The 56781-nt window shown below is 36.0% G+C and carries 66 protein-coding genes, 2 tRNA genes and 1 pseudogene (1 of these 69 only partly in view); 56 read left to right on the forward strand and 13 right to left on the reverse strand.

The window, feature by feature from the left end:
* Positions 1 to 88 precede the first annotated feature (88 nt).
* The 5 genes from A3854_RS03365 to A3854_RS03385 all read left to right on the forward strand — a co-directional run bounded on the left by A3854_RS03365 (position 89) and on the right by A3854_RS03385 (position 4345).
* Positions 89 to 1045: a methionine ABC transporter ATP-binding protein gene (locus A3854_RS03365; RefSeq protein ID WP_084041314.1), complete on the forward strand. Its 957-nt coding sequence runs from the start codon at positions 89 to 91 to the stop codon at positions 1043 to 1045.
* The gene (locus tag A3854_RS03370; RefSeq protein ID WP_084041315.1) at positions 1045 to 1719 is read left to right on the forward strand and encodes a methionine ABC transporter permease; all 675 of its coding nucleotides are present in this window, start codon (positions 1045 to 1047) and stop codon (positions 1717 to 1719) included. Before A3854_RS03365 ends, A3854_RS03370 begins: the two co-directional genes overlap by 1 nt.
* Before the next feature lie 259 nt (positions 1720 to 1978).
* Positions 1979 to 2761 carry a MetQ/NlpA family ABC transporter substrate-binding protein gene (locus A3854_RS03375; protein ID WP_084041316.1) on the forward strand — a complete coding sequence of 261 codons (783 nt, stop codon included), beginning with the start codon at positions 1979 to 1981 and terminating at the stop codon, positions 2759 to 2761.
* 75 nt (positions 2762 to 2836) lie between these two features.
* Positions 2837 to 3616, forward strand: coding sequence for a MetQ/NlpA family ABC transporter substrate-binding protein (locus A3854_RS03380; protein WP_084041317.1), 780 nt, complete (start codon positions 2837 to 2839; stop codon positions 3614 to 3616).
* A 138-nt stretch (positions 3617 to 3754) separates the two neighbouring features.
* Complete coding sequence (locus tag A3854_RS03385) at positions 3755 to 4345, forward strand: DedA family protein (protein ID WP_084041318.1); 591 nt, start codon at positions 3755 to 3757, stop codon at positions 4343 to 4345.
* Between the two features lie 72 nt (positions 4346 to 4417).
* Here the strand turns inward: A3854_RS03385 and murI are convergent, their stop codons facing one another.
* The gene (gene murI / locus A3854_RS03390) at positions 4418 to 5206 is read right to left on the reverse strand and encodes a glutamate racemase (protein WP_084041319.1); all 789 of its coding nucleotides are present in this window, start codon (positions 5204 to 5206) and stop codon (positions 4418 to 4420) included.
* Positions 5207 to 5297: 91 nt separating this feature from the next.
* On the opposite strand from murI, the gene A3854_RS03395 reads away from it, so the two are divergent.
* Both A3854_RS03395 and murG read left to right on the forward strand, forming a co-directional pair.
* Positions 5298 to 6458: an FtsW/RodA/SpoVE family cell cycle protein gene (locus A3854_RS03395; RefSeq protein WP_084041320.1), complete on the forward strand. Its 1161-nt coding sequence runs from the start codon at positions 5298 to 5300 to the stop codon at positions 6456 to 6458.
* Entirely contained in the window at positions 6455 to 7477 is a 1023-nt protein-coding gene (gene murG, locus A3854_RS03400) for an undecaprenyldiphospho-muramoylpentapeptide beta-N-acetylglucosaminyltransferase (protein WP_084041321.1), read from the forward strand. The genes A3854_RS03395 and murG overlap by 4 nt, the downstream gene beginning before the upstream one ends.
* On the opposite strand, the gene A3854_RS03405 is transcribed toward murG, so the two are convergent.
* A complete protein-coding gene (locus tag A3854_RS03405; protein ID WP_084041322.1) occupies positions 7469 to 8203 on the reverse strand; it encodes an imidazole glycerol phosphate synthase in 735 nt (244 codons plus the stop codon). The two genes, murG and A3854_RS03405, sit on opposite strands and share 9 nt — an antisense overlap.
* Positions 8204 to 8273: 70 nt before the next feature.
* A tRNA-Arg gene (locus A3854_RS03410) sits at positions 8274 to 8350 on the reverse strand.
* Positions 8351 to 8459: 109 nt separating this feature from the next.
* On the opposite strand from A3854_RS03410, the gene A3854_RS03415 reads away from it, so the two are divergent.
* Genes A3854_RS03415 through A3854_RS03425 form a run of 3 tightly spaced genes read left to right on the forward strand, consistent with a single transcriptional unit; the run spans position 8460 to position 10314 of the window.
* The gene (locus A3854_RS03415) at positions 8460 to 8645 is read left to right on the forward strand and encodes a hypothetical protein (protein ID WP_054196631.1); all 186 of its coding nucleotides are present in this window, start codon (positions 8460 to 8462) and stop codon (positions 8643 to 8645) included.
* A gap of 50 nt (positions 8646 to 8695) precedes the next feature.
* Entirely contained in the window at positions 8696 to 9526 is an 831-nt protein-coding gene (locus tag A3854_RS03420; protein WP_084041323.1) for an adenylosuccinate lyase, read from the forward strand.
* A gap of 38 nt (positions 9527 to 9564) precedes the next feature.
* Positions 9565 to 10314: a hypothetical protein gene (locus tag A3854_RS03425; RefSeq protein ID WP_084041324.1), complete on the forward strand. Its 750-nt coding sequence runs from the start codon at positions 9565 to 9567 to the stop codon at positions 10312 to 10314.
* On the opposite strand, the gene A3854_RS03430 is transcribed toward A3854_RS03425, so the two are convergent.
* From A3854_RS03430 to A3854_RS03455, 6 genes are read right to left on the reverse strand one after another with little or no spacing between them, the layout of a single operon-like run.
* A complete protein-coding gene (locus A3854_RS03430; protein ID WP_257639872.1) occupies positions 10311 to 11561 on the reverse strand; it encodes an RNA polymerase factor sigma-54 in 1251 nt (416 codons plus the stop codon). The two genes, A3854_RS03425 and A3854_RS03430, sit on opposite strands and share 4 nt — an antisense overlap.
* A gap of 3 nt (positions 11562 to 11564) precedes the next feature.
* Positions 11565 to 12293 carry an LPS export ABC transporter ATP-binding protein gene (gene lptB / locus A3854_RS03435; protein ID WP_084041326.1) on the reverse strand — a complete coding sequence of 243 codons (729 nt, stop codon included), beginning with the start codon at positions 12291 to 12293 and terminating at the stop codon, positions 11565 to 11567.
* Positions 12286 to 12684, reverse strand: a complete 399-nt coding sequence (gene tsaE / locus A3854_RS03440) for a tRNA (adenosine(37)-N6)-threonylcarbamoyltransferase complex ATPase subunit type 1 TsaE (RefSeq protein WP_084041327.1) — start codon at positions 12682 to 12684, stop codon at positions 12286 to 12288. Before tsaE ends, lptB begins: the two co-directional genes overlap by 8 nt.
* Positions 12684 to 12929: an RNA-binding S4 domain-containing protein gene (locus tag A3854_RS03445; RefSeq protein ID WP_084041328.1), complete on the reverse strand. Its 246-nt coding sequence runs from the start codon at positions 12927 to 12929 to the stop codon at positions 12684 to 12686. The genes tsaE and A3854_RS03445 overlap by 1 nt, the downstream gene beginning before the upstream one ends.
* 33 nt (positions 12930 to 12962) lie before the next feature.
* On the reverse strand, positions 12963 to 13790 hold the full coding sequence (locus A3854_RS03450) for an alpha/beta hydrolase (RefSeq protein ID WP_084041329.1): 828 nt from the start codon (positions 13788 to 13790) through the stop codon (positions 12963 to 12965).
* Positions 13784 to 15883 carry a TonB-dependent receptor domain-containing protein gene (locus A3854_RS03455; RefSeq protein ID WP_084041330.1) on the reverse strand — a complete coding sequence of 700 codons (2100 nt, stop codon included), beginning with the start codon at positions 15881 to 15883 and terminating at the stop codon, positions 13784 to 13786. The genes A3854_RS03450 and A3854_RS03455 overlap by 7 nt, the downstream gene beginning before the upstream one ends.
* Positions 15884 to 16084: 201 nt before the next feature.
* On the opposite strand from A3854_RS03455, the gene A3854_RS03460 reads away from it, so the two are divergent.
* The 16 genes and pseudogenes from A3854_RS03460 to A3854_RS10050 all read left to right on the forward strand — a co-directional run.
* Positions 16085 to 17308 carry an argininosuccinate synthase gene (locus A3854_RS03460; protein ID WP_084041331.1) on the forward strand — a complete coding sequence of 408 codons (1224 nt, stop codon included), beginning with the start codon at positions 16085 to 16087 and terminating at the stop codon, positions 17306 to 17308.
* Positions 17309 to 17331: 23 nt separating this feature from the next.
* Complete coding sequence (gene rplI, locus A3854_RS03465; protein WP_054196623.1) at positions 17332 to 17778, forward strand: 50S ribosomal protein L9; 447 nt, start codon at positions 17332 to 17334, stop codon at positions 17776 to 17778.
* On the forward strand, positions 17779 to 18312 hold the full coding sequence (gene hslV / locus A3854_RS03470) for an ATP-dependent protease subunit HslV (protein WP_002940451.1): 534 nt from the start codon (positions 17779 to 17781) through the stop codon (positions 18310 to 18312). It begins immediately after the preceding gene.
* Positions 18313 to 18320: 8 nt separating this feature from the next.
* Complete coding sequence (gene hslU, locus A3854_RS03475) at positions 18321 to 19643, forward strand: HslU--HslV peptidase ATPase subunit (RefSeq protein ID WP_012001741.1); 1323 nt, start codon at positions 18321 to 18323, stop codon at positions 19641 to 19643.
* The gene (gene era, locus A3854_RS03480) at positions 19640 to 20509 is read left to right on the forward strand and encodes a GTPase Era (protein WP_084041332.1); all 870 of its coding nucleotides are present in this window, start codon (positions 19640 to 19642) and stop codon (positions 20507 to 20509) included. The genes hslU and era overlap by 4 nt, the downstream gene beginning before the upstream one ends.
* A gap of 59 nt (positions 20510 to 20568) precedes the next feature.
* Entirely contained in the window at positions 20569 to 22089 is a 1521-nt protein-coding gene (locus tag A3854_RS03485) for a C4-dicarboxylate ABC transporter (RefSeq protein ID WP_084041333.1), read from the forward strand.
* Positions 22086 to 22733 carry a pilus assembly protein PilO gene (locus A3854_RS03490; RefSeq protein ID WP_084041334.1) on the forward strand — a complete coding sequence of 216 codons (648 nt, stop codon included), beginning with the start codon at positions 22086 to 22088 and terminating at the stop codon, positions 22731 to 22733. Before A3854_RS03485 ends, A3854_RS03490 begins: the two co-directional genes overlap by 4 nt.
* Positions 22733 to 23146, forward strand: a complete 414-nt coding sequence (locus tag A3854_RS03495; protein ID WP_180378639.1) for a hypothetical protein — start codon at positions 22733 to 22735, stop codon at positions 23144 to 23146. Before A3854_RS03490 ends, A3854_RS03495 begins: the two co-directional genes overlap by 1 nt.
* Positions 23124 to 24644, forward strand: coding sequence for a pilus (MSHA type) biogenesis protein MshL (gene mshL, locus A3854_RS03500; protein WP_084041335.1), 1521 nt, complete (start codon positions 23124 to 23126; stop codon positions 24642 to 24644). Before A3854_RS03495 ends, mshL begins: the two co-directional genes overlap by 23 nt.
* Positions 24637 to 25464, forward strand: coding sequence for an ATP-binding protein (locus A3854_RS03505; protein WP_054196616.1), 828 nt, complete (start codon positions 24637 to 24639; stop codon positions 25462 to 25464). Before mshL ends, A3854_RS03505 begins: the two co-directional genes overlap by 8 nt.
* On the forward strand, positions 25457 to 26335 hold the full coding sequence (locus tag A3854_RS03510; protein WP_084041336.1) for a hypothetical protein: 879 nt from the start codon (positions 25457 to 25459) through the stop codon (positions 26333 to 26335). Before A3854_RS03505 ends, A3854_RS03510 begins: the two co-directional genes overlap by 8 nt.
* A complete protein-coding gene (locus A3854_RS03515) occupies positions 26332 to 26871 on the forward strand; it encodes a hypothetical protein (RefSeq protein ID WP_084041337.1) in 540 nt (179 codons plus the stop codon). Before A3854_RS03510 ends, A3854_RS03515 begins: the two co-directional genes overlap by 4 nt.
* Positions 26872 to 26880: 9 nt before the next feature.
* Positions 26881 to 28632 (forward strand): GspE/PulE family protein, encoded by a 1752-nt coding sequence (locus A3854_RS03520; RefSeq protein ID WP_084041338.1) that lies wholly within the window; start codon positions 26881 to 26883, stop codon positions 28630 to 28632.
* Entirely contained in the window at positions 28629 to 29867 is a 1239-nt protein-coding gene (locus A3854_RS03525; protein WP_072594213.1) for a type II secretion system F family protein, read from the forward strand. The genes A3854_RS03520 and A3854_RS03525 overlap by 4 nt, the downstream gene beginning before the upstream one ends.
* Before the next feature lie 21 nt (positions 29868 to 29888).
* Positions 29889 to 30389 carry a PAS domain-containing protein gene (locus A3854_RS03530; RefSeq protein ID WP_087577028.1) on the forward strand — a complete coding sequence of 167 codons (501 nt, stop codon included), beginning with the start codon at positions 29889 to 29891 and terminating at the stop codon, positions 30387 to 30389.
* Between the two features lie 563 nt (positions 30390 to 30952).
* Positions 30953 to 31651, forward strand: a pseudogene (locus A3854_RS10050) (methyl-accepting chemotaxis protein); the annotation flags it as partial.
* 9 nt (positions 31652 to 31660) lie between these two features.
* Here the strand turns inward: A3854_RS10050 and A3854_RS03540 are convergent.
* From A3854_RS03540 to A3854_RS03550, 3 genes are all read right to left on the reverse strand, one after another.
* Positions 31661 to 32155 carry a SixA phosphatase family protein gene (locus tag A3854_RS03540; protein ID WP_084041340.1) on the reverse strand — a complete coding sequence of 165 codons (495 nt, stop codon included), beginning with the start codon at positions 32153 to 32155 and terminating at the stop codon, positions 31661 to 31663.
* Positions 32155 to 32964, reverse strand: coding sequence for a ferritin-like domain-containing protein (locus tag A3854_RS03545; RefSeq protein ID WP_084041341.1), 810 nt, complete (start codon positions 32962 to 32964; stop codon positions 32155 to 32157). Before A3854_RS03545 ends, A3854_RS03540 begins: the two co-directional genes overlap by 1 nt.
* Positions 32965 to 33072: 108 nt before the next feature.
* Entirely contained in the window at positions 33073 to 33753 is a 681-nt protein-coding gene (locus tag A3854_RS03550) for an NlpC/P60 family protein (RefSeq protein WP_084041342.1), read from the reverse strand.
* Positions 33754 to 33893: 140 nt separating this feature from the next.
* On the opposite strand from A3854_RS03550, the gene murA reads away from it, so the two are divergent.
* From murA to A3854_RS03625, 15 genes are all read left to right on the forward strand, one after another.
* A complete protein-coding gene (gene murA / locus A3854_RS03555; RefSeq protein ID WP_084041343.1) occupies positions 33894 to 35162 on the forward strand; it encodes a UDP-N-acetylglucosamine 1-carboxyvinyltransferase in 1269 nt (422 codons plus the stop codon).
* 2 nt (positions 35163 to 35164) lie between these two features.
* Positions 35165 to 36325, forward strand: a complete 1161-nt coding sequence (locus A3854_RS03560; protein ID WP_084041344.1) for a molybdopterin molybdotransferase MoeA — start codon at positions 35165 to 35167, stop codon at positions 36323 to 36325.
* A 51-nt stretch (positions 36326 to 36376) separates the two neighbouring features.
* A tRNA-Gly gene (locus tag A3854_RS03565) sits at positions 36377 to 36451 on the forward strand.
* 65 nt (positions 36452 to 36516) lie between these two features.
* Positions 36517 to 37323, forward strand: a complete 807-nt coding sequence (gene flgA / locus A3854_RS03570; RefSeq protein ID WP_084041345.1) for a flagellar basal body P-ring formation chaperone FlgA — start codon at positions 36517 to 36519, stop codon at positions 37321 to 37323.
* On the forward strand, positions 37320 to 37871 hold the full coding sequence (locus A3854_RS03575; RefSeq protein WP_084041346.1) for a UbiX family flavin prenyltransferase: 552 nt from the start codon (positions 37320 to 37322) through the stop codon (positions 37869 to 37871). Before flgA ends, A3854_RS03575 begins: the two co-directional genes overlap by 4 nt.
* A complete protein-coding gene (coaD, locus tag A3854_RS03580; protein WP_084041347.1) occupies positions 37868 to 38338 on the forward strand; it encodes a pantetheine-phosphate adenylyltransferase in 471 nt (156 codons plus the stop codon). The genes A3854_RS03575 and coaD overlap by 4 nt, the downstream gene beginning before the upstream one ends.
* Position 38339: 1 nt before the next feature.
* Positions 38340 to 38927, forward strand: coding sequence for a dTMP kinase (tmk, locus tag A3854_RS03585; protein ID WP_084041348.1), 588 nt, complete (start codon positions 38340 to 38342; stop codon positions 38925 to 38927).
* Positions 38928 to 38956: 29 nt separating this feature from the next.
* Entirely contained in the window at positions 38957 to 40183 is a 1227-nt protein-coding gene (hisS, locus tag A3854_RS03590; RefSeq protein WP_084041349.1) for a histidine--tRNA ligase, read from the forward strand.
* Positions 40180 to 42015: a biosynthetic arginine decarboxylase gene (speA, locus tag A3854_RS03595; RefSeq protein WP_084041350.1), complete on the forward strand. Its 1836-nt coding sequence runs from the start codon at positions 40180 to 40182 to the stop codon at positions 42013 to 42015. The genes hisS and speA overlap by 4 nt, the downstream gene beginning before the upstream one ends.
* A gap of 11 nt (positions 42016 to 42026) precedes the next feature.
* Entirely contained in the window at positions 42027 to 43205 is a 1179-nt protein-coding gene (locus tag A3854_RS03600; RefSeq protein ID WP_084041351.1) for a pyridoxal phosphate-dependent aminotransferase, read from the forward strand.
* Positions 43205 to 43408 carry a sulfur carrier protein ThiS gene (gene thiS, locus A3854_RS03605; RefSeq protein ID WP_084041352.1) on the forward strand — a complete coding sequence of 68 codons (204 nt, stop codon included), beginning with the start codon at positions 43205 to 43207 and terminating at the stop codon, positions 43406 to 43408. The genes A3854_RS03600 and thiS overlap by 1 nt, the downstream gene beginning before the upstream one ends.
* Positions 43409 to 43415: 7 nt before the next feature.
* The gene (thiF, locus tag A3854_RS03610) at positions 43416 to 44267 is read left to right on the forward strand and encodes a sulfur carrier protein ThiS adenylyltransferase ThiF (RefSeq protein ID WP_084041515.1); all 852 of its coding nucleotides are present in this window, start codon (positions 43416 to 43418) and stop codon (positions 44265 to 44267) included.
* A complete protein-coding gene (locus A3854_RS03615) occupies positions 44268 to 45032 on the forward strand; it encodes a thiazole synthase (RefSeq protein ID WP_084041353.1) in 765 nt (254 codons plus the stop codon).
* On the forward strand, positions 45032 to 46186 hold the full coding sequence (gene thiH / locus A3854_RS03620) for a 2-iminoacetate synthase ThiH (RefSeq protein WP_084041354.1): 1155 nt from the start codon (positions 45032 to 45034) through the stop codon (positions 46184 to 46186). Before A3854_RS03615 ends, thiH begins: the two co-directional genes overlap by 1 nt.
* Entirely contained in the window at positions 46179 to 46787 is a 609-nt protein-coding gene (locus tag A3854_RS03625; protein ID WP_084041355.1) for a thiamine phosphate synthase, read from the forward strand. Before thiH ends, A3854_RS03625 begins: the two co-directional genes overlap by 8 nt.
* Before the next feature lie 36 nt (positions 46788 to 46823).
* On the opposite strand, the gene A3854_RS09555 is transcribed toward A3854_RS03625, so the two are convergent.
* A complete protein-coding gene (locus A3854_RS09555) occupies positions 46824 to 47174 on the reverse strand; it encodes a hypothetical protein (RefSeq protein WP_180378640.1) in 351 nt (116 codons plus the stop codon).
* A 421-nt stretch (positions 47175 to 47595) separates the two neighbouring features.
* Between A3854_RS09555 and A3854_RS03635 the strand changes: the two genes are divergently transcribed.
* The 15 genes from A3854_RS03635 to A3854_RS03705 form a co-directional block, all read left to right on the forward strand.
* On the forward strand, positions 47596 to 48552 hold the full coding sequence (locus A3854_RS03635) for a transposase (protein ID WP_084041357.1): 957 nt from the start codon (positions 47596 to 47598) through the stop codon (positions 48550 to 48552).
* Positions 48552 to 48755 (forward strand): MarR family transcriptional regulator, encoded by a 204-nt coding sequence (locus tag A3854_RS03640; protein ID WP_084041358.1) that lies wholly within the window; start codon positions 48552 to 48554, stop codon positions 48753 to 48755. Before A3854_RS03635 ends, A3854_RS03640 begins: the two co-directional genes overlap by 1 nt.
* Complete coding sequence (locus A3854_RS03645; protein WP_084041359.1) at positions 48728 to 49183, forward strand: hypothetical protein; 456 nt, start codon at positions 48728 to 48730, stop codon at positions 49181 to 49183. The genes A3854_RS03640 and A3854_RS03645 overlap by 28 nt, the downstream gene beginning before the upstream one ends.
* Before the next feature lie 86 nt (positions 49184 to 49269).
* Entirely contained in the window at positions 49270 to 50700 is a 1431-nt protein-coding gene (locus A3854_RS03650) for a hypothetical protein (RefSeq protein ID WP_084041360.1), read from the forward strand.
* Positions 50688 to 50987: a hypothetical protein gene (locus A3854_RS03655; RefSeq protein WP_072594633.1), complete on the forward strand. Its 300-nt coding sequence runs from the start codon at positions 50688 to 50690 to the stop codon at positions 50985 to 50987. The genes A3854_RS03650 and A3854_RS03655 overlap by 13 nt, the downstream gene beginning before the upstream one ends.
* 14 nt (positions 50988 to 51001) lie before the next feature.
* Positions 51002 to 51838, forward strand: a complete 837-nt coding sequence (locus A3854_RS03660; protein ID WP_084041361.1) for a hypothetical protein — start codon at positions 51002 to 51004, stop codon at positions 51836 to 51838.
* An 18-nt stretch (positions 51839 to 51856) separates the two neighbouring features.
* A complete protein-coding gene (locus A3854_RS03665; protein WP_084041362.1) occupies positions 51857 to 53053 on the forward strand; it encodes a hypothetical protein in 1197 nt (398 codons plus the stop codon).
* Positions 53053 to 53532: a hypothetical protein gene (locus A3854_RS03670; protein ID WP_084041363.1), complete on the forward strand. Its 480-nt coding sequence runs from the start codon at positions 53053 to 53055 to the stop codon at positions 53530 to 53532. Before A3854_RS03665 ends, A3854_RS03670 begins: the two co-directional genes overlap by 1 nt.
* 273 nt (positions 53533 to 53805) lie before the next feature.
* Complete coding sequence (locus A3854_RS03675) at positions 53806 to 54003, forward strand: hypothetical protein (protein WP_085658457.1); 198 nt, start codon at positions 53806 to 53808, stop codon at positions 54001 to 54003.
* The gene (locus A3854_RS03680; protein WP_084041365.1) at positions 54003 to 54812 is read left to right on the forward strand and encodes a hypothetical protein; all 810 of its coding nucleotides are present in this window, start codon (positions 54003 to 54005) and stop codon (positions 54810 to 54812) included. The genes A3854_RS03675 and A3854_RS03680 overlap by 1 nt, the downstream gene beginning before the upstream one ends.
* Positions 54775 to 55134: a hypothetical protein gene (locus tag A3854_RS03685; protein WP_180378641.1), complete on the forward strand. Its 360-nt coding sequence runs from the start codon at positions 54775 to 54777 to the stop codon at positions 55132 to 55134. The genes A3854_RS03680 and A3854_RS03685 overlap by 38 nt, the downstream gene beginning before the upstream one ends.
* Before the next feature lie 53 nt (positions 55135 to 55187).
* On the forward strand, positions 55188 to 55580 hold the full coding sequence (locus tag A3854_RS03690) for a hypothetical protein (RefSeq protein ID WP_072594640.1): 393 nt from the start codon (positions 55188 to 55190) through the stop codon (positions 55578 to 55580).
* A gap of 420 nt (positions 55581 to 56000) precedes the next feature.
* Positions 56001 to 56348, forward strand: coding sequence for a hypothetical protein (locus A3854_RS03695; RefSeq protein WP_084041366.1), 348 nt, complete (start codon positions 56001 to 56003; stop codon positions 56346 to 56348).
* 10 nt (positions 56349 to 56358) lie between these two features.
* The gene (locus A3854_RS03700; RefSeq protein WP_084041367.1) at positions 56359 to 56694 is read left to right on the forward strand and encodes a hypothetical protein; all 336 of its coding nucleotides are present in this window, start codon (positions 56359 to 56361) and stop codon (positions 56692 to 56694) included.
* Positions 56694 to 56781: the start of a hypothetical protein gene (locus A3854_RS03705; protein WP_072594643.1), read on the forward strand. Its footprint extends 299 nt past the window's final position; the window shows 88 of its 387 coding nt (coding positions 1–88); it begins with the start codon at positions 56694 to 56696; the stop codon falls past the right edge of the window. Before A3854_RS03700 ends, A3854_RS03705 begins: the two co-directional genes overlap by 1 nt.

Consider the following 56781-nt stretch of genomic DNA (forward strand, 5'->3'; position numbering starts at 1 on the left):
TTATAGAGACAAACAAAGAGGCTTTGCAAAGCGCTGAGGCTAAATTTAAAAAAGTATGTGAAGAATTAGAAGCTCTTGGAGAAAAATAGTGATAAAGATAGAAAATTTAAGCAAATTTTATGGTGATACGCAGATCCTTTTTGATATAAATTTAGAAGTTAAAAAGGGTGAAATTTTTGCTATAGTGGGACACAGTGGTGCTGGCAAATCAACGCTTTTAAGATGTATAAACGGGCTTGAAAGCTATCAAGGTGGCAGCCTAAAAGTCTTTGATAAAGAGATAAAAAATTTAGATGAGATGCAGCAAAGGCATTTAAGGCGAGATGTCGGGATGATATTTCAGCATTTTGCATTAATGGCTAGAAAAAACGTCTTTGAAAACGTCGCTACTCCGCTTAAATTTTGGGGTTATAAAAGCGATGAAACTGAAAAAAGAGTGAGAGAGCTTTTAAATTTAGTCGGTCTTGAAAGCAAGGCAAAAAGCTATCCAAGCGAGCTAAGTGGCGGGCAAAAACAACGTGTCGCCATCGCTAGAGCGCTTGCTTTAAATCCTAAAATTTTACTAAGCGACGAGGCGACTTCGGCTCTTGATCCAAATACTACAAATCAAATTTTAGAGCTGCTTGAAAAGATAAACAAAGAGCTAGACATCAGCGTCGTAATCGTCACGCACGAGATGGAGGTCGTAAAATCGATCGCAAAACGTGCGATACTACTAGAAGGCGGTAAGATCATAGGCTCTGGAAGTATTGAAGAGCTATTTTTAAAGCCAGATGAGAAGATGAAAGAATTTTTGGGTGAAGTAGAAATTCTGCCAGACACTGGCACAAATATTAGGCTATTTTTCCCAAAAGAAGTGGCTCAAAATAGCGTAATCACACATATGGCTAGAAGCCTAAATATCGACTTTAACATAGTTTGGGGCAAGCTTGAGAAGCTAAACGAAAATGTTCTTGGCTCGCTTGTCATAAACATAGATGAAAAAGATAAAGAAAACGTACTTAACTACATCAAGCAAAGTGGCGTTTTATGGGAGGTTGCTTGATGTTTGGTATTGATTTTTCTAAATTTCCAGATGTGTTTTTGAGGATACTGTTGCCAGCTATCGGCGAGACGCTATATATGAGCATTGTCTCTACTCTACTCGCCTTTGCCATAGGCCTCATACCTGCGGTTTTGCTCATACTTTCAGACAAAGACGGATTAAAGCCAAACAAACAGCTTTATTTTGTACTTGATATCGTTATAAACGTACTTAGAAGCTTTCCGTTTATCATTCTCATCATTGTGCTCTTTCCGGTCACAAAAATGATCGTGGGTACAAGTATTGGCACCACAGCAGCGATCGTTCCGCTAACTATTGGAGCGGCTCCGTTTGTAGCAAGACTCATTGAAAATGCCCTAAAAGAGGTTGATAAAGGCATAATTGAAGCTGCCCAAAGCTTTGGAAGCTCGAAATTTCAGATCATCTTTAGAGTGATGTTTGTAGAGGCACTTCCTGGCATTATCTCGGCATTTACGCTAACTCTTATCGTAAATATCGGCTTTTCAGCGATGGCTGGAGCAGTTGGTGGTGGCGGACTAGGATCTGTCGCTATAAACTACGGATATCAAAGATTTCGCCCAGATATCATGCTCTACACCGTGGTTATTCTTATCATTATGGTTCAAATTTTTCAAGTTTTAGGTAACTACTTATATAAAATTTCTAAAAAATAGGCCTTTGTTTTTATCTGATTTTAAGCTTTTTTCCTTAAAATTGCCCAAATTAATTTTTAGCTGAAAGGATAAAAGATGAAATCAGATATGTGTCACATGTGCCGCCTAGTAAAAAACGCGTTGTCGAAAGACTAATCTCTAAGCACAAAATTTCTTTTTAAGTGCTTAGAACTAGCTTAAGCGCTTAAAAAGAAATTTAACCCTATAGCTTAAATTTATCCTTTTTTGGTGCTTGGCAAATTTTAAAAAAGGATAATAAATGAAAAAACTACTTCTCACTTCTTTAGTTGCTCTTGGTCTTAGTGTAAGTGCAAATGCAGCTGATAAATCAAAAACAATAATCGTTGGTGCTACACCTATTCCACATGCTGAAATTTTAGAGGTTGTAAAGCCTATTTTGGCAAAAGATGGCTATACGCTTGAGATCAAAGAATTTAACGACTACACTACGCCAAACCTTGCAACAGAAGATGGCGATTTAGATGCAAATTTCTTTCAGCACCTTCCATATTTGGACGAATTTAATAAAAACAAAGGCACTCATCTTGTAAAAACAGTTGGCGTTCATCTTGAGCCAATGGGAGTTTATTCTAAAAAGATAAAAGACATCAAAGATCTAAAAGATGGTTCGACCGTATCTATCCCAAATGATCCGACAAATGAAAGCCGTGCTTTAGATATCCTTGCAAATGCTGGACTTATTAAGCTAAACGATAATCCACTAAAAACTCCGCTTGATATAGTTGATAACCCTAAAAAGCTTAAATTTGAAGAGATCGAGACTGCTCAAGTACCAAGAACGCTTGATGACGTTACTATTGCAGTTATCAACACAAATTACGCTCTAAATGCTAATCTTAATCCAGTAAAAGACGCACTTGTGCTTGAAAGCAAAAATAGCCCATATGTAAACTACGTTGTAGTAAAGTCTGGCAACGAAAATAGCCCTAAAATAAAGGCTCTTGATAAAGCAATAAACTCATCAGAAGTTAAGAAATTTATCGAGATCAAATACAACGGCGCGATTCTTCCAGCATTTTAATTAAAATTTTAAATAAGCGACGTGAAAGCTTTTACCTTTTTAGCGTCGCTTAGACCAAACAAAAAAGGAAAAACAATGAAATTTATCAAACTTTTAACCGCATCTTTAGTTGCTCTAAGCCTTCACGCAGCCGACAAGGACCACACTATCGTAGTTGGCGTTTCACCAGTACCACACGCTGAAATTTTAGAATTTGTAAAGCCAAAGCTAAAAGAGAAAGGCTACGACCTTGTTATCTCTGAAATTTCAGACTACTCTATCCCAAATGTCGCCACAGAAGATGGCAGTTTGGATGCAAATTTCTTTCAGCATTTGCCATATCTTGAGGAGCAAAACAAGGCTAGAGGCTTGCATCTTGTAAGCGTTGCAAATGTCCATGTAGAGCCACTTGGCTTTTACTCTAAAAAGATAAAAAACATAAAAGAGTTAAAAGATGGCGCAAAAGTGGCGATCGCTTACGATCCGTCAAATGGCAACAGAGCGCTTAGAATTTTAGAAAAAGCTGGTCTTATAGAGATCGATAAAAACGTAAAAGTTGCAACTGTAAATGACATAACTAAAAATCCTAAGAATTTGCAGTTTGTCGAGCTAGAAGGTGCTCAGATACCAAGAACGCTTGATGATGTCGATATCGCTGCTATTAGCACAAATTTCGTCCTTGATCTTGGTATGAGTGTGGCAAAAGACGCACTTTTGCTTGAAGACGCCAACAGTCCTTATGCTAACATCATCGTCACAAAGGCTGGCAACAAAAATAACCCTAAAATCAAAGCTTTGATTGATGCAGTGCTTAGCCCCGATACTAAAAATTTCATCATCACTCGCTATAAAGGCGAAGTTATACCTGCATTTTAAAAATAGGGCGAGCTTTCGCCCTATTTTGTTTCTACTTTCATCCTGTTTTAATAAGCTACAAACTCTCTTTATTTTTGTCAAAAAGCTTAAGCTATGCTTTGCTAAAATGGCTCACTTTAAAATTTTTCAGGAATTTAAATGCTGCATGATGTTATTGATTTTATAGTTGCGAGCGTAAGTAGCTGGGGTTATGCTGGCATATTTGTGATGATGTTTTTAGAAAGCTCGTTTTTTCCATTTCCAAGCGAGGTCGCAATGATACCGGCTGGCTATTTGGCGCATAAAGGTGAAATGAGTTTAATTTTGGCCTTTCTTGCAGGCACGCTTGGAAGCCTGCTTGGCGCTATTTTTAACTATTATCTTTGCTACTTTTTTGGTCGCGAGATCGTTTTAAAATACGGCAAATTTGTGGGAATCACTCACGAAAAAATGGATAAATTTGAAGCATTTTTCAATAAACACGGCGAAATTTCTACATTTAACTCACGTCTGATTCCTGGCATTCGCCAATACATCAGCCTACCAGCTGGACTTGCTAAGATGAATATATTTAGATTTTGTCTATTTACCACACTTGGAGCTGGGATTTGGTGTGCTGTTTTGCTTGGAGTTGGCTATTTTCTAGGTTCAAATCCTAACAAACAGACATTTTTTTTAATCACGATCGCTCTTTTGGCTGTAGTTGCAGTAATAAGCGTGGTCTATATAATAAAGCAAAGAAAAGCCTAAATACATATAAAAATATGTAAAATTTAGTGTATTTTTCTAAATTTTTACTTGTGGTATTTAGTTAGATTTAACCTAGCAGATCGCACTCATCTTCTCTAATCTAGCTAAATTCCTTGAAATTTTCTCTAGTTCGCTTTGCTCGTACACCTCGGCACCAGAGTAGAAAAATTTCACATTTGAAGTTAAATTTGCATTTGAAATTGTAAGCCCAAGCTCGCTAACAAGGCGATTTATTGTCCCTTCATTGCCATCAATTATGCTTATATTTGACGGCAAAATTTCTCTTAGGCTATCTTTAAAATAGTTAAAGTGCGTGCAGCCAAGCACCAAAAAGCCAAATTTGCTTAGATCAAATTTAGCTAACTCTTCTTTTAGATATGATTTTACGTTTTTGGTATCAAATTCCCCATTTTCAGCAAAATTTACAAGGCGCGGCAGTGCAAGTAGCTCAGTCTTATCTTTTGCGTGTAAATTTGCGATCAGCTCTTTTAGTTTTGCACCATTTACGGTGACTGGAGTGGCTATGACAAGCGTTTTTAAGGCATCATTATGGCTTAAGTCATGAGCCTTTTTTACGGCTGGCTCCATGCCGATTATAGGTACATTTAAATTTGCTCTAAGCTCTTTTATCGCCACGCTTGTTGCCGTATTACAAGCTACTACAACGGCATTTGCGCCATTTTCTATGAGAAATTTCACCGCATCAAAGCTAAATTTTAATATCTCATCCCTACTCTTTTGTCCATACGGGACATTTTTTACGTCTGCGTAATATAAAAATTCATGCTCGCTAAGCTTGCTTAAAGCTTCATTTAAGACACTCAGTCCGCCAAGCCCCGAGTCAAATATACCTATCTTCATGCCCTTCCTTAAAGCCTGCAATTATAGCAAATAATATCTTTGTAAGCCGTTTTTTATTATACTTTGGCACTTTTTAAACTTGGAGTTAAATTTGGCAGTTGATAAGATCATTTTCTATCTTTGTTCGACTTTGATCGCTATAAGCATTATTTTTTCACTATCTTTGCCAGTTTTTACGGTTTTATTTTTTAATTACGACGAATTTCACTTTTTTATTCGCCAGTTCATTGTTGGTTGTATCGGAATTTTCATTATGTGGTGGCTCTCTAGACTCAATCCTGAAAAGACGCTTGTTTGGATAGGGTTTGGCCTTCTTATATCTTGCGGTATTGCTATGGGGCTAATGCATGCATTGCCAGCTTCAATGGTGACTGATGCTGGTGGTGCTAGGCGTTGGATCAGGCTACCTGGCTTTTCGCTAGCTCCAGTCGAGTTTTTTAAAATCGGTTTTGTCTACTTCTTAGCTTGGAGTTTTACTAGAAAATTTAGTGAGGGCAAAAGAACCTTGCTAGATGAGATTAAGATACTTATGCCTTATATTATTCTTTTTGGTGTTGCTATCTTTCTTATCGCTGTTATGCAAAATGACCTTGGTCAAGTGGTCGTGCTGGCACTTACATTTGTGACAATGGCACTTTTCGCAGGAGCAAGTGCGAGACTTTTTAGTATCGGTATCTTAGGGGCTGCTTTTGTTATGACAGTAGCGATAGTCAGCTCTGAGCATAGAATTTTACGTATAAAGTCATGGTGGGGCACGATACAAAATATGGTGCTTTCTTTCTTACCTGATAGCGTTGCAGATGTATTAAGAGTAGCTGATGCGCCAGAGCCATATCAAATTTCTCACTCATTAAACGCTATAAAGCATGGCGAATTTTTCGGCGAAGGACTTGGCGCTGGTATATTTAAGCTCGGCTTTTTAAGCGAGGTTCATACTGACTTTGTATTAGCTGGTATCGCTGAAGAGGTCGGTGTATTTGGTATTTTGTGTATCGTAGCTATATTTATAACGCTACTTTATAGAATTTTTAGAATTTCAGCCAGAAGCGAAAATAAGGTCTATCATCTATTTACGCTTGGTGTAGGACTTATCTTATCGTTTTCATTTTTAATGAATAGCTATGGTATCACATCGATCACGCCTATCAAAGGTATTGCCGTGCCATTTCTTAGTTACGGCGGTAGCTCTGTGCTTGCGATTTGTATCGGTATCGGCATGGTTTTGATGGTTAGTAAAAGGGCAAAATTATGATTGTTATTTGTGGCGGTGGTACCGGTGGGCATTTAGCGATCGCAAGAAGCTTTTGCGAAGAGCTAAACGAGCGAGATATCAAGCCCATTTTTATTGGCTCAACTACTGGACAAGATAAATTTTGGTTTGAAAATGACGAGAATTTTTTACAAAAATTTTTCTTGCCAAGTAGTGGCGTGGTAAATAAGAGAGGCTTTGCTAAACTAAAATCACTAACAAATATCGTAAATCTTGCTTTAAAATGTAGAAAAATTTTTAAGCAAAATGACGTTAAGGCAGTCATTAGCGTTGGTGGCTATTCAGCAGCTCCAGCGGCCATTGCGGCAATCATCTCAAAAGTACCACTTTTTATCCACGAACAAAATGCTGTAATGGGTAAATTAAATAAAATTTTAAGGCCCTACGCGAAAGGCTTTTTTAGCTCTTATGATGAAGCTTTGCCCTACCCTTATCCCGTAGCAAAGAAATTTTTTGATAGTGCAAGAGTGAGAGAGGAGCTAAAGACTATCTTGTTTTTAGGAGGCTCGCAAGGTGCAAAAGCGATAAACGAGCTAGCTATAAATTTAGCTCCATATCTTAAAGAAAAAGGCATAAAAATAATTCATCAATGTGGTAAAAATGGCTTTGATGAACTTAAAAAAAGATATGATGAACTTGGCTTTAATGAAACGAATTTAGAAATTTTTGAATTTAGTAAAGAGATAGAAAATAAGATGAGTAAGGCCGACCTTGCCATATCAAGAGCAGGAGCTAGCTCGCTTTGGGAGCTTTGCGCAAATGCTTTGCCATCTATCTTTGTGCCATTTCCCTATGCTGCTGGCAATCACCAGTTTTATAACGCTAAATTTTTAAAAGATAAAGGTATTGCTGAAATTTGCTTGCAAAATGGAGAAATTTTAAACAAAGATGAAGTTATAAGAATGATAGAAAATTTTGATCTAAACAAAAGCAGTAAAGCTCTAAAAGAGATCCTTTTGCCAAATGGAGCAAAAGAGATAATTGATAAAATTTTAAACTAGCTCCTCGCCTATCGCACAAGCTTTTAGTTCTTTTAGCTCAAAGATCAAGTAATGATAAATAAGCTCATTTGTATTTAAAATTTTTGCACTAAAGACTGGTTTTATCATAGTTATTATCTTATCAGTTATACCCGCGATCTCCACCAGTAAAAGTTCATCTTTGCGTTGCTTTGCAGCCTTAATACAATTATAAAAGAACGTATAAATTATCTTAAAATTTTGCAAAATAACATTTGAAACTATCCTTGAATGAATATGCAAAACATTATGTATACGCTCTTGTAGAGTATTTAGCTCCGCAAGTATTGATTTTATTTGAGTAGTATCTGTTGTCCTAGAAAAGAGATTTTTCGCTTTATTTTTGTTTTGTATTTGATACTCTGCTACCAAAATTTCTATTATATTTAAAATGGCGACATAGCTTTCTTGTAAATTTTCATTTGCCTTAAAGCTTACACCGTTTTTCTCAATTTTATAGTTTAAGCTTCTCTTTATCTGCTCCAAATAAGTACTAATGTTTTCATAATAGTCCTCTGTATTGAATACACTTTTAAAAAAATCGCTTTCACCTTTTAAATTTGTAAGCTTTTTTTTAAGTTCATCAGCATTTTTATTAAACTCAACAACTCCAACTGCCAAGCCGATCTCGTGCTCACTATTTTGTTCTAATGCTGTCAAACTCTCTTTTAGTACCGAAATTTGTTTTTGAATATTTTGAAAATCCATTTTTTCTCTTTTAATTTTTTGCTTATTTTACTATAAAAATCATGAAGTTTGTCATTAAGAATTAAAAAGATGGTGCGCCCGAGAGAATTCGAATCTCTGACCTTTTGAACCGCAATCAAATGCTCTATCCAGCTGAGCTACGAGCGCACAAGAAAGTTAAGTCGAGATATTAGCCAAACTTTCCTTAAAGAAAAATTGTATTCATTTTAATTTTATAACTGTTTTAGTAAAATCCAATAAAACAAAAGGAGCAAAAATGAATGATTTTTTCGATAGTTTAAAAGAGATAAAAAAAGAACTTACTAAAGAGCAAGGTGAGATCAAAAAAACTCAAAAAGAAGCCGTTTCTCATACAAAAGAAGAGGCGATCTCATATAAAGAAAATAAGCTAAAAAACGAATTTGCAGAGTACATTAAAGGCCAAGATATAAGAAAAATATAAATTTGGAATGCTTATTGCTAAAACATGTAATATTTTATGTGGAGTAGGCAATGAAAGTTACGCAAACATTAGAATCTCTAAGCATTTTAACTGATAATGACATTTTGTTTCGTGAGCTTAGAGATATGATAAGCAGAAATTTTACAAAAATTTTATCTAATAAAAATAAGGTTATTTCGTTTTACGAAGAGAGCGAGATCCCACAACGCAAGTGCTTTTTAAAATTTATAAAAAAACTTTATGAAAAGCAAAGCGATGATAAGCTTGATATTCGTTTTGCAAACTATAAAACCATAAAACTTGGCTTTGTTCAAAAAAATACCCTAACTCCAGTCATTAGCCTAAACGTAAATTTTGTAAAAAATGGAGTCAAATTTGAACTAAAAGATGCACTTTGCAGAGACTTTGCTAGCTATATCAGCGAGAGTCTAGTAAAAAGTAATGTTACTTTTAGCAAAAATGATGATTTTTTAAACATCACCATCTCAAACGACAACGACATAAACACATTAAACAAACTGCTTTACAAAAGAAGCTATCCAAAATTTAGCGTAAATTTTATCTATGATGAAAAAGACTACAAAGCCTTTAAACAAGGCATAAAAATAAAAAGCTCATCTAAATTTGTAAGTAGATTTTCTGTGCTTGCAAATTTGCTTGAGGAAAATTTTGGGATTTTGGGTTGTAAAAAAAATGATGACTTTGAAACCATCAGACAAAGTTACCTTTCGCTCGTAAATATCTATCACCCAGATAGGCATGCCAACAAAAATCCTCTCATACAAGAAGAATACACAAAGAAATTTAAAAATATTCAATCTGCTTATGAGAGCCTAAAACCATACTTTAAAAATCAAGAAAATTTTGTGATGGTTGGCTAGAGCACGGCTTGCCACAAGGGCTATTAAAGGGAGCAAAGATGAATGGTGAAATGTTTAATATATGCGCCATTATTGTTGCCACAAAGCAGGCCATAAAGTCAAATTCTCCTATCCTATATAATGGTACTAACTACGAAAATAGTATAAATTTTCACTTTCTCTCAGGCCATAGGGCAAATGGCGTAAATGAGTGGTTTGAGCACGCATTAAAACTTGGATTAAGCGATGTAAGACTTGCTACAAATTTAACTGGCTCATCAAATGAACGTTTATTGCTTAGCTTTTCAAACTCTACCACAAAATCGATCATTTGTATTTTTAAAGAGCACATAAGCTGCTTTGTGCCCTACTGGAAATACAACAAAGACCAAAGAGGCTGGGACATAATATATAAAGAATTAGGTCTTGAAAAAGATGTAAATTTAGAAAATTTTAGCGACAACACAGAGGTTTTTATGGCCATACTTACCAAGATAGCGGCCTTTGCAGATGAGATAGAGTGTGAGAATTTTGGTGAGTGTTTTCGTAGGGCATTAAAATCACTTAGATCTTCAAGCAATGATGATCAAAAGATATTTAATGCACCGCTTATGCCAAAGAAAAATTTAGCCCTTTTTGCTGCGGCAAGCTTGGCTGATGTCTTTGGCGGTATGGGCTCTTGGAACGACGATGCAGCGGGCATGGCACAATATAAAAAACGTGGCAAAGAGTACGAAGAGCTTAGTAACGAGCTTTTTACGCAGATGCGTAAGGCCATACTTTTTGCTGTGAATGAGTGGTATAGTTAACCGTTTATCTGATAGACTCTTTTTCGCTGGCTTGAGCTTCCGATATTTAGGATTTTGCGGTATTTTGTGATAGTTCGGCGAACGATTTGGATGTTAAATTTAGCTTGTATGAGCTCTTGAATTTTTAGATCAGAAAGTGGTTTTTTGTGGTCTTCGCCTTTAATGAGCTCTAGTAAAAATTCCTTTATTGCAGCGTTTGAGATCTCATCGTCAAAGCCAGTTGAAAAGAAATTTTTAAGTGCGACCGTACCTCTTGAGCAGCTTAAATATTTATTCGCAATCGCCCTTGATATGGTTGATGGGTTGCGCCCAAGCTCTTCTGCTAGGTCTTTTAGCTTCATGGGCTTTATGTCGCCGCCCAAGAAGTAGTCATACTGATACTCAACTATCATAAGCCCTATCTTATAAAGCGTCGCTTTTCTCATCTCAAGGGCGTCTATGAGCTCGCTCGCCTCTTTTATGCGCGAGCTTACAAAGGCCTCTTTCTCGTCTAATCCCTCGGTATCAACAAAAATTTCTGGATAGTACTCATCATTTATCTGCACACTTATGCCACTACTTGTGCTTAGTACGAAGATATCAGGCACTGCCTCTTTTTCATCTTCAAGATACTCAATGGCCGGGGGATTTTTAAATTTTTTTATGATCTTTAGCGCATCGTCGTAAAATTTAAGCTTTCTAAGTTTTTCTATATTTTCAAAATTTAAGATAATCTTTCTTGCGCACTCTATGATCTCATCGCTTGCCTCTGCCTCACTTAGCTGAAACAAAAAGCTCTCTTTCACATCTTTTGCGCCAACGCCACATGGTTCAAGGTGGGCAAATCTCGCCCTAACCCGCTCCACTTCGTCCTCATTAAAGCCAGCAAAAATTTCATCATCATAAGAAAAATATCCCTCATCATCTAAGCACTCGATGATCTTATATGCGATATCTTGAGACTTTTGCGTGGGGAAAAGTGGCGGATTGATTTGACTAATTAGCTTTTCATAGAGGCTTTCTTTGTAAATGCTTAAAGCCTCGATGCTCTCACTAACAGAATTTCTACTAACTTGCTCGAAAAAATTTCGCTTTTTTTCGCTTTTTTCTAAATTTTTATGTTCAATTGTGGCAAATGGATTGTCTTTTACAAAAGGCTCAAGCGTCTCTTTTAGCTCATCAAGCCCGCTTTGAAGGATAGGAAGCCAGCTTCTTAGCGTTTGGTTTAGTTTGATCTTTGGCGCTAAAGTTTGCTTTTGCCTTAGCATCATCTACTCAAGCAGCTTAAATTCTTCGCCAAGATAGTGCGTTCTAACGAGCTTGTTGTTTGCCACTTCGCTCGCACTGCCGCTTGCTAGCAGCGAGCCATCTTTGATGACGTAGGCTCTATCGCAAATGGCTAGTGTCTCACGGACGTTGTGGTCAGTTATCAAAACGCCGATGCCTAGCTTTTTAAGGTCTCTAACGATGCTTTGGATGTCGCTAACTGCGATAGGATCGACGCCTGCAAATGGCTCATCAAGAAGTAAAAATTTTGGCTTTATGATGAGGCTTCTAGCGATCTCACAGCGTCTGCGCTCGCCACCACTTAGGCTAACACCCTTTCTTAGGCGGATAGGCTCGATATTTAGCATATTTAGCATCTCATTTACTCTTTTAGAGATCTCTTCTTCGCTTTGATTTAAAATTTCAGCACCAAGAAGTAAATTTTCTTCGACACTTAGCTCTTTAAATATGCTTGATTCTTGCGGCAAATAGCCAATGCCAAGGTGTGCTCTTTTGTGAAGTGGGACGTTTGTGATCTTTTCATCATTTAAAAAGACATCTCCGCTAGTTGGCGAGATGAGCCCGCAGATCATATAAAAAGTGGTCGTCTTTCCAGCGCCATTTGGCCCAAGAAGCCCCACGACTTCGCCGCTATTTACCTCTAAAGATATACCTTTTATGATCTCACTTTTCTTAATCGTCTTTTTTAGATCTTTTACTTCTAGTTTATGCACTTATAACCTCGTATTTTCTGCCATTTTTGCTAGGAGAAATTTTTACTAATGTATAGCTCTCGCCGTTTTTCTTTAGAGCTTTTTCTAAATTTTCATCGCCCCACTCTACTAGATGAAGCCCCTCTTCAAATAAATTTTCAAAAAGGCCATTTTTTGCCATCCCATCAAAACCGATCTGGTAAATGTCGTAGTGGTAGATATCTTTACCATAAATTTGCATCAAAGAGAATGTCGGCGACGTCACGCTCTCTTCTATGCCATGAGCCTTGATGATCGCCTTTACAAGCGTCGTTTTTCCACTTGCTAGATCGCCACTTAGTAGCACCACGCCACTTTTTGGCAGCACCCGCACAAGCTGGTCTAGCTTATTCTCTAAAAGCTCAAAAACCATCAAAGCTCTTTTACATATTCGCTTTGAGCGCTTTTTGGTATGCTTTTTGTAGTTGGGATCGCTAGCACCTTGTATCTCGCCTCACGTGTTAGAAATTTGATAGTGATGACATCGCCGATCTTTACATCTTTTGCCGCTTTTGCCTGCACGCCGTTGATGCTCACAACGCCGCTTTTGCACATATCTTCGCTAACGGCACGCCTTTTGGTGATATTTACTACGTTTAAAAATTTATCTACTCTCATGCGGCGGATTTTAACAAAAATAGCCTTAAATTTTTAATCCTTTAGATATTTTAAAAGCTCTTTTAAATTTAGAGGTATGACGCTGCCATGGGTTTCATTTTTAAAAAGCTTAAAGTGAGAATTCACGCCACTTTGCTTTAAAATTTGGGCTAGATCGCTCGCCTTTAAAGTGCCAGGCTTGTCAGTCTTGCCCTTTCTCTTTTCAAGCTCACCAACGCTAAGAAAGACGAATTTAGCTTTTAGCTTCTCTTTAAATTTACCCTCGCTCACATTTTGCTTTAAAATTTCAGATTCACCCCACCAAAGAGATGGCGAAACGATAAAGAAATTTGAAAATACACCATCATTTTTAAGCAAAGCATAGAGCGTAAAAAGCCCGCCAAAAGAGTGTCCATAAAGGCTCTTTTGGCTATTTTGCACGTTAAATTTCTGATCGATTAATGGCACTAAATTTCTAGTTAAAAAGTGGTAAAACGCATCTGCGCCCCCACCCTTGCTAAATTCCTCGCCTTCTGCCTTTGGCGTGAGATCTCTTGTGCGTTTTTCTACCTCGTAGCTTTTGTTGCTGTCATATCCTATACCTATTATTAGTGGGGCAGCCTTGCCATCAAATTCATTTAAAAGCATGTTAAACTGGGCATTTGCATCAAGCAAGAAAAGCACATTTTTAAACTCATTTTGTCCCTTTAGCTTGGCTGTGAAAATTTTATAAATTTCATCATTTGCGCTCATTTTAAAGGTTGAAATTTCAAATTTACTAGCAGCTTTTTGGCTAAGTGGCTCAGGCGTTTGGCTAGGTCCTGCGTGCAAAGTCTGCGTCACGCCAAGCGTAAAAAGCAAAAATTTAAACGCTCTTACCATTTTGCAGCGACCTTAAACCAAAATCTCCTGCCCTCTTGTGGATAAAAGTAATATTTGCCGTCGTCTGCTAGCGCCTCATCGTATCTTACTTTATCAAAGATGTTGTAGGCATTTAGGCTAAGCGTTAGGTGCTTGTTTGCGTCCCAGCTGACGCCTGTATCAAAGGTGAGTAGGTCTTTTGTGTTCTCTCTTACGCTGTTGCCAGCACCAAAATTTACGCTTGTTAGCTTACTCTCATAGTTTGCGCCAAAAAATGTCTTGACACTTTTTATAGGCTTATATGTAAGCATGGCGTGAAGTGTGTGCTCTGGCGTTGCTGTTAGGCTTTTACCATCAAGTCTGTTAAGCCCTGTTTGGCTAAATTTCATAGGGCCTCTTGGCGTGTTTATAGTTGGATCACCAGTTTTTATCTTTGACTTATTATAGGTGTAGTTTGAGCTTAAATTTAGATTTGAAAGGATGTCATAGTCGCCACTTAGCTCCACGCCCCAAACGGTCGCACCCTCAATGTTAAAGTAAGTTCCCCAACCAGGGCAAGTAACGTCTGGTGCATTTGTGCAAGTGCCAAAGGCTGGAATTCCATTTACTCTTTTACTGCCATCAGTGTCTAGGATCTTATCTTTAAACTCATTTCTAAAAAGCGTCACAGAGCCTCTAAAATCAGCCTGATTGTCATAATATGCCCCAACTTCATAAGTCGTGCTCTTTTCTGGTTTTAGGTCCTTGTTGCCAAAATCAACTATACTCCAAGCCTTTTGAATAGTGCCTACTTCTGGAGAAATTTGATTGACATCTGGGGTTTTGTAGCCAGTCGCTACGCCACCTTTTAGGCTTAGTGTATCTGTGGCGTTATAGACTAGGTAGGCTCTTGGCGAGAGGTGGTTGCCAAAAAATTCATTGTGCGTGAGCCTTGAGCCAAGCGTTAAAAATAGCTTCTCATCTAAAATTTGCCACTCATCCTCGATAAATCCCGCATGCTCGCTCATCGAGTAGGTCTTTGGATCTTTTAAGCCGTTTCTTGAAGCGTTTGAGACGATGAAGGTCGTGCCTACATTTTGCTTGCTAAAGTCATAGCCAAAAGTTAGAGTGTGCGCGCCAAAAAAGGTTGTAAATTTAGAGTTGAAGTTGTGATTTTTAGCTTTTGCTGGTATAAATTTATCAAAAAGGCTTGTTCTTTGTGTCTGGTCATAAATGTAGCTGATATCGGCATTTAGGTTATCAAATTCGCCAAGATAGCCCACGCCATAGCTCTTCTTCTCGTAGTCATAGGCGTTTAAAACCTTATTTGTTTTTATGGTAGCTGTTTTGCCAACGGTGCGCGAGTAGTCGTGTTTTTCACTTGAGCCAAGGATGAAAAATTTATTGTGCTCATCTGGCGTGATCCAAAGCTTTGCGCTTAAATTTCTCTTATCGCTCTTTTGATAGCCGCCTTTGTAATTATCTTCATCTCTTAGCTTTTTGTATCCCCAAAGCTGAAGCGCAAAAAGCTCTTTATAAAGAGGTAAATTTAGATAAAAGTCACCCTGCCTGCCGTCTCCTATGCCTTTGTGAGTGTTTATCGTGGTTGAGATACCGACATTGCCACTAAATTTTGAAAAGTCCTTTTTGGTAATGATATTTATCACACCACCAACCGCATCGCTACCATAAAGCGAGCTCATAGGACCACGGATGACCTCTATACGCTCGATCGCCTCAGCTGGCGGGATGAAATTTGAGTTCATATCCCCTGCTCCGCCCTTTGGATTTGCGCTACTTGAATTTACTCTTTTGCCATCAATCAAAACTAGCGTTTGAGACTTCTCCATGCCGCGTATCGAGATGCCACTAGCTGCCCCGTCTTCGCCACCAACGACATTTACGCCTGGCACTTTTTGGGCGATTGAGTGAAGTGAGGTAAAGCTATCTTTTGTTAGCTCATCGCCACTTATCACGCTGATGCTTGCAGGGGCTTCTTTGATCTGCTGCGAAAAGCCACTCGCACTTACTACGACGCCATCTAGCTTAGTTTCGTTGTTCTCTTTCTCTACTGCATAGAGAGAATTTGCCACACAAGCGCTAAGGCAAATGGCGATAAATTTTGTTTTTCTCACGACTATCCTTTTAAAATTTAATTTGAAAAAGTTTGAAATTTAACAAAGTATCTTTTAAAACAATATTAATTATCATAATTTTAAATAGTAATCTTTTTTATAAAATTTTCTAAGAAAAAACTTACATTATTTATCAAATTAGTTTATTAAAAATTAATCAATTTAGGCTAAAATACGACCATTTTAACAAAAGGAAGAGCTATGAAAAAAGACGTAAAAAAAGTGGTTTTAGCATACTCTGGCGGACTTGACACAAGTATCATTTTAAAATGGCTTCAAGATGAATATAACTGCGAAGTAGTCACATTTACAGCTGACATCGGACAAGGCGAGGAGCTAGAGCCTGCACGCAAAAAAGCCTTAGCACTTGGTGTAAAGCCTGAAAATATTTTTATAGAAGATTTAAGAGAAGAATTTGTACGTGATTATGTATTTCCTATGTTTAGAGCAAATGCAGTCTACGAGGGCGAGTATCTGCTTGGCACTTCGATAGCGCGCCCACTAATAGCAAAACGCCAAAGCGAGATCGCAAGACTTGTTGGTGCTGATGGCGTGAGCCACGGAGCAACAGGCAAAGGCAACGACCAAGTTCGCTTTGAGCTTGGATACTACGCGCTCGGCGACAACCTAACTATTATAGCTCCATGGCGCGAGTGGGATCTAAATAGCCGCGAAAAACTTTTGGCTTACGCTGAGAAAAACGGCATATATATCACTAAAAAACCAGGCAAAAGCCCATACTCAATGGACGCAAATTTACTTCACATAAGCTACGAAGGTCTAGTGCTTGAAGACCCAAGCCACGCACCAGAAGATGATATGTGGAGATGGACAGTAAGCCCAAAAGATGCTCCAGATAAGAGCGAGATCATAGAGATCGGCTATGAAAAAGGTGATCCAGTGAGCATAAACGGTAAAAAAATGAGCCCAGCTGAAATTTTAACCGAGCTAAACCGCCTTGGCGCAAAACACGGTATAGGCAGACTTGACATCGTAGAAAACCGCTCTGTTGGTATGAAGAGTCGCGGATGCTACGAAACTCCTGGTGGCACGATAATGCTAAAAGCTCACAGAGCGATAGAGAGTATCACGCTTGACCGCGGCGCAGCTCACTTAAAAGATGAGATCATGCCAAAATACGCCGAGCTAATTTACAACGGCTACTGGTGGTCACCTGAGCGAAATATGCTCCAAGCTCTCATTGATAAGAGCCAAGAGCATGTAAATGGCTCTGTAAAAGTTGAGCTTTATAAAGGCAACGTGACCATTCTTGGCAGAAGCAGTAAAAATGATAATCTATTTAGCGAGGCATACTGCACATTTGAAGAAGATGGCGTTTATGATCAAAAAGATGCAGCTGGATTTATCAAACTAAATGCACTTCGCTTTATCATCGCACGTAAAAATGGGCGAAAATTTGACTAAAAATAAAATTTAAAAGGAAAGAAATGAAAGTATTATTAATAAAAGATGTAAAGGCGCTTGGTAAAGCTGGCGAGATAAAAGAGGTAAAAGACGGCTATGGCAATAACTTCTTAATCGGCAAAGGCTTTGCAAAAGCGGCCACCCCAGACGTTCTTCGCCAATATGAAGCAGCTCAAAAAAGAAAGGCTGAAGAGCTAAAATATGAGATCGCAAATTTAGAAAAGCTTAAAGAAGAGCTTGAAAAAGTGACAGTTGTCATTAAAAAAACTCTTGGCGCAAATGGCTCACTTTTTGGCTCAGTTTCAAAAGAAGAGATTGCAGCAGAGCTTGAAAAAACGCATCATTTAGTTGTCGAGAAAAAAGCGATTGACATGGATACACATCTAAAAGCAGTCGGCCTTTATGACGTTCATGTAAAGCTTGGACATTCGATAAATGCAAGCTTGAAGGTTGATGTGCAAGGAGAGTAGATGTTTCATGCGACAACCATCTTAGCCTACAAAGGCAAAAATAAAGCGGTCATCGGTGGCGATGGACAAGTGAGCTTTGGCAACACCGTCTTAAAAGGCAACGCTGTAAAAATTCGCAAAATACACAACGGCAAAGTCCTAGCTGGCTTTGCTGGTAGCACCGCTGACGCGTTTAACCTTTTTGATATGTTTGAGAAAAATTTAGAACATACAAAGGGCGATTTGCTAAAGGCGGTGATAGAATTTAGCAAAGAGTGGCGCAAGGACAAGTATCTAAGAAAGCTTGAGGCGATGATGCTTGTGCTTGATAGGGATAAAATTTTCTTACTTAGTGGCACTGGTGATGTAGTAGAACCAGAAGATGGCAAGATAGCAGCTATTGGAAGCGGCGGAAACTACGCACTTTCAGCAGCTCGTGCCCTAGATAAATTTGCCGATATCGACGAAGAAGAGCTAGTCAAAGAGAGCCTCAAGATCGCCGGCGAAATTTGCATCTATACAAATACAAACATCAAAACTTATGTTTTAGAATAAGAGAGAAAATGAACTTAACACCAAGAGAAATTGTTAAATTTTTAGATGACTATGTGATCGGTCAAAAGGACGCCAAAAAGATCATAGCGATCGCACTTCGCAACCGCTACCGCCGTATGAAGCTTGAAAAGAGCTTGCAAGATGACATCATGCCAAAAAATATCTTGATGATCGGCTCAACTGGCGTTGGTAAAACTGAGATCGCAAGGCGTCTTTCAAAGATGATGGGACTGCCTTTTATCAAGGTCGAGGCTAGCAAATATACCGAGGTTGGCTTTGTTGGTCGCGACGTTGAAAGCATGGTAAGAGACCTTGCCATGGCATCGTATAATCTCGTAAAAAACGAGCAAAGCGAGAAAAATCAAGACAAGATAAATGCCTACATCGAAGAAAAGATCGTCTCAAAGCTACTTCCGCCACTTCCAAAAGGTGCAAGTGAAGAGAAACAAGCAGAGTACGCTAAGAGCTATGACAAGATGCTAAATAGGCTAAGAAACGGTGAGCTTGACGAGCTAAGTATCGAGATCGAGGTGCAGCAAAACCCACTTGAAGCTGGCTCAAATGTGCCACCTGATATGGCGCAGATGCAAGAGAGCTTTATCAAGATAATTGGCATCGGTGGCAAAAACATCAAAAAAGAGATGAAGGTAAAAGACGCTAAAAAAGCCCTTCAAAGTGAAGCAAATGATAAAATTTTAGACCTTGAGAGCGTAAAAACTGAGGCTTTAAGAAGAGCTGAAAACGAAGGCATCATCTTTATAGACGAGATCGATAAGGTTGCCGTTGGCTCAGGTAGCTCAAACAGGCAAGACCCTAGCAAAGAAGGTGTGCAAAGAGACTTGCTGCCTATCGTTGAGGGCTCAAATGTAAATACCAAATTTGGAAATTTAAAGACAGATCACATTTTATTTATCGCAGCTGGCGCCTTTCATATAAGCAAGCCAAGCGATCTCATCCCTGAGCTTCAAGGCCGTTTTCCACTAAGAGTCGAGCTTGATAGTCTTGATGAGGACGCGCTTTATCAAATTTTAACTCAGCCAAAAAATTCGCTTTTAAAACAATATATCGCACTTCTTTCAACCGAAAATGTCGAGCTAGAATTTGACGATGAAGCGATAAAAGAGATAGCAAGGATCGCTCACGCAGCAAATGAAAAGATGGAAGATATCGGCGCTAGACGCCTTCACACGGTGATCGAGCGCGTGATAGAAGATATTAGCTTTGAGGCTAGCGAAAAGAGCGGTGAGAAGATAAATGTGACAAAAGAGCTTGTAAAAGAGCGCCTAAAAGACGTGGTCGAAGATCAAGATCTAGCGAGGTATATACTTTGAAATCAGGCTTTGTTAGCATCATAGGACGCACAAATGCTGGCAAAAGCTCGTTTTTAAATGCCTTATTGAACGAAAAGATCGCCATCGTCTCGCATAAACAAAATGCAACTCGCAGAAAGATAAATGGCATCGTGATGAATGGTGAAGATCAGATCATCTTCACCGATACGCCTGGACTTCACGAGAGCAACAAGGCGATAAATCAACTACTAATCAGCCAAGCGATAAAATCGATGGGAGATTGCGATCTCATCGTATTTTTAGCGCCCATCCATGATGACACAGAAGACTATGAGAAATTTCTGGCACTAAATCCTGAAAAACCACATATTTTAGTTCTGACTAAAGTTGATGAAAGCTCAAACGTGAAAGTTTTAGAAAAAATAACCCAGTATCAAAAATTTCAAGATAAATTTGCAGCTTTGCTTACTTTTAGCACCAAGCAGCCTACTTATAAAAAGCCGCTTCTTGATGAAATTTGCAAGCTTTTGCCAGAGCATGAATATTTTTACGATCCGGAATTTCTTACTTCAACAAATGAAAAAGAAATTTTTAGAGAATTTATACTAGAAGCGATATATGAAAATTTAAGTGACGAGATCCCTTATCTTAGTGATGCGATCATAAAAAGCGTAAAAGAAAAACCTGGCATTACTGAAATTTTTGCAAGTATCATCACTGAGCGTGAAATCCATAAAAGTATGATCATCGGTAAGAATGGTGAAACGATAAAACGAATAGGAATTTTTGCAAGAAAGTTAATACAAAATTTAACCGGATCAAAGGTCTTTTTGAAACTCGATGTAATCGTTAAAAAAGGCTGGAGTAAAGAAGAAAAGAGCCTTAATAAAATAATTGGATATTGATTTTTTATTGTAAAAATATTAAAATACAGCCCAATTAGAGCATTATGAGGTAAATTTTTATGTTAAAGCTTAGAAAAATTAACGATAATCCAATCGTTACGCTAGATCCTTATGAATATGAAGGTTTTAGATTTTCTAATAGCAATGTCGATTCGCTAAGTCTCTCAAAGAATATTCTAAAGCGAGACTTCTTTATATCTTACATCGAGTACAAAGATATAATAACAGCTACCATAAACATCTCAAGAACAATAGATGATGAGGATATTGAAAACAATATCTCGATCAAAATTTACGAAGAACTCTCTCTTGATCCTGCGATTGATTATAAAATAGTTTATTTTGAAAGCAATGTTGAAAAAGAAGATAGAATTTTTAATGTTTTTATTGCTACAAATGAAACGATAAATAAAATTTTTAAAAATATTTCTAAAAGAGTACCTTTTATAGATTATGTCGTTGTAGAGCCACTTTTATATAGTGCTATATATAAAAAAGGCTTACTTCCTAGCACTCAGAGTGATTGTTTTTTGACATTTAGGGCCGATGAAGCATTTATAAGCATTTATGTAAATGGGGAATACCTTACATCAAGAGGTTTAAGATACACACTAAATTATCTAAAAGATAAATTTATAGAGCAAAGCGGCGAGAGAGTAAGCCTAGAAAGCTTTTTAGATATCCTAAAAACAAGAGGACTTTTAGATAGCAATGAAGAAGGCTTTAGCTACGATCTAAATACTGTTTTTGAGGACTATATATTTTACGTAAATGACACGATAAATGTTGTCAATAGAATCTATAGCATAAATATAAAAAATATCTATATTGACTGCGACTATAAAATAGAGCGTTTTGAGAAATTTATCAATACAAAACTTGGAACAAATGCTACGAAATTAAATACAAGCACTGTAATAAATTCTAAAAATTTAGCTATCAGCGAACGGCATAATATGATGGCTTTGTATGCAAATTTTTATAAAAAAGAGGCCTTTAATGCCGATTTTAACTTCTCAAATTTGCTTAGGCCTGATCCGTTCACAAAAAGAAAAAGCGGTAAATTTATACTGACATGTGCCGCTGCTTTTTGCCTAAGTATGTCCTATCCTCTTTATAATTATATAGCTGGCAGTATTTTAGAGGCAGATTCGCAAAGACTAAGCGATGAGCTTGATGTGCTTAATGCGCAAGCAGCACAAATAAGAAATACTCTTGAAAGACTAAAAAAAGAGCAAAACGATATAAAAGGATTAACTGATAAAGAGGAAGAGAAGTTAAATTTTAGAAAAGGATTGCTTCAAGAAATTGAAAACAAAAAAGATCATTACGTAATGAAAGGTTTAAATCTTTTTGAGATTACCGATATGATAAATAACAATAGCATTTTTATAACAAATATTAAAAATAACGATAAAAATTTAACAGTAACGGTTGTTAGCGATAATGAAAAAAGGATTACGCAGCTAATAAAAGATATTAGCAAGATGCCTAAATATTCAGTAAATACAAAAAAAATTAAAGAAGATAGGCAAAACAACGAGTATGAAAGTAATATAAGTATAGAGATTAGACAATGAGACAAGACGTTTTAAGTAAAATAGATAAGTATTTTGACGCAAAAAAACAAAGCGAAACAAATATAATTTTTTTGGGTTCAGCCTTAATTATTATTTATATTGTTTATATGCTTTGCTTTGATCCATCGCAAGATTTTTATGATGAAAGACTTAATACACATACTAAAATTAGCAATGATCTTTCAAGAACAAGAGATTATTTAAAATCAACTAGCTCACCTAGTGGGGATAAAAATTTTAAAATAAATGAAGAGACCAAAATACTTGAAACGCTTAAAGGCAAATATTCTAGCGTTTTAAAATTTAATGCCCATTTTGATTCAAAACTAAAAGAACTATCGTTTTTATTATTTAACGATCAAAATTGGGCAAATTTCTTAGACAATATAGTATCTTTAGCAAAGCAAAATAATATAAAAATTTTAGAGTTAAAAAGCGATATAAAAGAGCCAAATTTCCAAAAGATTGAGCAAATTTTAAATATTGACTTGACATTTTTGGGAGGTTTTAAAGATATGCTTTCATATATAAATGGCCTTGAAGAATCAAAGCTAGTAGTTGATCTTCATAAAATGGATGTAAATTCTACCCAAAAAGAGCTTGGCGCTAAGATCTCAATATCTGTTTGGGGGATGAAATACTAATGAAAATAAAAATTTTATTGGCTTTTTTATTTTTAAATATTGCTTTTGCTAATCAGCTTCAAGAGGAAATGGACTCTTATGATAAAATTTTTGAAAAAATAAAGGAAAAAAGAAGCGGTCTTAGCGATATTGAGCTTTCGAGCATAAAAAATCCTTTTAAGCAAGAACCTATCAAGACGATAACAGATCAAAATTTATCAATTATCACTCAAGCTTCAAAAGGGCTTAGTTTAAAAGCGATTTTATTAAACAAAGCAAATATTGATTCCAAATGGTATGCTGTCGGTGATATTGTTGATGGTTACAAAATAGCTAACATTACTAAAAATAGCGTTTTTTTAGTAAAAGGCGATGAGAAACAAGAGCTAATTTTAAAAAATGGAAGTAAAAATGTTGAGATTAAGATTAAGTAAAATATTAATAATAGGTGCACTCATTTGCTTAAATATGAATTATGCTAGTGCTAATGAGAGTAGTTGTTTAAGCAAGAATTTTAATATGAAAATTTCAGATGATGTTGCGCTAGTAGATGTGTTAAATCAACTTTCAGAGATGTGTAACTTTAGTATTGTTGCAAAGGACACTTATAGCAAAACGGAGCTAAAAGATAAAGTTTTTGGCGTTAATATCAGGAATATGAGTCTTAGTGAAGTTTTTGACCTGCTTTTAAGTGAGAAAAATTTAAGCTACGAGTTTTCAAATAATGTATTAAAAATTTCATCTTTAAAAACTCAAATTTTTAAACTAGACTATATAACTTCTATTAGAGAAGGAACTGCTGTCACCCAAGCTTCAGTGGATGCTACTCCATCTGAAATTTCTAGTGGTTCAAGTAGTAGTGATGATTCCCAAGATGATAGTTCTCAAGGCTCAAGCAACCTTATAAAAACTACTGAAAGGTTTGACTTTTGGGAAAAACTAGATGCTGAGCTTAAAGCTATTTTAAATAATAGTAGCGAACATATCACAGCGCCTGATCCTATCATAAACCAAAATGCAGGTCTTATCACTGTTACGGCCACTCCTTCTCAACTTAAGCGTGTTGAGAAATATATAGATGAAATGCAAAAAAGACTAAAAAAACAAGTAATTATTGATGTTTCTATTATTTCAGTTGAGTTAAATAATGAATACAAGCAAGGCGTTGATTGGAGTAAATTTGAACTTGGATTTAATACATACATTGGCAATTCAAGAAACAATCCTAGCTCAAGTGCAACTTGGACAAATAAAGGCAATAGCCTAAGTGATGGATTTGGACGTACATTAAATATTGCAGCTAATTTAAATTTTAGCCTTGATGGAATGATAAATTTTCTTGAAACAAATGGAAAGACAAAGGTTATATCAAGCCCAAAAGTAACAACACTTAATAATCAGCAAGCACTAATCTCAGTTGGTGATAACATAAACTACCGTGTTCAACAAAAAACTGACAATGGAAACAGCAATAGCGATAGGCTGACAACTACTTATAAACAATACTCTGTTTTTATAGGCATATTATTAAATTTATTACCAGAAGTTTCTGATAATAATAAAATCATGCTTCGAATCAATCCATCACTTAGTAACTTTAAATACGCTGAAGACGACACAAGACAAAATGCGTTAAGAGAGATTGCTCCGGATACAGTGCAAAAGAAGCTTTCAACTGTTGTTCAAGTTGATAGCGGTGATACTATTATTCTTGGTGGATTAATAGGCCAGACAAAGGGTAAAAATAATACTTCCGTACCTCTTCTTTCTGATATCCCACTTATAGGTGGTGTCTTTAAAAGCACAAGAGACAATATAAAAACAACAGAGCTTATCTTTGTCATCACTCCTCATGTAGTTGATTTTGACAAAAAAAAGCCACTTAATCAATCACTAAAAGACTTAGGTTTTTCTAAAACGATCTATGAATAACAAGAATATTTATACAGATATAAAAGATATCTTTATCAACGAAGACGAAGTAGCTGATTTTGTTAATCTAGATAACTCAATCACTTGTTACAATAAGATCGTCTCGGCTCTAAAAAAGCCATTAAAACTTATACTTTTTTATGGTAAGCCTGGTAGTGGAAAGACCTTTTTGTTAAACAAGATAGCCTCCGATCTTCAAAAGGATAAAAAATTAATTTTTTTCCCACATCCTTTTTTTAGCGAGGCTACATTTATAGAAGCTCTTTGTGAAGATATATACGGAAATAAGCTTGATAATATAAATAATTTTGAAAGTTTTGTCGCACACTACTCAAAAGAATTTAAAAATAAAGATGAAATTTTACAAAACCAAATAGTTGTTATCCTGGATGAAGCGCAACTTTATCCTACTGAATTGATCGAAAAAATAAGGCTGATGGCCGATACAAGATTATTTAAATTTCTATTTACGATTCATAAAACTGAAAATGAAGATGTGTTAGCAAAGGACTATTTTCAAACTAGAATTTGGGAGAGTATAGAGCTTGGAAGTGCAAACACGAATGAAATCATAGTTTATTTGCAAAGAAAAATAGGACAAAAAGGCTACGATAAATACCTAAATTTTCAGAAAAAAGACTATGACAAAGCCTATGAGCTTTGTTGCGGAAATCTACGCACACTAAATAAAATCATGTATAAATTTTATGAAATTTGTGAATATTACGAACAAAATCAGCCATCAAAATTAAGTAGCGAGGATGCAAATATTAAAATTTTGACAATGTCTGCACTTGATACAGGAATAATTCATGCTTGAATTACAAGAAATTCAAAGGCTAGAAAAGCTTTATGAAGAGTACGAAAAAAAGAATAAAAATAGTCTTTTAAAATTGTTATCACATAAAAAGCTAGGTCTTTTAATAATTACGATCTTGCTAATTGCTTTTATCTTTGGTGCTTTTTTATTTTTCTCAAATGCTAAAAACAAAAAAGAGACAACTATTACTCCAGCTTTATTTGAGAAAAATTTGACAATACAAACAGATATAAAAGAAAAAAACATAACCTTTGCTGAAACCAATGTCAGTAAAAATATTTTAGAAGATGGCAAACAAAAAAGTGAGCAGGCAAAAGAGAGATTTGAATCAGATAAGAAGCAAGATGAGCTTGCTGAGAAAATAGCTAAAAAGCTAGAACAATCCATAAAGCTAAATGAAGATAATAAAGAGCAGGCATCAGATAAAAAACAAAGAAGTGGTGGCGGTTGGCTAAAGCTAAATTTACCAACTGAAAATGAAAATATACAAAATGGACAGTCTCTACCAAATGAAGAGGTAATAGAACTAGAACCAAAGGCAAAGCCAAAAATTGATATTCAAATTTCAAGTGAAAACAATGAAATTTCTATGCTAAAAGAAAATTTTAATAAAAATAAAAATCCAGAAATCGCCCTTAAAATAGCAAGAAAATGCTATCAGGATAAAAGATATAGTGACACTATAAAATGGGCACTATCGGCGAATAATTTAGATAGTAGCATTGAGGAGTCTTGGGTCATGTTTGCTAAGGCAAAATATATGCTAAAACAAAAAGATGATGCCTTGCGCGCATTAGAAGAATATAATAAAAATAAAAATAAGCTAGAAATAAATGAGCTAATAAATAAGATAAAAAGTGATACGTTGTGAAATTTTTGCTTGTTGTATTTTTATCATTAAATGCCTTTGCGCTTGGAACGGCTGACATTAAAAGTTATTTTGAAAAAGCTGAATATCCTAAAATTTGTAATCAAAAAATACAAGATCTTTTAAAAGATTCACAAAATGAAGAATTTCTTAATATCTTTGGCATATCTTGTTTAAAAACAAATGATATAGATAGGCTCGCTCTTCCAGCGAGCAAACTATCAAAAACGCAAAGCTCGAGAGAGAATGCAGCATATTTTGCGGATATATTACTTAAAAAAAAGTTACTGCTTCATGCTATCTTGGATGGAGCTGACATAAGCTATATTAGGCTTCCAAAGAGCGATTACATTCTTTCATTTATATTTGATAAATTTGTCAAAAAAGAATACATTGAGGAGCTTGGTGTATTTATTTTTGAAGAGCCAAATTCAGACACAAGATATGAGCTTAGTGCAATCGCTGGCTCAAATTTTGCAAAAATGATTTTAAAAATTTTTAAAAATGACGATCTTACTTCGCAGATTGAGTATAGATAAAGAGAAGAGATGAATAATTTAGAAAATTTAACACTAAAAACATTAGAGCAACTTAATAAACTAAATGATGAGCAAATTTTAAAGATTATAGAGATAAAAAAGATAAATGAAAAAAGTCTTTTGGCTATTTTGCTTGAAGAAAATATGCTAGAAGAAGAGATTTTTTTTGAAATTCTATCTGATATTTATAGAAGAGGACACACTGACATTGATGAAATTTCAACTAGTCTTCAGATAGATCAAAAGCGCTTTATTCAATATGTATGTGATAAATTTAAAATTACATTTTTTGATCTTGATGATATAGATATCGACTACCGTATAAGTGAAAAGCTAAGCACCTCGCAGCTAAAATCATATAACGCTATCCCTGTAAAAGAAGACGAGATAAGCGTTTATGTTGCTTTTAAAAATCCTTTTGACGTGATCATTCAAGATAAAGTTCAAAATTTATTTAACAGAAAGCTATTAAAAGTAGCTTGCGCCGATCCAGCCCAGATAGAAAAATACATAAACAAAATAGCTCTTAATGAAAGCATTAAAGACGTTATTACAGAGATCAGAAAAGAGCTTTCAAGCTCTAGTAGTCAAGGGCAAAGCACAGAAAGCTCTGGAATTTTAAAGCTAATTGAGATAATTTTAAAAACATCTATTCAAAGCAGAGCAAGCGATATTCACATCGAGCCAACCGAGACAAACTGCATCGTAAGAAGCAGGATAGATGGCATGCTAAGCGAGACATTTATATTTGATAAAGATATCTATCCGCCGATGGTAAGCCGTATGAAGCTACTTTCAAACATGGATATCGCGGAGCGCCGCCGCCCACAAGATGGTAGATTTTCAGCTCAAATTTTAGATAAAGAGTACGATTTTCGTATCTCTACACTACCTATTTTAAACGGCGAAAGCATAGTTTTAAGAATTTTGGACAAATCAAAAGTTATCATAAACATTGAAGACCTCGGTATGCATCCAGATAACTTTGCTAAATTTAAAAAGAGCATGAAAGCTCCTTATGGCATCATCCTAGTTACTGGTCCGACAGGATCAGGAAAAACGACTACACTTTATGGTGCATTAAATGACATAAAAAGCGTAAAAACTAAGATTATTACCGTTGAAGATCCGGTTGAGTATCAGCTAAATATGATCCAACAAGTACATGTCAATGAGAAGGCTGGGCTTACTTTTATCTCGGCTCTTCGCTCTATTTTAAGACAAGATCCAGATATTATTATGATAGGCGAGATCAGAGATCAAGAGACGCTTAGGATTGCGATTCAAGCGGCACTAACTGGCCACTTGGTTTTTTCTACACTTCATACAAATGACGCTATTAGCGCTTTGCCTCGTATGGTTGATATGGGTATTGAGTCATATTTAGTAAGTGGTGCACTAGTTTGCATAGAGGCTCAAAGGCTTGTAAGAAAGCTTTGCCCGTATTGCAAACAAAAAGTCACGCTATCTCAAAAAGCTCTTGATGAGATTAAAAAATTTCTTCCTGAAGATTATCAATTTTATAAAAGTGTAGGCTGCCAACACTGCTCACAAACCGGATATCTAGGGCGTGAAATGATAAGTGAAATATTATCTATTAGCGATCATATAGCAAGTATCGTAGCAAATAATGCTTCAAAAGAAGAGCTTAAAAAGGCCGCCTATGACGAAGGCTTTATAGATATGTTTCATGATGGCGTTATACGTGCAGCAAATGGTGTAACAACAATCGAAGAAGTATATAGAGTTGCCAAGATATGAAATTTTACGAAATAGAATATATAAAAGATGGCAAACGCCAAAAGATGAGCCTAAAGGCCAATAGCAAAAATGATGTAAAAAATCGTGCAAATATTCAAGGCATGATAGTAAAGATAAAAGAAACTCAGGTTTCAAGCATTAACAATGATTTTTTGGACTTACAAGAAAAATTTAACAAAATATTCTCTTCTTCAAAAGTAAAAATTCCGGCTCTAGTTGCTACCATAAGGCAACTTAGCGTTATGACTAATGCCGGTATATCAATACATGATGGCATAAAAGAGACAGCAAATGCTACCGAAGATAAAAGACTAAAAACAATATTTCAGACATTAGATGAAGACCTAAATCAAGGTGCGAGCTTAACTCAAAGTATAGAAAATTTTCAAGAAGAGCTAGGCGATGTCACTGTCGCCATGGTAAGGCTTGGAGAGAGTACTGGCAATATGGCTGACGCATTATCAAAGCTAGCTTCTATCTTGCAAGAAGTCTGGGATAACCAACAAAAATTTAAAAAAGCCATAAGGTATCCAATAACCGTAATATGCTCTATAATTTTGGCTTTTATTGTGCTCATGACATCAGTTGTTCCACAATTTCGAGAAATTTTTAGCCAGCTTAATGCCGACCTACCACTTCCTACTAAAATTTTACTAAACATTGAATACATAATGAGCAATTACGGCATATATATAATAGTTGTTCTTGTCGCATTTGCTTTTTTGCTAAAAAGGCAATATTCAAATGATGAAAATTTTAGGGATAAGGTCGATAAATATCTACTAAAAGTCTATCTTGTAGGCAAAATAATATTTTTTGCAAATATGAGTAGATTTAATCTAATCTTTACAGAGCTTGTTCGCGCAGGACTTCCTATCGCTGACGCGCTAGATACTGCCGTTGTAACTGTTTCAAATCAAGACATAAGAAATAAACTAACTGCTGTAAAAGTACTGGTTGGCCGTGGCATAAGCTTAACCGAGGCCTTTAGGCAAACTGGACTTTACGAGGGTATGCTTATACAAATGATAGGTGCTGGCGAACAAAGTGGTAGCTTAGATGACATGACACAAAAAGTTACTGATTATTATAGAGTGAAATTTAATGATATTATTGATAATATTTCAAACTATATTGAGCCGATACTACTAATATTTATCGCAGCTATGGTGCTTTTGCTCGCCCTTGGTATATTTATGCCAATGTGGGATATGGCAAAAGCTGTTAAAAACTAAATCAACATTAAAGGAGTAAAATTGCCTATAGAAAGAGAATATGGCGTTGATGAGAACGCATTTTTAGTTTCAAAAACAGATACAAAAGGAAGGATCACTTATTGCAACGAGCCTTTTTTAAATATCGTAGGAGTAAAACAAGGTGATCTCTTGGGAAAACCGCACAATATAATAAGGCACACTGATATGCCAAGAGTTATTTTCAAGCTACTTTGGGAACGCATACAAAATAAAGAGGAAATTTTTGCCTTTATTAAAAATAAAACTCTCAATGGTGGATTTTACTGGGTATTTGGCAATATCACAGCCTCGCTTGATCAACAAGATAATATCGTTGGCTACTATTCTGTTAGACGTAAGCCAAATGCAAAAGCAATAGAGATCATAAAACCACTTTATGCAAAACTACTTGAGCTAGAACGAGATGGCGGTATCGAAGCATCTAAAAAATATTTATTAAAATTTTTGGAAGAAAAATCAACAAACTATGATGAATTTATAAACAACTTGCAAAGGTTCTAGATATGTTTAAGAAAAAATCAAATGCAATAAATGAGATTTTAAGTGTTGTCAAATCGGCAAGCAATGGCATACTAGAGCCTCGCATTGTAAATGTTGGAGAAAAGGACGAGATGTATGAAGTCGCCCTTGGCATAAATGATTTGCTAGATCAAGTTGAGGCGCTTCAACGTGAAATTTCAACCTCAGTCCAAGCTGCACAAAACTCAAAAACATATAGAAATATATTTGTAGAAGGGTTTAGGGGTTTATTTAAACGAAATGCCATATCTATGAGCAAGGGTGTCACAGGTATAAAAGACGGCCAAAAAAGCAAGGTTAGAGGTCTTCTATCAAGCGAGCTTGACAAACTTGGAAACGGTATAAATGGTATAAATTATGTAAGAGATGATCTAAATGAAAGTATCAAAAATTTAAGCCAAACAGCAACAGATGCTAAACAAACTGCACAAATAGCAAAAGAAAATATGTCAAACATCGCCGAACTTAGTCAAAACATGGGAGAGCTTGATGGTCTAGTACAAAGCTGCTCAAATGCTACTGGCATGCTAAGCACTAGGGCTTCTGAAATAAGCTCTATTTTAAATTTAATAAAAGATATTGCCGATCAGACAAATCTGCTTGCTCTTAACGCTGCCATTGAAGCTGCTCGTGCAGGAGAGCACGGACGTGGTTTTGCAGTAGTCGCTGATGAGGTAAGAAAACTAGCTGAAAATACGCAAAAAGCTGCAAGTGATATCGAAGTAAATATAAAAACACTTCAGCAAGAGGTAAATGATATCGATGAAAATTCTAAAAAAATCGATGAAATTTCTAAGCTAACGACACAAAATGTAGAAAATTTCAAAAAGGTATTGAGTGAGTTTAATGCGAACGCACAAAATACTGCTCAAACATCAAAATATGTCGAAAATAAAACCTTTGCTATAATCGCAAAAATTTCGCAAATTGCCTACAAAACCAAAGTGTACTCTGACCTTATAAACGAGCAAGGATACAGTGAGGAAATACGTAATTTAGCGCAGAGCCTGCTAGATTGGTATGAGAACGAGAGTATAAGCGAACACAAACAAAACAAAAATTTTGATAAGTCAAAAGAACTTACATCGTCACTAAATAATGAAATCAAACTCTTGCTCGAGAAGTCAGCCTCTGGCTATAATGAACAAAATTTAAATTATTTTGTTGATAAGTCTAAAAAAATAGAAGATCTAAGCGAGCAAATTTTTACTTCATATAACGAAATTTTTAAAGATAAAAACTAAAGTGTTAAATTATCTTTGATATTTTTTGGGGTGGTCAAAAAATAACGCTTTTGCACCACCCTCTTTCAACTCACTAAATTTACATCCAAACTCAACGCAAAATATTCCAGAAGTTGGGATATTATCTATTGACGAATCGCTTAAATACTCGCAAATTTCAGTTATGCTTGGATTGTGCGTGATGATAAAAATCTCATCCAAACTCTCATCTATATTTTTGACAAATTTTAAAAGATCTTCAAAACTTATATCATAAAGCTCATCTATAAGACTGGTCTCTTCTTTAAATTTTAAAGTTTTAGCGATAATCTTTGCCGTTTGCTCGCATCTTTTGGCACTACTGGAAAAGATAGCCCCTGGCATCACATCATACATTTTTAGTCTATTTGCCATAAATTTAGCGTCTTCTTTGCCTTTTTGACTAAGCTCCCTTAAGGCATCTTTAGCTCCGTCCTTATTCTCATCAACCGCTTTTGAATGTCTTATGAAATAAATTTTACTCACTATCTCTCCTTTGAGAAATTCTTTATCAAGCAAAGCTCTTCTTTGCTAAATCCAGCTTTTAAGCGATCTTGCTCATTGATCTCTCTAACATTTTTAAATGAATTTGGATATAAACTTAAGATAATGCCAAAGTAGCTATTTTCGTCAATGCCCTCTTTTTTGCAGGCAAATTTAAACCACTTATCGCCTTTATAAACATGAGAGATTTCTTCTTTCAAGATGACTTTCAGGCACTCTATCAGCTCTTCGTTGCCACCTTCACTTTCAAGCCTTTTTATAATATGAGCGTTTGCATCAAGCCCATTTGCCTCCATATATCTTGGCAGTAGCGCCATACGGCTAGTTAGACTATCTGAAGTCTTTTGAAGTGCGATAAAAAGCCCATCATGTACACTTAGCTCGCCGTATCTACCGCCTTGTTTTAAGAGCAAATTTTCTATCATACAAAAGTGTCTGATCTCATCTTCAGCCACTTCTAGCCAGTCTTCATAAAATTCTCTTGGCAAATTTCTAAATCTATAACAAGCATCAAGCGCAATGTCAATAGCACTAAATTCAATATGAGCTACCGAGTGGATAAAATTTAAATTTTTATCCTTTGGCTTTACTTTTTTGTTTAACTCTTTCATGCTAACTACTTCACAAAATTTTGCATAGCTAGGCATTATTAGCTCGTTTGGTTTAGAGCTTTCGTAAAAATTTATATTAAAATCTCGTTTAAATTTCTCATAAAATAGCTCAAATTTTAAAAATTTAAGCCCAATCTCGCCTTCATTTAAAATTTCCCAAATTTCATCAAAAAAATTCATATTTTCTCTTTATATAAATCTGTATTTACGAGTGTAAATTTATATAAATAATGCTTAAAATTTGAGCCTAGTATTTGTTTTAAAAGGTTTTTAGTAAAAATTTCTGATTTATTTTGCTTTGCCATATCCAGCAAATCTATTTGCTGCCAAGCAACTTGAGTTTGAACATCTTACAAGATAACTATTTATCTCTTGATTTCCTTTTAGATGCACATTTTTTTGTTTTAGATTCATATAGCTATGAATTATCTTTCCGCCAGAATTATGTATAAATTTTACCGTCTCATCGCCAAGAACAGCTGTAACTATGCCAACATGAGTGATATTTTTCTTATCTTTATTTTTTTGAACACCCTTGCCAAGAGTATTTGAGAAAAATACAAGATCACCTATTTTTGGATTTTTATGAGTAATTAAATTTTTACTTTCATAAAAATTGTAGATCGCTTTTGACTTTCTACCGCCATTATCGTAGTAGCGATTTATTGTCTTTTCATCAAAATACATATTTTGATACTTTGCATTTACGATAGAAACGAATCCTGAGCAATCACCGCCAGCTCTTGTATTTAGGTATTTTTTAAAAAAAGAACCAAATTTTTTATCTTCTCTATCATTGTCTTCATCTATGATTTCACCAATCATTTGCTCGCTAAAATCAATATTTGAAGTTACAGTTTGATTTGTTTCATTTTGCGGAGTTGTCGGTTGATTAGAAGTAAAAGAACAACCTGTAAAAAATATAATGCTAAGTATAAAAAAGATTTTTTTATTTATTGAATTTGACATATTTATATCCAAAATTTTAGTGTTTGCAATTTTAACTTTTAAACGTAAATGAACCGGAAATAGTGCTTTGCTTTCTTTATTCTAAGTTAAAAAGCAATATAATATCGGCAAAAAAACATATTTTCTTAAGGCAAAAAACAATGATGCACTATTTAAAGATAAAAGGAAATGCCAAATTAAGTGGCGAAGTAAAAATAAGCGGTGCCAAAAATGCTGCTCTACCGATCATCGCCCTAACCTTACTCGCAAAAAAAAGTGTAAATTTAACAAATATCCCAAATGTCGCTGATATAAAAACGCTTTGCCAACTGCTAACCAATCTAGGAGCAAAGTGCGAATTTAAAGATAAAAATTCACTAAGCATAGACACAAGTGGTGTAAGCTCAACTACTGCAAATTACGATATCGTTAGAAAAATGCGCGCTTCTATCTTAACGCTTGGACCGCTTCTTGCACGCTTTGGCCACTGCGAAGTGAGCCTACCTGGAGGATGTGCGATCGGGCAAAGACCTATTGATCTGCATCTAAATGCACTCGAAAAAATGGGAGCAAATATAGAAATAAAGCAAGGCTACGTCGTTGCAACAGCACCAAATGGCCTAAAAGGCGCAAAGATCGTTTTTGATAAGATCACTGTAACTGGCAGCGAAAATATCATCATGGCTGCAGCTCTAGCGCACGGCACGACAGAGCTTTTTAACGTAGCGCTTGAGCCTGAAGTGGTGCAAATTTGTGAAATTTTGGCTAAGAGTGGCGTTAAAATAGAAGGCATCGGCACAAGTGAGTTAAAGATCACTGGAAGTGGCCAAAAATTACTTGAAATTTGCGATATTGAGGTCATCCCTGATAGGATAGAAGCTGGCACATACCTTTGTGCTGGAGCTATAACAAATAGCAAAATTTCAGTCACAAAGGCAAATGCAGCCCATATGACAGCCATTTTAAATAAATTTGAAGAGATGGGCTTTGGTATCGAAGTAGACGGCGATAAGATTACGATATTGCCAGCAAAAGAGATAAAACCAGTGGAGATAAGAACCACTGAGTATCCGGGCTTTCCAACAGATATGCAAGCTCAATTTATGGCGCTTTGCCTTGCAGCAAATGGCGTTAGCACGATAGATGAGAGACTTTTTGAAAACCGCTTTATGCACGTTAGCGAGCTTGCTAGAATGGGAGCGGATATTAAATTAAACGGGCATATCGCAAGTGTTTATGCACCAGCTAAGCTAAACGCAGCCGATGTAATGGCAACAGATCTTAGAGCAAGCTCAGCGCTGATACTAGCTGCTCTTATAGCAAATGGTGAAAGCTTGGTACATAGAATTTATCACCTTGATAGAGGATATGAAAATTTAGAAGAAAAATTTCAAGGCCTTGGTGCAAATATTATTAGGCTTGAGGAGTAAAAATGCTACTAAATGATGCATTAGATGCGCTTAAATCTAAGTTCAAATTAAAAATAGATAGTGAAATTTTACCTATCAGCATGGCTCTTGGTAAAACATTGGCAAATGACGTAGTGGCGGTAAAAGATCTGCCATGTTTTGATAACTCTGCGCTTGATGGCTTTGCTGTGAAATTTGTAGATAAAGATAAGCCATATAAAATAGTCGCAAGTGCCTTTGCAGGCGATAAAGAGCAGCTAAGCATCGGCAAAAATGAGTGCGTTAAGATAATGACTGGTGCGAAGATGCCAAAGGGTGCTGATACAATCATAAAGATTGAAGATTGTGTTGTTGATGGAAATTTTATAAAAGCACCAAATAATCTTAAAAAAGGTGATGGGTATCGCTTTAAAGGTGAAGAGGTAAAGATTGGTGAAATTTTGCTAAAAAGTGGCGAGGTTTTAAACACTAGAGGCATAATGATGTTAGCAGCACAGGGCATAAGTTTTATAAATGTAAAAAAGCAGCCTAGCGTTGGAATTTATTCAAGTGGAAACGAGATCATTGAGCCTTGGCAAAGAGCAAGCGAGGATGAAATTTACAACGCAAATGCCTTTGGAATCACAGCGCTTTTAAACTCCATTGGTCAAAAAAGCTCATATCTTGGAATTATAAAAGATGAGCTAAGCGCCGTAAAACAGGCTTTTTTAAACGCTGCAAACTACGACATCGTTATCTGCTCTGGCGGAGCGAGCGCTGGTGAGGCTGACTTTATGAAAATAGTTCTAAGCGAGCTTGGATACAATGAAATTTTTTCACATATTGATATAAGACCTGGCAAACCTTGCAAGGCTTATGAAAAAGATGGCAAACTTATTTTTGTCCTTCCTGGAAATCCAATGGCAGCTTATGTTTGTATGATGATGCTTGTTTTGCCTCTTTTAAAAGAGGATTGCTTTGTGATACAAAATGCTACAAATGCGCAAAATTTAAAGGTAAAATCAGGCAGAATCAATGCCATTTTTGGAAATATTGAAAATGATAAATTTATAGCAACAAATGGTGGAGAATACGGCTCTGGCATGATAGATCATATTTTAAAAAGCACTTTTATGTTTTTAACTAGCCCAGATCAAAGCGAAATTTTGCAAAATAGTGAAATTTCTCTTATAAAACTTCCATAAAATCTTGACAAATGAAAAACAATCTGATAGAATGCGGACTTCATTTTGACTGCGGGAATAGCTCAGGGGTAGAGCACAACCTTGCCAAGGTTGGGGTCGCGAGTTCGAATCTCGTTTCCCGCTCCATCTTTTTTATACTCTTTTTTTTATTTTCCACAAAACTTTTTGCAAATGAAGTCAGCATTTATCCAATGTATTGCGTTCTAAATGATCAAATTTCACTTAGTACTTTTGGCTTTGAAGGCGAAGACAATGAAATTTTAAACCTAGAGGGCAAAAGAGCTGCTAAGATAGATAGCAAAAAACTCTATGAAATTCTAACAGCAAATTTTAAAACATATAATGACAAAAGCGGTGGAAGCGTTGCCTTTGTGAAAAACTGCTCTATTATGGATGAGATTCAAATGCGATTTTTAAGATCAATTAGCGATGAATATCCTGGCATCAGCATAAGTGATCTTAGCATCAGCCCACAAAATAAGCTTCCAACAAATTTCAAAGAGCTATTCCTAAAAAATATCTTTTTAGGTGATCAAAATAGTCAAAAAGGTACATTTAGAGCATCATTTGAGGATGTTGATCTGAGCCTAAAAAGTATCTATTTTAAATTTAGCTTTAACGCTAAGATGCCAGCCTTTATAGCAATAAATTCAATGAATACAAACCATATTTTAAGCCTGCTTGACTATCAGCCAACAATGATCGAGTTTGACAAATGGCCAAAAGATGCACTTTCTAGCTCAAATAGCTTGGCTCTTATAACAAAAGTGCAGATAAAAAGCGGTGAAATTTTAACCAAGCGTCAGTTTAAAGCCATAAGTTTAGTCAAAAAAGGTCAAATGCTAAATGCGGTTTTAAGCGAGGATGGCGTTAAGATAATAGCTGAAGTAAAGGCACTTGAGGATGGAAATTTAGGTGATATGATAAAGATAAGAACAAAAGATAATAAAATTTTACAAGCCACAGTTTCAGGTAAAGACAAGGCGGTGATAAGATGAAAAAGGTAGTTTTTGCAGCCACTGGAGCAAGCGGGGCTGGGCTTTTTCTAAAGCTAATAAGTGCCGCAAAAGATAGCTGTGAGGCGCACGTCATAGTTAGTAAAAATGCCATGAAAGTTTTAGAGGCTGAAGAAAATTTGAGGCTAAATTTAGATGAGCTTGGCGTAAAAATTTATGATGGTCAAGACCTTAGCGCAGGTCCAGCTTCTGGCTCGTTTGGCATTGAAGCAATGATCATAGCGCCCTGCTCTACTAATACTTTGGCAAAGGTCGCAAACGGCATAAGCGACACGCTCATCACAAGGGCTGCAAGTGTCGCACTAAAAGAGAGACAAACCCTAGTTTTGGGCGTTAGAGAGATGCCATTTTCTACGATCGCGCTTTCTCAGATGCAGCTTCTCTCATCTCTTGGAGCCATCATCGCGCCCCCAGTTTTGGGCTACTACGCAGGCATAAAGAGCCTTCATGATATGGAAAATTTCATCATCGGCAAGTGGCTTGATGCCTTAAAAATCGAAAATAATCTTTACAAAAGGTGGCAAATTTGAAAAAATCTTGCATCTATCCAGGGACTTTTGATCCGATCACAAACGGCCATTTAGACGTTATCATAAGAGCTACAAAAATTTTTGACAAGGTAATCGTAGCAGTTGCAAGAAGTGACAGCAAACAGCCGATGTTTGCACATGAAAAGCGTATAGAAATGGCAAAAGAGGCAGTTTGTGAGCTAAAAAACGTAAGCGTTCTTGGCTTTGATAACTTGCTTGTTGATTTTGCTAAATCGCACGGCATAAACACCGTTATCAGGGGACTCCGCGCGGTTAGTGACTTTGAGTATGAGCTACAAATCGGCTACGCAAACGCTGCACTCTGGGACGAATTTGAGACGGTTTATCTTATGCCAAGCTTAAATAACGCCTTTATCTCAAGCTCGATCGTCCGCTCAGTCTTGCGACACGACGGCGATGTGAGCAATCTAGTGCCAGCAAAAATTCTAAAAAATTTAAAGGTGTAAAATGTATGTTTTGTTTGAGGGCATTGACGGCGTTGGTAAGAGCACGCAGATAGAAATTTTAGCTTCTAAATTTAGTGATGCCATCGTCACAAAAGAGCCAGGTGGCACAAAGCTTGGTGAAAATTTACGTGAAATTTTACTAAGCTCAAGCATAAAAATAGGCAAAAGGACTGAAATTTTACTCTTTTTAGCTGACAGGGCTGAGCATTTTGAAAAGCTAGTCGCTCCAAATTTAAGTAGGCTCATTTTAAGCGACAGAGGCTTTATCTCTGGCATCGCCTACGCTTTGGCAAATGATGAAAACTTAGATGAAAACATGCTTTTAGAGCTTAATAAATTTGCACTAAATGATAAATTTGCAGACAAGATAGTCTTTTTTGAAGCAAGTGCTGAGATAATAAATGCACGGCTAAAAAATAGAGGCACAAGCGATAAGATCGAAGCTCGCGGACTAGAGTATCTTTTAAAAGTGCAAAGCCTAATGAAGCAAATTCTTATCAAAAATGGCTTTGAAACGCTTTTTATAGACGCGTCTAAAAGCATAGAGCTAATTTCAAAAGAGATAGAAAATTTTATAAATTTTAAGTAAAATCACAAAAAAATAAAAAGGATAATGCGATGATAACGGCACTTCGTGGCATGAAAGATATGCTTCCAGCTCGCGCAAAACTTTACGCACAGATAATAAAAACCTGCGAGGAAGTCGGAAAAAACTACGGATATGAGCAAATTTTGACCCCGCACCTCGAGGAGACGGCGCTTTTTAAAAGAAGTGTCGGCGAGAGCAGTGACATCGTGGGCAAAGAGATGTATCAGTTTGAAGACAAAGGCGGCAACGACGTTTGCTTGCGTCCTGAGGGCACAGCTGGCGTGGTTAGAGCGTTTATTGAGGCAAAACTTGACAGGGCAAATGTGATAAAACGCTGCTTTTATCACGGCTCGATGTTTCGCTACGAGCGCCCACAAAAAGGTCGCTTAAGAGAGTTTCACCAGTTTGGCTGTGAGTGCTTTGGCGAAGGCAGCGTCTATGAGGACGCGAGCATTATCTTGATGGTGAGTGAAATTTTTAATAGGCTAAATATAAAAACAACCCTAAAAATAAACTCGCTTGGCGACGAGAGCTCGATGAAGTCTTACAAAGAAAAACTTGTTAAATTTTTAGATGAAAACGATGATAAAATTTGCGAAGACTGCAAAAGACGCAAGCTCTTAAACCCTATCCGCGTGCTTGATTGCAAGATTGAGAGCTGTCAAGAAATTTACAAAAATGCCCCAGTTATCACTGATAGCTTAAGCGATGAGGCGCAGGCTGATTTTGAAAAACTGCAAGAAATTTTAACGGCAAATGGCGTTAAATTTGAGATAGACACTAAGCTAGTTCGTGGGCTTGATTATTACTGCAAGACGGCGTTTGAGTTTATCAGCAATGAGATCGGCTCACAAAGCGCAGTCGCAGGGGGTGGCAGATATGACAGGCTCGTAGAGTACCTTGGCGGTAGAGCAAGTTATGGCGTTGGCTTTGCGATGGGTGTTGAGAGGATAATGGAAATTTTAGGTGAAGCTGAGGATGAGCGAGACGGAGTTTATCTTTGCGCGCTTGATGCGGCGAATGTTGATTTTATCTATAATCTTGGCTCAAAACTTCGCAAAAAATATCCGGTTGAAATTTCTTATGAAGCTAAAAAGCTTCAAAAACATCTGCAAAATGCCGACAATAAAAATGCAAAAATTTTCCTTTGCGTGGGCGAAAACGAGATGAAAGAGAATAAAATTTGGTATAAAAATTTAGAAACCAAAGATGAAAAAACGATACATTTAGATGATCTTGAAAAGGAGCTGGGATGAATGATTTTGGACTTAGCATTTGGGGTAATTCAAATTTTGTTATAGAAGATGGCAAAGTCTGTATAAATGCAGCCAGCAAACCAGCGATTATCGACATCGTAAAAGAGATAAGAGACGACGGATATAGAGGGCCACTACTGCTTCGCTTTCCGCACCTTATCCAAAAGCAGATCGAGCAGATCCACGCAAGCTTTGCAAAGGCAAAGAAAGAATTTGCCTACAAAGGCAGCTTTAATGCCGTATTTCCACTTAAAGTCAATCAATATCCTGGCTTTGTAAAAAATTTAGTTCGCCTTGGCAAACCTTATAACTACGGTCTTGAAGCTGGTAGTAAGGCTGAGCTACTTTTAACTATGGCTTACAATAACGAAAAAGCTCCCATAACCGTAAATGGCTTTAAAGATAAGGAGATGATAAATATAGGCTTTATCGCCGCTGAAATGGGGCATAACATCACACTAACGATCGAGGGCTTAAACGAGCTTGAAGCGATAATCGCCATCGCAAAAGAGCGCTTCAAACCAAAACCAAAGATCGGACTTAGGGTAAGACTGCACTCGACAGGCTCGGGTCTTTGGGCAAAGAGTGGTGGCATACACTCTAAATTTGGCCTAACATCAACAGAACTAATAGAAGCTGTAAAGATGCTAAAAAAGGCAAATTTACTTGAAAACTTCACAATGATACACTTTCACATCGGCTCTCAAATAAGCGAGATCCACCCGCTCAAAAAAGCACTCATCGAAGCTGGCAACATCTACGCTGAGCTTAGAAAAATGGGCGCCTCAAATTTAAAAGCGATAAATTTAGGTGGCGGTCTTGCGATTGAGTACTCGCAGTTTAAAGAAGAAAGCAGCAGAAACTACACACTAAACGAATATGCAAACGACGTTGTTTATATGCTTAAAACCATAAGCGAGCAAAAAAAGGAGATCGAGCCAGATATATTTATAGAGTCAGGTCGCTACATCGCCGCCTCTCACGCACTTTTAGTCGCTCCTGTGCTTGAGCTATTTTCTCAAGAATACACCGAAGAGAAGCTAAATTTAAAGAAAAATAATCCTAATTTGATAACCGAGCTAGTCGATCTTTATAAATCAATCAAACCTTCAAACGCCCTAGAATACCTGCACGATGCCATCCATCACACAGAGAGCGTTTTAACTCTCTTTGATCTAGGCTATGTTGATCTTCAAGATAGATCAAACGCAGAGGTGCTTTTAAGGCTCATTAGCAAAAAAGCCGTTGTCATGCTTGGTAACAAGAGCAATTCAAGCGATCTGGCCAAAATTCAAAAAGAGGTCCAAGAGAGATATCTGCTAAATTTCTCAATCTTTCAAAGCTTGCCTGACTTTTGGGGACTAAAGCAAAATTTTCCTATCATGCCACTTGATAGGCTCGATGAGCGCCCTACTCTGCCAGCTTCGATCTGGGATATCACCTGCGATAGCGACGGCGAGATCAGCTATGATGACGAGAAAAACCCACTACTTTTGCACGACGTGGATGTGGAGAAGGAGGATTATTTCTTGGGATTTTTCCTAGTTGGCGCATATCAAGAGGTGATCGGCATGAAACACAACCTCTTCACCCATCCGACAGAAGCCACGATAGAGCTTTCAAATGATGGCTACAAGATCACAAATTTACTTGAGAGCCAGTCTATTTTAGACATTATGGAAGACATGGACTATGATATCTACGAGATCCAAGACACCCTAAACGAGCGCTTAGTAAAATCAACTTTGATAAACGAAACACAAAAGAAGCAAATTTTAGGCGAACTTTATCTATTTTTAAATGATAATAGCTACTTAAAGACAATCAACTAAAAAGGAAAATAATGCAACTAGCAAACAGAATGCAAACATTAAGCGAATCAATCACAATCGCGATCAGCACAAAAGCCAAAGAGATGAAGGCTGCTGGTATCGATGTGATCTCGCTTTCAGCTGGTGAGCCTGACTTTATGACTCCAAAAAAGATAAGAGAAACTGTAAAAAACGCACTTGATAACGATAATAAAAGCGGCAAATACACGCCAGTACCAGGCTTGCCTGAGGTTATCGATGCCATTAGAACAAAGTTAAAAAGAGATAACGGACTTGACTATAAAGCAAATCAAATCGTCACAAACATCGGTGCAAAGCACTCACTTTTTAATGTATTTCAAGCACTTATCAACCCAGGCGATGAAGTCATCATCCCATCTCCATATTGGGTGAGCTACCCTGAGATCGTTAAATTTTGTGGCGGCGTGCCTGTGTTTATCGAGGCAGACGAGAGCACAAATTTTAAAATCACAGCCGAACAGCTAAAAAAAGCGATCACGCCAAAAACAAAGGTCTTTTCGCTAAATCATCCAACAAACCCAACTGGAGCTGTATATACGAAAGAGGAGATCGCGGCATTTGGCGAGGTTTTAAAGGGCACTGACATCATCATCACAAGCGATGAAATTTATGAAAAAGTGATCTACGGCAAAAAATTTCACGCAGTAGCCTCAGTAAGCGAGGAACTTTTTAAAAGAACGGTCACGATAAATGGCCTAAGCAAATGCGGTGCGATGCCTGGCTGGAGATTTGGCTATATCGCAAGCTCGATGGACTGGCTGATTGCTGGCATCAAAAAGCTTCAAAGTCAAAGCACAAGTAACATTAGCTCCATCGTACAAATAGGCGCTATCCCATCGCTTCTTGGTGAAACTGACGACGATATCGAAAACATGAGAAAAGAGTATGAAAAAAGACGCGATGTGGCAGTTGAGATGATAAATGCTATCCCTGGGCTAAGCGTAGTTAAGCCTGATGGCGCGTTTTATCTATTTGTAAAATGTAAAGAAGTAGACGGCGACTCACTTAGGTTTTGCAAAAAGATGCTTGAAGAGGCAAATGTAGCGACCGTGCCAGGTGTGGGCTTTGGCATGGAGGGATATTTTAGAATTTCTTTTGCAACTGACATAGAGAGCATAAAAAAAGCGATCGAGAGGATCGCAAATTTTGTAAAAAGCTACAAAATTTAATGATCAAATTTAGTGTAAATGGCAAAAATTTCGATCTTGAAAACGATATAAGTGTTTATGAATTTTTAGCTCAAAATGGCTATGAGTTTAAATTTATAGCCCTTGAGCGAGACGGAGAAATTTTGCCAAAAAAGCTTTGGCGTGAGCGCTTCATGAGCGAAGGCAAAGCTTATGAGATCGTCACTTTAGTTGGCGGTGGATGAGGAGAAAATGATAGAGATTGTATTAAACGGCGCAAAATTTAATGTGCCAGTAAAAAGCCTTAGCGAGCTAAAAGAGCTTGCGCTTGGCGATAAAGAGAGTGAAATTTATAAATTTTTAGAGAAATTTAGCGCGACAAAGCCAGACATTTTTATCGTTGATGGCTTTGCTATAAAAGAAGATAGCGAGCTAAAAGATGGCTCAAACGTCGTATTTATAAGGCGTGGCGTGATGCCTGAGCGTGAAGTTTTACGCGCGATGATCGCTTCACGAAACAGCCCTGAGCTAAATTTAGCCCTAAGTAAAGCAGTAATCGGCGTGGCTGGACTTGGCGGCCTTGGCTCAAATATCGCGCTAAGCCTTGCAAGAGTTGGCGTAAAAAAGCTAGTGCTTGCCGACTTTGACGTCGTTGAGCCAAGCAATCTAAACCGCCAGCAGTATTTCGTCCGCCACATCGGCTTAAAAAAGACGCAGGCGCTTAAAGAGCTGATAAATGACGTCAATCCCTTTGTCGAGGTTGAAACTCACGATATATTTTTAGATGAAAAAAACGTGGCTAGCGTCTTTGGCGAGTGTGAAATTTTATGCGAAGCCTTTGACAATGTAGCTGGCAAGGCGATGATACTAAATGAAGCTGGGGCAAGCCTAAAAGATAAAAAGATCATCGGCGCCTCTGGCATGGCTGGATACTTTAGCTCAAATCTCATAAAAACTATAAAATTTGCCAAAAATGTCTATCTTTGCGGCGACCTCACAAACGAGGCGAAAATCGGTCAAGGACTCATGGCACCGCGCGTCGCAGTCTGCGCAAACCACGAGGCAAATTTGGCCATTAGACTGCTTATGGGCTTGGAGGCGTAAGTGCAAAGCGATAGTTTGATCCTTGGCGGCAAGGAGTTTCAAAGCCGCTTTATCCTTGGCTCTGGCAAGTACTCGCACGAGCTCATCGACTCAGCCATAAACGAGGCTGGCGCGCAAATTTTAACCCTTGCTCTTAGGCGCATAAACGAGAGCAAAGAGCGAAACATACTTGACTTTATCCCAAAAGGCGTGACGCTTTTGCCAAACACAAGTGGCGCTAGAAATGCCAAAGAGGCCGTTCGTATCGCCCAGCTTGCACGTGAGCTTGGGTGCGGCGAGCTTGTTAAGATAGAGATCATAACTGACTCTAAATTTCTCTTTCCAGACAACGCTGAAACCATAAAAGCGTGCGAAGCCTTGGCAAATGACGGCTTTGTGCCAATGCCTTATATGTTTCCTGATCTAAACGCTGCAAGGGCGATGCTAAGTGCGGGAGCAAGTTGCATAATGCCTCTAGCTGCGCCCATTGGCTCTAACCAAGGGCTAGTTTTTAAAGATATCATTGAGATTTTGATAAACGAGCTTGATACGCAGATCATAGTTGATGCAGGCATCGGTAAGCCCTCACAAGCGTGCGAAGCGATGGAGATGGGAGCGGCTGCGATCATGGCAAACACAGCCATAGCCTCATCTAAAAACATCCCACTCATGGCAAGAGCTTTCAAAGAGGCGATCATCGCTGGTCGCAACGCCTATCTAGCAGGCCTTGGTGCAAAGAGTAAAAGCGCAAACGCCTCATCTCCGCTCACTGGATTTTTAGACTGATGAAATTTACAAAAACCGACCACATGCAGCTACTACCTCACATGCAGGATGTTGGTAGCGATATCATGGATGAGATTTTAAAAGAGCGAGCGAGCTACAAACCTGAAATTTACACCGAAGCGGACGTAAAAGCAGCTCTAAATGCAAAGCACTGCTCGCTTGAAAATTTAAAAGCCCTGCTCTCGCCTGCTGCAGCGCCATTTTTAGAGCAGATCGCCCAGCTCGCTCAGGCAAAAACAAGAGCAAATTTTGGCTCAAACATCACGCTTTTTACGCCGCTTTACATAGCAAACTACTGCGATAATCTCTGCGTTTATTGCGGTTTTAACGCTAAAAACAATATAAAAAGGGCAAAGCTAAGTGAAGAGGAGATCACAAGGGAGCTAAGAGAAATTTCAAAGAGCGGCTTAGAAGAAATTTTGATCCTAACTGGCGAGAGCGAGACCAACTCAAGTGTCGCTTACATCGCGAATGCCTGCGCTTTGGCAAAGAAATTTTTTAAAGTCGTTGGGGTTGAAATTTACCCGCTAAATTCAGACGGCTACGCTCTGCTTCATAAAAGCGGCGCAGACTACGTGACCGTCTTTCAAGAGACCTATAATCCCACAAAATACGAGAAAATTCACCTTGGTGGCAACAAAAGAATCTTCCCATACCGCTTAAATGCGCAGGAGCGAGCGCTTCTTGGAGGCATGAGAGGAGTCGGCTTTGCAGCACTTCTTGGCATAGATGACTTTAGACTTGATGCCTTTGCGACTGCACTTCACGCAAGCTTAGTTCAGAAAAAGTATCCACACGCTGAGATCGCATTTTCATGCCCAAGACTTCGTCCTATCATAAATAATGATCGCATAAATCCGCGTGATGTGGGTGAGCGCGAGCTTTTGCAAGTGATCTGCGCTTATAGAATTTTTATGCCAACAGCCAGCATAACGATCTCAACCAGAGAAAAGGCGAAATTTCGCGACAATGCCGTAAAGATCGCCGCAAATAAGATAAGCGCTGGCGTAAAAGTGAGCATCGGCGCTCACGGCGAAGAGAAAAAGGGCGACGAGCAGTTTGAGATAAGCGATAGCAGAAGCGTGAATGAGATAAAAGCAATGATAAAAGCAAACGGCCTAGAGCCCTTGATGAGCGAGTATGTCTATGTTTAAAATTCTCTGCGTGGCCGACTTTGAAAGCTATGAGGGCGATGACTTTTTAAAGAGAATTCAGCTACTTTGTAAGGCTGGCGTGGATGAAATTTTGCTCCGCGCAAAGGGGCTAAGCGAGGCTCAATTTTACGATCTTGCTAGGGTTGTGGCTCAAATTTGTGAAAACTACCGCAAGAAATTTATCATTAATCAATTTTTCGACGTAGCTTGCAAGCTAAAGAGCGATTTTTGGCTCACTTCGGTGCAGCTAGATTTTTTTAAAAATCACGGCGTTTTTTTAGAAGAATTTAGAAAAACAGCAAAAATTTACGCCCCAGCTCACGACCTAGAGCAGGCTAAAATTTCAGCCTCTATCACTGATGTGCTGGTTGCTTCTCATATATTTGCCACCTCTTGCAAGCCAAATTTAGAGCCAAAAGGGATAAATTTTATAAGTGAGCTAAAAAGTTTTAATAAAGAGATTTATGCACTTGGAGGACTGGACAACCAAAACTACAAAGAGGCTATAAAAGCAGGTGCAAGTGGTATTTGCTTTATGAGCTTAGCAATGAACGGCGATATGGAGCCTATAAAAAAGATAGCAGAGAGCAAAAACGGCTAAATTTAGTATAAATTACATAAAATAATACGTAAAATTTTACTCATTTTTGCTAGCGATATATGTTTTTATATCAAATATAAGTAGCGTCACAAGCGATGGCAGCATATAGGAGTTTAGCACTAAAAGCAGCGACTTTGTCAAATTTGACTTTATTAAAGTCTCTATGCCAAGGCTGCTGTTGTAGTTAAAAAAATATAGCAAGGCAAACTCGCCAACAAGAACTATGCGAGAGATCTTTAGCAAGATGTCATTTCCCAGTCTTGCAAATTTATCATCGACCACAAGCGACAAAGTGATCCAGCCAAGCAGCCAAATTGAGCAGGCTAAAGCATAAACAGTAATTCTTTCATCAAATTTTTCAAGTAGTAAAAATACCAAAGGTTGCAAAAATACAAGGCTAGCGATAAACCAAAGAAGTGAGCTAAAGGCTAGCAGGCAAACACAGCCAAAGATAGAAATGGCAGAGATAAAGCCAAAAACCTCTAACCCAAGATAGTAGGCCAGCGCATAGGATAAAAAAGAAAAAACAAGCCAAATTTTAATAACAAGTCGCCACCTATTTGCAAAGGCAGTGGCTTTTAAATTTTGTATGATACTTCCATAAAATCAGAGAGAATTTACTTGTCTTGTTTCGTTTTTCTCTCTTGATTTTATAAAATTTCCATAAGTCCTTGCTTTTAAATTAAGTGATCTTTTACACTGTAGCTTAGATTTAGGGCTTATGGTTAATGTTTCGATTAAAAATCTTAGTGCTTGACACTGAATACAAGAAAGAAACATAACCTAAATTTTATTCAGGAGTATCAAAATGAAAAAAACATTTTTTTGTGGTGTTGATGTTTCTAAAGATAAAATCGACGTTTGTTTTCTAACTTCTATCACGAGTGAGAAAGCTAAATTTGAAACATTGCCTAATAACTATGAGCTTATCAAAGTTTATTTTGATAGTTTTAAAAACGATGAAATTTTAGTTGTTTTTGAAGCCACATCAAATTATCATTTAGCCCTTCAAAGGGCTTTATCTGATCTAAATATTAGATATAACATTACAAATCCTTATAAGTCGTCTCTTTTTTTAAAACATCTTAGCACTATAAAGACTGATATAAGCGATAGTTATGGCTTAGCTGTTTATGCTAGGACTTTTAAAGGCGAGATCGCACCTGATAAGTATAATTCCGAGTATTTAGAGATAAAAAGTTACAATTCAACCTTAAATTTGCTCCAAAAAATAAATACTCAACTTAAAAATTTTAAAAGTTCTCAAAAAACTTTAAACAATAAAGTAATTGATGATGTTATCGCAAATCTTATAAAAGAGATTGCAAAACTTCAAGCTATGCTTCAAAAACTAGCTTTTGATCTTGTTAAAAAAGCTATTCCAGAAACCGAAGAGATCATTAAAGAAAATAAAGGCTTTGGAGTTGATCTCGCTTTAAATTTATTTCCACAACTGCATTTTAATAGGGATAAATCTGAAAAACAATTTATAAGCTTCATTGGTCTTAGTCCTAGAATTTTTCAAAGTGGCTCAAGTGTTCATAAAAGCCAAAAGATAAACAAAATGGGCAATTCTAATCTAAGGCGTATTCTATTTATGACTGCATTATGTGCAATTCGTTTTAACGCTAAATTCAAAGCACGTTATGAGCGCTTATTAGCTAACGGCAAAAAGAAAATGATTGCTATTGTTGCTGTTATGTGTGCGATAGTCCGTTATTTAAAAAGCTTATTCCCATTTAATCCAGAAATAAAGGCTATTTAATGAAAAAAATTCATTATAAGCTAATCTTTTCAGTTCTTGAAATCCTATCATCTAAAAATTCTTTAACAAGGGCTGATATATGCGATCATTTAAAGATTAGCAAAGCTTATCTTTCTCAAATTATTAGTAATAGATATTTAATAAAAAATCAAATTTTTTCAAAAAGGATAAAACAATGGCAAAAAATGCAACAGCTCCATTAATGGATAGCACAAGCGAAAATCTTTATAGAGAGATTTATCAATCTCTCAATCAAAATTTAGATTATTTCGAGCAAAAGATTAAGGTCATAAAAACTAAAAAGATCGATGGTAAGCAAAAGCTAGATAAAGATAATAACCCCATTATAAACGAGTTTGGAGAGTTTGAAAAGTGGGATGATAGCTATATGATAACTTTTGTCGCTCTTAATAGTGGCGGAGAACATTCTACGAGAATAACACAAGAGCAATATCTCGATTTAAAAGAAGATGAAGTTTATATCGCTAGCGGTAAGATCGAATATAGACTTTATAAGGATGCTTATAACTCGACACCAGTTATTGTCTTTAATAAATTTGTGCCTGCGATTGATAGTTTTGTCACGGCGATGCTAAAAATGGAAGCACTTAAAAATGGCTCGAATGCTTGAAAAGTAGGGGCTAAAAACTTAGCCCCGTGCCTAGACTATCAGCAAGGTTAGGCGGGACAAGCTGGGTTTTGTTAAAGGTTTAAAAAATGATATATAAAGACGATAGATTTAAAATACTTCATCAAGGCATCGATACTTTAGTTATCGGCGTAAATTGTATTGATGAAAAATTTTTTAATACAACTTTTTCAAGCTTTATTCGCAAGATCGCTACGCTAAAACAACAAGCACAAAATTTACGCACATTTGGCGAAAAGTATATTTTGGATGATTTGGGCTTTGATTACGGAAATTTTAAAGTATCAAGTAAAGGCTTAGGTCAATATTTTGGATATTTTTCAAACGATGATATATTTTGCACCATTTCAGATACTAAATTTAAGCCAAAAGGGCTATATCATTTAAAAATTCAATTTAGAAGCATATTTTTACTTAAATATGGACACGTTAGAGCCTATGAGCTTGTAAATAAATTTTTAAGTGATATATTTAAAGAGCATTTTAAGATAAGTGTTTTAAGGCTCGATCTTGCAACTGATGTGACTGGCATAAAATATACTCCGCAAGATTTTTTACAATTTAGAAGTTTAAAAAGGGTTTCTAACTATTCAGATCAATATAAAAAAGATGACGATGATTTAATAATTGATGAAAATTCGCCAGTTTTTAATGATATAACTGAAATTAATGTTAATAATTTTATGCGTTTTACTCGCTTCGAAGGTGTAAGCTTTGGAAAAAATCCGCATATGTTTAGGGTTTATGACAAAATAAAACAAGTTCAAAGCAAAAATATTTCAACTTTAATTTTTACAAAATGGGAAATAAATGGCTTTAATCCTGCTGTTGATATGTTTGTATTTAGACACGAAGCGGAGTTTGGACGATCTGCAATAAAAAGATTAATCCCTATTAATGAAAGTGATGAAATTGCTTATATTTTTAATCATTTGGGGGCTTTTTGGTCGCAAGGGCTTAGTATTTGTAAATGGTATGATCTAACTGATGATGAAATTAATCGTTTAACTGCTGGCACTATTCAAAGTGATAGTGCAAGAAAAATTTATCAAAGATGCGATTTTGATGATAATAGGCTTAAATTTTGGGATATGCTCTTGCCTTGGGGCGATGATAAATTTAAAGCTCTTACTATGCACGATCTCATTCAGTCAAGGGATATTAAAAAAGCAAAAATGGCTTTAAAGGCTTTTGTTGGTGCTGTTTATACTAATTTGGGTGTTAGTGGTGAGAATTTTTTATATGTTTTTACTGAAACACTTAAAGATCTTGAAAATGATGGCTTAACTCTTCACGAATACGGCTTATCAAAGCTTGCCGGCAATTTTTTGAAAAATGAAAAAACTATAAAAAATCAGAATTTAGATATAGATAATCCCCTTTTTGATGTTTTTAACGCTTCTTTAAATGATTTTTTTATTGCCATTAGCAAAATAAGAAATGATGATTATATCCATCCTATAACAAATGCTTTAAAGGGGTTTCAATGCAAAAATTAAACGCTTATGGTCTTTTGGTGTGTGAATTATTAGATAGTGGCAAGGATGTTATTTGTATTGATATTAAATGTCCTATCGTTAAAAGGCTTTACGCCAAAAAGCTTGGTTTTATTTGGGCTGATATTGTTATTGGTAGTAGAAAGGCTTTTTACTCGGCTCTTGATGAATTAAATATTCTTTTTATCCAAACAAATTTGAAAAAGCTATTAGATAGCAAAGGTTATTCTTTGCGAAATGGTCGTAAATATATTTTTGCTGTTAAACAGCCTAGATTAGATTTATTTTAAAAAAGGGTTATGAAATGTTAAATATTATTAAAAATTTAGGTGCTTTCTCTTTAAGTGATAGCGGTTCTTTAATAAATAGTCTTAGTCAGTATCAGCCTTGTAATTATTCTTTAGATGATATTAAAACTATTCATTGTTGTAGTGCTAATGATCCGATATATCTTAAAGATATTTATTCTAATCAAATTTTCGTTAAATTGTTTGATTTTTTGGTTTATGGTGGCGATGATGAATTTTTTATTTGTGATTGTATTTTAAATCCTTTAGATATTTCTGATATACGTTTTGCTATCTCTGGTCTTTACGTTGAAATTGAAAAGAAAGATATTCCAAAGGGACATAAGCTTCTCTCTTCTGATTTTAATCTAGCTAATATTTTTTCTTCTGCTCTTCTTGATTTGCCATTTTCAACTATACAAAGTGATATTACTTTAGGAGCTTTTTCTAAAGGTCAAATCGTTCAAATTAAAGATTTTAGCTTGCCTTTTTATGTTTTAGGTTGCTCTTTATTGCAACTTGGTCTTAATAAATTTATCCTTTTTTATGATGTTTTTTGTCTTGATTATGAATTAGTAAAACTTGGTGTTTTTAGTGTTCGCCGAATTTTTGTTCCAGCTGGATTAGTTAGACCATTTAAGTTTGATAAAACATTTTATAAATATGTGATTGCTTTATATGCTTATATTTTTAAGAGTTCTGCCGTTAATTCTCTTGATTTATCTGATGTTGTTAAACAAATTTTTGAATATTCTGGCGAAGAAGATTTATTTAGTTTATTTTTAAGATTACGCAATGAAGCCGTTGAAAAGCAAGCTAAATCCGAAAGTAGTGAGCCACCTATTTATTTATAAGGAAAGGGATTTTAAATAATGTATTCTGGTATTACTCAAGCTATTAGTAAAGTTGGTCAAGTTAATAGTGCTTTAAAAGCTGGTGGGGTTGCTGGTGCTATTGGTGCTGGTGCTAATTTTGATTTAAAAGATAATCCTGTTACTGATATAACTGCTCTTGGTATTTGGGGATTAAAAAATGTTTATAATAGTTTTTTTGATAAAAAAGAAAGTGTTGATGTTGATAAAAATATAAAAGAGCTTAGTGAATATTATGCTAAACAACGTGAAGCTAAAGCAATAGATGCACAAAAAGAAAAAGAAAAACCTAAAGAAGATAATTTACCTAAGCCATCTGATAACGATAAGCCTAGTAGTGTCCCCTTAACTTTACTTGGTGTTTTAGATCAGCAAAATCATATATTAAAGCTTATGTCTTTAAATTTAGCTGTTTTAGGAGCTGTGAAAAATAATGCTTTTGATAAACAAGCTAGCGCTAAAAAAGATAATTTATATAATCAATCTCCAGAAATTCAAGGGCGTGTTACATTTGATAGAAAAACTGGATATTGGGTTGATCCTACTACTAAAACGCTTTATAATCCTTATACTGGCGATCGTATATATGATAATGCTTCGTCAAATACTGGCACTAATTCCGCTGTTTCTACTGGTGTAGATTTTAAAGAAGTGTTAAAATCTCAAGAAAAAATTAATAGTGAAATTTCTAAATATATCTCAACTATTGGCGAAAATCAAAAAGTATATAATCAAAATTTAGAAAAGCTTGTTATTAATTCAAAAGAGTATTCGCAAGCTATGAAAGATGGTTTGGCTGGTGTTAAGCTTAAAGCCAGTGTTGCTGTCGATAATAATTTAAACGCTTCTTTAGCTATTAATAAGCCAGTTGAGATTACTTTACCTAGTTCTTATGTCGATAATCAAAAAATACTTAGTGATAATTCAACTAAAACGCTTGAAATTTATAAAGAAAAAGCTGATTTTGATAAGACTTCGATTGCTGTAAAGGATCTCGACGGCAATACTATTGCTAACGCTTCGCCACGCGATATTGCTTTATCTCGTCAAGCTGTTCAGGCTCGTGTCTTAACTGATGAAAATAGTTTTGAATTAGATAGTGATGCTTTAAATTTATTTGATATTCCTATCCCAAATTTTAAAGATCTGTTTGATACTGAATTACCTAGTAAAACTTTACTTAAGGATTTAAAATAATGGCTGATAAACGTTCTGAAGCTGGAAGAATTTTAAAGCTTGGCATTGATGAAATGTTTGAAGACTTAACCTATAGCGTTGCTTACGATCAAGTTTTATCTAAGTTAAAAAATAGTGGTATGGACGATGGAATTTTAAAGGATGCAATAAATAGTGGTGTTACTATTATGTTTAGTGCGGCTTTAGTAAAGTATATTCAACTTCAAGAAAGTGTTGTAAATAAAATTATGAGTATTGTTTATACTGGTGTTGTAGCTTTACTCTCTCCTTTAGGTAGATATGCTAAAAATAAGCTTAGTAATATAAAAGGCGTTAAACTTAATAGAATGCTTGGTTTCTTAACTGGTAATTTTTCTGATCGTATTGGTATTGCCAAAGTTTTTGTGGAGTGTGGTAATCAAATTATCAATACTAATAATTCTAATAGTTCAGCACTTCAAAATGTAATACTGTTATTAATCAACGTCAGCATATTTTAGAAACTAAAAATCAAGAATTTAACTATGCAAAAGCAAAGGTTGATAATATAAATCAAACCCTACTTTTTAAGCTTTTTAGCTCTCGCTTTACTCCGCAAGATAAAGAAATTCTTAGACGTATAACTGGAAGTGATAAGATTGATATTGACGCTTTAAATCACGTTGCTGATTTTATGTTTGTTACTGATGATGCTGGAAACGTTTTGGGGCTTAGTGAAATGTTTATTACTATGATGAATGGACTAGGCTATTTTAATGGAAAGGATAAAAAGCATGGCTCTTGATTGTGAAAAAGCTTTTGAAGAAGAAATGAAAAAATTTGATAGTATTGGTGCTTGTCTTGCTCGTATTGAAAAAATATTAACTGACAATTTAAAAGATAAAAAAGATGATAAAAGCGGTTTAGCATCTTTGGATGAAACAAATCGTCTTTTAAAAATTCTTTGCCACGATCTTGTAGGTAAAGAATAATGGTTTCTTTGCTGTGTGGTTGCTGTAATAAGAAAAAAGATTTTACTTTTTATATTGAGAGAATATTATTTTTTCGTTCTAATACTGAAAATTTAAACGCTAGTATTGATGAAAAATATGATAAGAAAGATGCGCTTTTTGATTGCGGTTTTTTTGGTAATAGTTGTATTCGTGATAAGCGTATTTCTTCTCTTTTTGGTCTTGGCTTTTATTTTTCTGCTTATACTAATTCTAGCATTAAAAAGGCTAATGCCCCTTTACATATGCATTATAATAGCGATGATGCTGCCGATTATGAATATAGGGTAGGCACTGATTTTTTAACTCCATCTGGTAAGATTAATATTACGGATTTGCCCAGCTCTTCTGAAATTTCTTCTTATTTTGATAGTAATTTATTCTTTTCTTTTAGTGATCGATCTGATTACTTTTATTTTTGTATTCCTGCATCTTTTAATTTTACAAAATATACCAGCCGTCTCTCCTTTTCTGATTTTTCTTGTTATTCATCTTCTAGTCCTTTTTTTAGAAGTGATCTTCGTCTTGGTCTTTTGGATTGTGACTATACTGGTATTCATACTGAAGCTTTTAATCTTTTCTCTATTTTTTCTAGTTTTGTTAATAAATCTTTTGTTTATGAATTTTCTGATTTTCTTAATATATTTGAAAATTCTCTCTCTTCTTTTTATTCTCAATTTTATAGCGATGTAACTAACTTTAATTTACAACACCGCTATTTATCAGTTTATCGATTTTCAAAAAAGGAGTATTATGCCTATCTACAAAATTACACAACAGCAAGGCAATAGGGTTATCACTTCAACGCTTGAAGCTAAAAGTGTTTCCGATCTAATTGCTTTTTTAGATGCTGTTTCTACTGCTGAAATTAAGTATATTTATAAAGTCGAGTTTGAAACTCACAAAACTAATTTTCCGTCTGATGACTTCAATTACAATAAGCAATTTAAAGCTTTTGTATCTAATAAAAATCGTATGTGCAAGCAAATTTTAATTCATAACGTAAAAAAAACTAAAAACGAAGCTGAAATATCTGCTTTAATTAAAACACATTTAGAAGTAGGTGGACTTGCTGTAAAAGGTGTTTCTTGTTCGCTTTTTATGGATAAGTAAAAATTTAATAATTTGTCTTTATAATTATTTATTTATATAAAAAGGAGTTGCTTATGATTAGAAAAATTGTTGCTTTTTGTTTGTTTTTTAATATTTCTTTCGGATCTAATTATTTTGATAATTTAAAAGAGTCTTTTATTAATATGTCAGATGTTGAAGCATCTGAATTTATTTGTAAAAATTATCCTTATGTTGTTATGGCTTCTGGTCGTTCTTATCTTAAGGGGTCTATTTGTTATGTCGATTATTCTCTTTATGATGATAAAAAATTGGCTGAAGCTGAAAACGTTTTAAATTATAAATTTTGTAATTATGATGAGTTGAAAGCATTTTTACACTCTAAAGGCTCTTTAGAAGTTAAATTTTATGGATCAAATAAAAATTTACTCAAAACTATCCGCTATAATAAAGTTTCACGTATCCCTTGTTCTTTGATAAAATTTTAAATTTTTTTTCTGTGTTCTTCTTGATAGATATTGTCCCCCCTCCCAAACACGGCGCCCCACCGCTCTGCGGTGTGTGCCGTGTTTTCTTTTCTCCCCTTTTAGTTTATTCTTTTTTATTGTCTTATTTTCTTTCTCGATCTTTTTACCTTCTTTAGTTGTTTTTTTGTTTGCGTTGTGGCGATAGTTTCTGCGATTGCTCGAATATCTTAAAACTTATAATTATGTCTTTTTGCTAGCTATCGCCACGCAAACACTACGCGGACGAAAAACGCGAAAGCGTTTTGAGCGTGCTGAAGCGTCCTTAATCTAACCTTAATTATTTAACTTTCTCTTTTTTGCTTAATATTCTCTTGTTTAAAACGTTTTAACAAAAACAAGCAAATTTAAAAAAAGTCGAATGACAAAAGAAAGGATAAAAAAATGTTAAGACAATCAATAGACGGACTTTATGCAAAAAGTCTTACTTTTTCTAGTGGTAGTGATGAAGATGCTTTACTCCCGCTTTTAGCTGGCAAAGTTGAAAGTTATTCAGTCTTTGGCGATGGTGGCACTGCTTTAGCTTCAACACCTGATCCACTTAATCGTAAAAATGTGATCGTTGGTGCTAAGACTGCGACTGGTAGGATTTCTACTATGGTAACTGTTCCACATGTTAAACAAAGTTATATGTTTCAAAATTTTCTTTCTGATTTTACTGGAAAATTAGATGCAAATTATGATACTGCTGTTAAATGCGATTATGTAACTTTAAAATTTGATAGACTTTAAGGAGTAGGATATGTCTAAATGTTTAGTTAAAAATACAATAAATAATAGGACTTACGGATTTGCTTTGCCTTGCGCTGGTGCTGAAGCTAAAGCATTTTGCGACAATGCACTCGAAGGAACTTACGTGATACTTACTCGTGCTAGTGAGCAAGGTAATTCAAGTGAAGCAAGCGTTGTTGAATATACTATTACTGGCAAAAATAATGCTGGCAATAAAACTACTTTTAGCTTTTATACTAAGCCTAGCGTTGATGAAGCTCAGATTAAAACCGCTTTAGCTGGTAAAACATTTAATGGTGTTAAATTTGATGAAATTTACGTTATCAGTGCTAAAAAAGCAAAATAATGTTTTCAATGTTTAATTTAAGCTCCCTATTTAATAGGGGGCTATTTATCCACGCTTTTGTTTATCTTGTTTTATTCCTTTATATCT

The organism is Campylobacter concisus (assembly GCF_002092845.1).
In the GTDB taxonomy this organism is placed as follows: domain Bacteria; phylum Campylobacterota; class Campylobacteria; order Campylobacterales; family Campylobacteraceae; genus Campylobacter_A; species Campylobacter_A concisus_AQ.

Coding starts and splice junctions, on each gene's coding strand:
- A3854_RS03655 (WP_072594633.1), top strand. CDS start 50,688: ATGCAAAAATTAAACGCTTATGGTCTTTTGGTGTGTGAATTATTAGAT.
- A3854_RS03560 (WP_084041344.1), top strand. CDS start 35,165: ATGCTACTAAATGATGCATTAGATGCGCTTAAATCTAAGTTCAAATTA.
- thiS (WP_084041352.1), top strand. CDS start 43,205: ATGATCAAATTTAGTGTAAATGGCAAAAATTTCGATCTTGAAAACGAT.
- A3854_RS03665 (WP_084041362.1), top strand. CDS start 51,857: ATGTATTCTGGTATTACTCAAGCTATTAGTAAAGTTGGTCAAGTTAAT.
- hisS (WP_084041349.1), top strand. CDS start 38,957: ATGATAACGGCACTTCGTGGCATGAAAGATATGCTTCCAGCTCGCGCA.
- A3854_RS03575 (WP_084041346.1), top strand. CDS start 37,320: ATGAAAAAGGTAGTTTTTGCAGCCACTGGAGCAAGCGGGGCTGGGCTT.
- tmk (WP_084041348.1), top strand. CDS start 38,340: ATGTATGTTTTGTTTGAGGGCATTGACGGCGTTGGTAAGAGCACGCAG.
- A3854_RS03505 (WP_054196616.1), top strand. CDS start 24,637: ATGAATAACAAGAATATTTATACAGATATAAAAGATATCTTTATCAAC.
- speA (WP_084041350.1), top strand. CDS start 40,180: ATGAATGATTTTGGACTTAGCATTTGGGGTAATTCAAATTTTGTTATA.
- A3854_RS03690 (WP_072594640.1), top strand. CDS start 55,188: ATGATTAGAAAAATTGTTGCTTTTTGTTTGTTTTTTAATATTTCTTTC.
- A3854_RS03425 (WP_084041324.1), top strand. CDS start 9,565: ATGAATGGTGAAATGTTTAATATATGCGCCATTATTGTTGCCACAAAG.
- A3854_RS03545 (WP_084041341.1), bottom strand. CDS start 32,964: ATGAATTTTTTTGATGAAATTTGGGAAATTTTAAATGAAGGCGAGATT.
- rplI (WP_054196623.1), top strand. CDS start 17,332: ATGAAAGTATTATTAATAAAAGATGTAAAGGCGCTTGGTAAAGCTGGC.
- A3854_RS03420 (WP_084041323.1), top strand. CDS start 8,696: ATGAAAGTTACGCAAACATTAGAATCTCTAAGCATTTTAACTGATAAT.
- A3854_RS03600 (WP_084041351.1), top strand. CDS start 42,027: ATGCAACTAGCAAACAGAATGCAAACATTAAGCGAATCAATCACAATC.
- tsaE (WP_084041327.1), bottom strand. CDS start 12,684: ATGGTTTTTGAGCTTTTAGAGAATAAGCTAGACCAGCTTGTGCGGGTG.
- A3854_RS03415 (WP_054196631.1), top strand. CDS start 8,460: ATGAATGATTTTTTCGATAGTTTAAAAGAGATAAAAAAAGAACTTACT.
- A3854_RS03660 (WP_084041361.1), top strand. CDS start 51,002: ATGTTAAATATTATTAAAAATTTAGGTGCTTTCTCTTTAAGTGATAGC.
- A3854_RS03525 (WP_072594213.1), top strand. CDS start 28,629: ATGAAATTTTACGAAATAGAATATATAAAAGATGGCAAACGCCAAAAG.
- A3854_RS03430 (WP_257639872.1), bottom strand. CDS start 11,561: ATGCTAAGGCAAAAGCAAACTTTAGCGCCAAAGATCAAACTAAACCAA.
- A3854_RS03685 (WP_180378641.1), top strand. CDS start 54,775: ATGCCTATCTACAAAATTACACAACAGCAAGGCAATAGGGTTATCACT.
- hslV (WP_002940451.1), top strand. CDS start 17,779: ATGTTTCATGCGACAACCATCTTAGCCTACAAAGGCAAAAATAAAGCG.
- A3854_RS03550 (WP_084041342.1), bottom strand. CDS start 33,753: ATGTCAAATTCAATAAATAAAAAAATCTTTTTTATACTTAGCATTATA.
- A3854_RS03385 (WP_084041318.1), top strand. CDS start 3,755: ATGCTGCATGATGTTATTGATTTTATAGTTGCGAGCGTAAGTAGCTGG.
- A3854_RS03635 (WP_084041357.1), top strand. CDS start 47,596: ATGAAAAAAACATTTTTTTGTGGTGTTGATGTTTCTAAAGATAAAATC.
- A3854_RS03680 (WP_084041365.1), top strand. CDS start 54,003: ATGGTTTCTTTGCTGTGTGGTTGCTGTAATAAGAAAAAAGATTTTACT.
- A3854_RS03485 (WP_084041333.1), top strand. CDS start 20,569: ATGTTAAAGCTTAGAAAAATTAACGATAATCCAATCGTTACGCTAGAT.
- A3854_RS03460 (WP_084041331.1), top strand. CDS start 16,085: ATGAAAAAAGACGTAAAAAAAGTGGTTTTAGCATACTCTGGCGGACTT.
- A3854_RS03370 (WP_084041315.1), top strand. CDS start 1,045: ATGTTTGGTATTGATTTTTCTAAATTTCCAGATGTGTTTTTGAGGATA.
- A3854_RS03625 (WP_084041355.1), top strand. CDS start 46,179: ATGTTTAAAATTCTCTGCGTGGCCGACTTTGAAAGCTATGAGGGCGAT.
- A3854_RS03695 (WP_084041366.1), top strand. CDS start 56,001: ATGTTAAGACAATCAATAGACGGACTTTATGCAAAAAGTCTTACTTTT.
- A3854_RS03650 (WP_084041360.1), top strand. CDS start 49,270: ATGATATATAAAGACGATAGATTTAAAATACTTCATCAAGGCATCGAT.
- flgA (WP_084041345.1), top strand. CDS start 36,517: ATGTATTGCGTTCTAAATGATCAAATTTCACTTAGTACTTTTGGCTTT.
- A3854_RS03640 (WP_084041358.1), top strand. CDS start 48,552: ATGAAAAAAATTCATTATAAGCTAATCTTTTCAGTTCTTGAAATCCTA.
- A3854_RS03645 (WP_084041359.1), top strand. CDS start 48,728: ATGGCAAAAAATGCAACAGCTCCATTAATGGATAGCACAAGCGAAAAT.
- murI (WP_084041319.1), bottom strand. CDS start 5,206: ATGAAGATAGGTATATTTGACTCGGGGCTTGGCGGACTGAGTGTCTTA.
- A3854_RS03510 (WP_084041336.1), top strand. CDS start 25,457: ATGCTTGAATTACAAGAAATTCAAAGGCTAGAAAAGCTTTATGAAGAG.
- A3854_RS03375 (WP_084041316.1), top strand. CDS start 1,979: ATGAAAAAACTACTTCTCACTTCTTTAGTTGCTCTTGGTCTTAGTGTA.
- A3854_RS03445 (WP_084041328.1), bottom strand. CDS start 12,929: ATGAGAGTAGATAAATTTTTAAACGTAGTAAATATCACCAAAAGGCGT.
- murA (WP_084041343.1), top strand. CDS start 33,894: ATGATGCACTATTTAAAGATAAAAGGAAATGCCAAATTAAGTGGCGAA.
- A3854_RS03520 (WP_084041338.1), top strand. CDS start 26,881: ATGAATAATTTAGAAAATTTAACACTAAAAACATTAGAGCAACTTAAT.
- A3854_RS03670 (WP_084041363.1), top strand. CDS start 53,053: ATGGCTGATAAACGTTCTGAAGCTGGAAGAATTTTAAAGCTTGGCATT.
- A3854_RS03405 (WP_084041322.1), bottom strand. CDS start 8,203: ATGGATTTTCAAAATATTCAAAAACAAATTTCGGTACTAAAAGAGAGT.
- mshL (WP_084041335.1), top strand. CDS start 23,124: ATGTTGAGATTAAGATTAAGTAAAATATTAATAATAGGTGCACTCATT.
- thiF (WP_084041515.1), top strand. CDS start 43,416: ATGATAGAGATTGTATTAAACGGCGCAAAATTTAATGTGCCAGTAAAA.
- murG (WP_084041321.1), top strand. CDS start 6,455: ATGATTGTTATTTGTGGCGGTGGTACCGGTGGGCATTTAGCGATCGCA.
- A3854_RS03450 (WP_084041329.1), bottom strand. CDS start 13,790: ATGGTAAGAGCGTTTAAATTTTTGCTTTTTACGCTTGGCGTGACGCAG.
- A3854_RS03495 (WP_180378639.1), top strand. CDS start 22,733: ATGAAAATAAAAATTTTATTGGCTTTTTTATTTTTAAATATTGCTTTT.
- thiH (WP_084041354.1), top strand. CDS start 45,032: ATGAAATTTACAAAAACCGACCACATGCAGCTACTACCTCACATGCAG.
- A3854_RS03675 (WP_085658457.1), top strand. CDS start 53,806: ATGGCTCTTGATTGTGAAAAAGCTTTTGAAGAAGAAATGAAAAAATTT.
- hslU (WP_012001741.1), top strand. CDS start 18,321: ATGAACTTAACACCAAGAGAAATTGTTAAATTTTTAGATGACTATGTG.
- A3854_RS03700 (WP_084041367.1), top strand. CDS start 56,359: ATGTCTAAATGTTTAGTTAAAAATACAATAAATAATAGGACTTACGGA.
- A3854_RS03380 (WP_084041317.1), top strand. CDS start 2,837: ATGAAATTTATCAAACTTTTAACCGCATCTTTAGTTGCTCTAAGCCTT.
- A3854_RS03490 (WP_084041334.1), top strand. CDS start 22,086: ATGAGACAAGACGTTTTAAGTAAAATAGATAAGTATTTTGACGCAAAA.